The following is a 57,671-nucleotide window of genomic DNA, read 5'->3' on the forward strand; positions in this document are numbered from 1 at the left end:
TTTAAACTTTGGTTTAGGATAAGTACTTTGGTATTGGAAAATGGTTTACCGATAGGAACGGTAGACTCGTATTTGATGCCAGGTTCCACAACATACAGAAGCTTACCAATCGTAGTTTCTGTCGGGCCGTAATGGTTCACTATCTTACATGTTGCATCCGATGAACGTATTTCTTCAATTACTTTCTCCGATAATTCTTCCCCGCCAAATATCAGTAGCTTAGCTGGCAACAATAGTCTGTCATCCAGATTCAATGCTCTCCAATGCGATGGAACAATTTTCAAGCATTCGATTGAATGTTGATGGAAATACCTATGAAGATAATCAGAATTATTTACGGAATTTTTGCTGAACAGGTGCAATGTACCCCCCGAAGCTAAAGCTCCATAAATTACCGTATTTCCTAGATCTGTTGCAATCGAAGATACAAGAGCAAAGGTTTGACATTGATCTATTTGTATCTTCCTGATGAGCCCATTAACATAATCAACAAGGTTGCGATGTTCCACCATTACTCCTTTAGGAGTACCAGTAGATCCCGATGTATAAATAATATAGGCTAACTGATCAGCTTTCACCTCCGGGATAAACGTATCTTCAGATTCATTCAGGTTTTCAAATACCGATTCAATCTCAATAATATTCCTGCCTTCTACAACCGGTATATCGCCCCCCCTCTGTCTGCTGCTCACTATTGCTTCAGCGTTGGTATCATTTAGCATAAAGCTAATTCTTTCCGCAGGAAAATCTGTCTCAACAGGTACATATGCACATCCTGCTTTCATGATACCGATCATTCCGACAAGCATGTTAATGCTGCGTTCTATATACAGGGGCACCAGCACATCTTTAGGCGCTTTATACGTCTGAAGATATTTAGCCAGTCGGTTCGAACGCTTATTTAATTCCTGATAAGTAATCTTTTCGTTCTCAAAAACTACAGCTATATTCTCAGGAGTTTTTAATACCTGTTCTTCAAATAAATCTATAAAACTCTTATCCATTATTACTGTTGCATATTATTAAATTCATTTAACAACTGTTGTTCTTCCTCTTCTGTCAGCATTTGTAATGAATCTATAATTTGGTTTGGATTTTTTACCACAGCTTTTAAAAGCTCGTTAAAATGTCCTGCCATTCTATCAATTGTATCCTTTCTAAAAAGATCTGTATTATATACGATGAGGATGTGCAATCCTTTAGAAGTTAAAGATACGTGAAAAGTAATATCCACTTTTGATATTTTTATATCGAAAGCTTCATTTGATAATTCAACTTCACCGAATTTGAGAGCAGATGCTTCTGGAGTATTGAGAAGTACCAGCATGACCTGGAATAAAGGGGACCTTGAAGGGTCTCTTTCCTTTACAACTTCTTCAACAACTTTCTCAAAGGGTACATCCTGATATTCATAAGCTTCAAGCATCGTTGTTTTTACCTGCTTTAAAAGTTGTAAAAATTCGAGGCTTTCATCTACCTGATTGCGAAGAGCCAGGGTATTTACAAAAAAACCAACTAAGCCTTCGAGTTCCTGCTGAGGTCTGTTTGCAATAGAAGCACCTACACAAATATCCTGTTCTCCACTATATTTATTTAATAATACATTGAAGGTTGCCAGCAAGGTCATGTATAAAGTAACTCCTTCTTGCTTGCTTAGTTCATTTAATTGATCAGCTAATTCTTTATCAATCAGCAAACTAACAGAAGCGCCATTAAGAGTTTTTATGGCAGGCCTGTTAAAATCCGTTGGTAGTTGAAGAGGTAATACGCCATCCAGTTTTCTTCTCCAGTATTCTTTCTTCTTGTCTAATAGATCATCACTTATAAATTGCCGTTGCCAGATAGCAAAATCTGCGTATTGTATAGGCAAATGAGGCAAATCAGGACTGCGTTTTTCAATGAACGAACTGTAAAGTTCTACAACTTCTTTAACAATAATCGGCAGCGACCAGGCGTCAGAGGCAATATGATGAAGAGTAACTACCAGTATGTAGTCTCCGGCATCAATCTTAATCAGATGGGCACGCAACATATAATCTGAAGAAAGATTAAAGGGTTCATGAATCAGATCGTCGATGAATACCTTTAATCCTTGCGCATCTTTACGAAACTTTGAACCATCTGCAAGTAGCATCGTCCATTCGTCTGTTGATTTTACAGCCTGAAAAGGTTTTCCGTCAGTCTCATAAAACACCGATCTAAGTACTTCATGACGTTTTAAAATTTCTCTGATTGAATAGTCTAAGGCGTTCGTATCTAACTCCCCCTTAAGTCTTAAAACAGTAGGCTGATTATATTGCACACTACCTTCGAGCCTGTCGATGAACCACAAACGTTCCTGACTGAAAGACAAAGGAATTTTTGAAGGTCGGGGACCTGCTTCAACTGGCGGAGTATTAAGGCCTTTACTCTCTTCCAGGTGACTGGCTAATTGGGCAACAGTGGGGAAAATGAACAGGTCTTTTATCCCCGCATCCGAATCCAGCTCGCGTCTTATGGAAGACATCGCCCGCATAGCAAGAAGCGAGTGACCACCCAGTTGAAAGAAATTATCATGTATCCCTATCTGTTCAACACCCAGCAACTTTTGCCAGATTTCCGCCAGCTTTTGCTCAGTTTGATTTCTTGGAGCAGTATATTCATTTCCGGTCTGACCATGCAAGTCTGGCTCAGGTAATGCTTTTTTGTCAATCTTTCCGTTGGAAGTTAGCGGCAATTTGTCCAGCTCTACCCAGATAGCCGGTATCATGTATTCAGGCAGTTTCTCCTGAAGGTAAGCTTGAATGACATTCTTATCAAATTCACCATCCGAAACTATGTAAGCCGTCAGGCGCTGGTTTCCGCTGCCATCTTTCAGAGCTAGTATAACTGATTGTTTTACCTCCTGCAGCTCATTGAGAACACTTTCAATCTCTCCAAGCTCAATGCGGTAGCCTCTTACCTTTACCTGGTCGTCTATTCGTCCAAGATATTCGAGATTTCCGTCGGGCAGCCAGCGGCCAAGGTCACCGGTTTTATACATTTTGGCGTCCGGTTCTCCCCTGAACGGGTTGGCTATAAACTTCTCGGCAGTCAGATCAGGCCGATTAAAGTAACCGCCCGACAGGCCTGCGCCACTCAGACAAATTTCACCGGTTATTCCAACTGGGCACAAACTTTTATCGTCCTGTAAAATATAAACCTGTGTATCAGTAATGGGTTTTCCTATGAGCACGGGCTTGTCTTTCGTCAAACGATATACTGTACTGTAAGTAGTATCCTCTGTTGGCCCGTACAAATTCCTCACTTCTATGCGCTCCGTATCCAGGTTTTGAACCACAAATAAGGGAATCGGCTCGCCCGCCATGTTTAATACACTTAGATGGCTCAGATCTGCTTGTTCTGCTAAAAGTTCAACTATTACCGACGGTACGGTATTTACAAGCACGTCTGAATCTTCAGGCAAGTATCGACTTATAGACAACCCGCTTTCCAGTATCCTGAAACATTTACCCGTACTAAGCGGATAAAAAATCTCAAATACAGACAAGTCAAAACAAATAGAGGTAGTTGCATAAACTATCTCGAACCTACTGGCAGAAAACTCGCTCTGACACCAGTATATAAAAGAACAAACATTCTTATGCCGGATTATTACTCCTTTGGGTCTGCCGGTTGATCCTGATGTATAAATAACATATGCCGGATCATCAGCCTGTATTGTATTTTCCGGGTTAGCTGCAGGCATGCTCTTGATCGCTTCCTCGTCGGCACCATCAAGCTCAATAACATGAATCTCATCGGTATTAAGTATTTTCGATCTGCCCGCCCGGCTGCTAACTACAAGCGTTGCTCCGCTGTCCTTAAGCATGTAAGTGATCCGTTCTTGCGGGTAAGCCGGATCAACAGGTACATAAGCTCCCCCCGCTTTTAGTATTGCGAGAATTCCGGTAATCATTTCGGCACCTCGTTCTATACACAGGGGCACCATAGAGCCCGCTTTAACCCCCTTGCTTTGCAGGTAATGCGCCAAACGGTTTGATCGCTCATTAAGTTCTGAATAGGTCAAACGGGTATCTTCAAATATTAAAGCTATAGAAGACGGTGCTTTTTCCATTTGAGACTCTACCAATGCAACCAGGTTAATATCATTTTCATATACTCCCCCGGCATTATTAAAACTATGCAGTAACTCATGTTTTTCTGAGGGTGTGAGAAGAGTGAGCTGAGACAGGGATTGAGCCGGCGTTTTTACTATCGAAGTCAACAACTCTTTAAAATGCGCCAGCATACGTTTTATAGTGCTTTCTTCAAAAAGTTCGATGTTATATTGTATCGATCCGCTTAAACTCTTAGCGGTTTCCACAAACGTAAAGGTTAAATCAAATTTAGCTACAGTACTTGCCGGAGTGCCGGGCTTTAATGAGACGTCTTTTAATCGGAGTTCGGGTACGTCGGGAGTATTTTGCAAGATAAACAATACCTGGAACAAGGGGCTTCTATTCAACTCACGCTCCTTAACTACCGCATCCACGACTTTCTCAAAAGGGACTTCCTGATGGGCGTAAGCCTCAAGCGTGGTAGTTTTTACTGCCTGCAGTAGCTGTACAAATGTTAAGTCGCCTGTTACTTCTGTTCTCAGGGCCAGTGTGTTGACAAAAAATCCAATAAGATTTTCCAGTTCGTGCTGCGTGCGGTTTGCTATCGGCGTACCAACACAAATATCCTGCTGTCCGGTATACCGGTAAAGCAGTACTTTAAACACAGACAGTAAAGTCATAAATATTGTGGATCCCTGTTCCTGGCTCAAAGCCTGCAGGTTTCCGACTAGCTCCTGATCTAAATTAAACTCAACTGAAGCACCTTTGTATGTTTGAACATCCGGCCGGGAATGGTCGGTGGGGAGTTGTAATGTACCTACTTCATTCAGTTTTTCTCTCCAATATGCCAGTTTTTTATCCAGTACATTTCCCTCAAGCTGTGTCCGCTGCCAAATTGCATAATCGGCATACTGTATCGGCAGGTTTGACAAACGGTCTTTGCGGTTTTCTGCATACGCCTCATACAATTCAACAATTTCGTTAACAAGGATCGATGCTGACCAGCCATCCGAAGCAATGTGATGTAATGTTACAATAAGAAAATACTCCTCTGAAGTTAAATTGATAAGTTCGGCACGTATCATATGATCCTCAGACAGATCGAATGGTTCTTTTATCAATTGTGCAATATAAGTTTCCAGATCTCCGCACTTATTGCCGTCTGTAAGCTTCAAAGTCCAGCTATCCGGTTCCAGGATATATTGATAACCCACTCCATTCTCTTCATTTATAACTGTCCTTAATACTTCATGCCTGTTTATTACTTTCTGCAAGGCATTTTGTAAAGCTTCAGTGTTTAAATTACCGGTAAGATTTAATACAACAGGTATATGATAATGTGCACTACCCTCCATCTGGTCTATAAACCATAGCCGATCCTGACTAAAAGATAAAGGAATATTTTCCGGTCGGGGATAAACTGAACTGATCGGCGGAAGAACGGCAGCTTCCGGCTGGATTTCAATTTGCGCCGCCAGTAATGCTATCGTGGGACAATTAAAAATTTCACTTATCGCGATTTCTGTTCCCAGTTGTTTGCGTATGGCAGATATTAACCGAATCGCTAATAATGAATGCCCTCCCAGTTCAAAGAAGTCGTCACGAATGCCGATCTGTTTTACATCAAGTACTTCCTGCCATATTTCAGTTAAAGCTTTCTGTATTTCTGTCTCGGGGGCAGTATATCCCTGACTTAACTGTTCACTTATATTTGGTTCGGGAAGAGCCTTTTTATCGGTCTTTCCGTTTGCCGTAAGCGGAATCTGATCAAGTTCTACCCATTGCGCAGGAATCATATAATCCGGCAATCTATCTGTCAGGTACCTTTGCAGAGCTTCTTTATCAAAATCTTTTCCGGGCACCACATATCCTACCAGGGTTTTACTTTCAGTACTATCAGCTCTGGCTATTACCACTGCCTGATTCAGCATACCACTCTCAAGTATTACACTCTCGATTTCGCCGGGTTCTACCCGATAACCGCGAATCTTTACCTGTTCATCAGTTCGGCCCAGGTATTCAATGTTACCATCAGGCAACCACCGCCCAAGATCGCCGGTTTTGTATACTATCGAACTTGTTCCATTAAGCAGTGGATTTGAAATGAATTTCTCTGCTGTAAGCTGCGGCCGATTTAGGTATCCTCTCGCTAATCCTGCTCCACCCAGAAAAATCTCTCCGGGCACTCCTACAGGCACTACCTGCCGGGCCTCGTTAAAAATATAAACTTCCCTGTTGGATAAAGGCTTCCCGATTGGAATTGAACGTAATCCTTCCAATTTGTTTATCTCATAGGTTAATGAGAAAGTGGTATTCTCAGTGGGGCCATAGCCATTTACCAAACGGATTTCCGGATATAGTTCACGAAACTTTCCAATATGTTGCTCTGATAATTTTTCACCCCCTACCAGGATAGTCTGGAGTCCGTCAAATAGCTTAATATCAGTATCGACCAACTGATTGAACCAGCTTGATGTAAACCACATCATCGTTACACCCTGATTTCTAATTATGCCACTGAGCTTATTGCTATCCAACAATTCAGCCTCGCTGCATACTATCAGCCTTCCGCCGTTCAGCAGCATGCTCCAGTATTCAAACGTAGTGGCATCGAACGAAGGCGACCCGGTTACTAAAAGTCTGTCGCTTTCTGTAAGGTTGACGTAATCTACTCCTTTTACCAAACTCACCACGTTGCCGTGCTCTACCATAACGCCCTTGGGTTTACCTGTAGAACCCGAAGTGTATATTACGTAAGCCAAATTATTAGGAGTAATATTCCTCTGAGGACTAAGTGAAGGCTGTGATAGAATTGATATCTGATCCTTTCCATCTATTTCTATCAAGTCAAGGCCTGTTGTATAAGCCAACTTTAATTTATTGGCCTTTGATATCAGTGCTATTTTTGCGCCCGTATCTTCCAGCATAAAGCGAATCCGGTCTGCGGGGTAGCCGGCATCCACCGGTACATACGCTGCTCCGGCTTTTAATATCCCCAGAATACCAATCATTAAATCTGCACTACGGTCAACACAAACCAGTACGAGCTCTTCTGACCTTACATTTTTGCTGTGTAAATAATGTGCAACGCGATTAGCCCGCTCGTTCAGCTCCTTATAGGTAATCTCCTCCTGGCCGAATATTAAAGCTATTTCATTCGGTGTTTTGCTTGTCTGTTCTTCAAAAACCGCTGCAATGGTCTGTTTAGAATAATCATTTCCATTAATATTGAAGCTCCCGATCTGAGCCTGCTCAGCCTTACTAATTATCGGCAGCAAACCTATCTTAGTTTCGGGTGAACTCACAATCGATTCGAGCAAGATTTTATAATGACTCAACATCCGCTCAATTGTGGACCTTTTATACAGGTCGTTTTTAAATTCCCACCTGACATTCAGCCCGTTTTCCGATTCTGCTAAATTGATTGTAAAATCGAACTGCGTAGTGGTATGTTCGAAAGCCTCGGATGATATAATCAAATCTTCCAGCCGAAGTTCGGGTACATCAGGGGTATTTTGAAGAACAAACATGATTTGAAACAAGGCGTTTTTGCCAGCATCTCTTGTAGTAACTACTGCATCAACTACTTTTTCAAACGGAACATCCTGATTGTCAAATGCATCAATAGTTGTCGTTCGTACATCCTGCAAGAAGCTGGTGAATGATTCTTCGCCTCGAACTTCAGATCGTAAAGCCAAAGTATTCACAAAAAAACCGATTAGATTTTCGACTTCGAGCTGTGTTCTTCCTGCAATAGGGGTACCTATACAAATATCTGACTGCCCGGTGTATTTATACATTAACACTTTGAAGGCAGATAATAAAGTCATGAATAATGTCGCACCTTGTTTCTGACTAAGTGACTCCAGCTCCTTTAACAACCCTATATCCAGCCGGACATTAACAACATCACTATGAACACTTTTTACTAAAGGTCTGTCATAGTCTGATGGCAATTGCAATGGTGATACATCCTTCAGTTTTTCTATCCAGTAAGCAAGTTTCTTGTCAAATAAATCGCCTTGAAAATAATTTCGCTGCCAGATTGCATAATCAGTATATTGGATAGCTAAAGCTGGCAATTGTGGGTCTCTGTTGGAAGTATAGGCTGCATAGAGTTCTACAACCTCCTTAACCAATACAGAAGTAGACCAGCCATCGGAAGCGATATGGTGCATTGTGGCCACCAATATATGATCCTCTTCTTCAACTTCAATTAGCTGGGCACGAAGCATGTAATCTCCTGCCAGATCGAACGGAGCGATAATTAAATTTTGTATCAATAGATGTAAATCTATATCTCCATTTTTTATGTCTTCCTTATCTATGATTTGCAGAGCCCAATTGTCTGCCTTCTGGAGGTATTGGTGACCTTCGCCATTGTGTTCTCTGATAACTGTACGAAGAATTTCGTGGCGGTTTATTATTGTTAGCAATGCGTAGTTTAAAGCCTCACGATTCAACCGTCCCTTCAATCGCAATACGGCCGGCATCTGATACTGTATACTCCCCTCTAACTGATCGATAAACCATAACCGCTCCTGGCTGAACGATAATGGAATATGTTCAGGCCGGGGCATTACAGTGATTGAAGGCAGGGACGCCCCCAGACCTAATGTCCGCAAATGTTCCGCCAACTCCGAAATCGTAGGGTAGGAAAATAAGTCGCGGATCATCAACTCAACATTCAACTCTTTGCGTATCATAGAAATGACCCGCACGGCCAATAAAGAATGACCGCCTAATTCGAAGAAGTTCTCGTTTATGCCGGCTTGTTCTATGTTGAGTAAACTCTTCCAAATGTCAGAAATAGATTTTTCCACCTCATTTCTGGGAGCCTGGTAATCAGTTCTGCTGCCTGTACCTTTGTTTTCTATTGAACTCAGAAATTTTCTATCAATCTTGCCATTGCGATTCAAGGGCATTTTTTGAATAGCGACAAATTTTGACGGAACCATGTATTCCGGCAGCTTTTCGAGCATCAGGTTCCTGATGTCTTTTTGTAACTGAGAACAGATATCGTTAAACATGGGGATATTTGTAAACCGCCTGCCGTCCGGTACTGCACTGTTTTCATTGTAAACTTGCTCGATAAATCGATCTGAAGGTGATTTCTCCATTAAAATATTGAGTTTTAATGGATCTTTGTCGAGAAAAAGCTTGTAGCTGTATCCTTTTCGTTCTACAGTGCTGATCATTTTATTCACTTCATCCAATTCACCCACATCATGAAGCACCGCCAAAAGTTGGCCTACATTATTTACTGAACCATCTTTTAATATTCTGAGCAACTCACCTTCCCGCTGTAACCTCGGATTAGGAACATCTCTGACGGCGATAACAGGAACTTCTTTTTCAAGCTGAGCGATAATTTTTGCGCTTCCTTCTATCGGGTTCCAAATTTGCCAATCTGGTTTAAATACTTCTTTTTCCAGTCCTACGTAAATAACCACCGTATACCGGTATGCGCTTAGTTCATTTACATACGAACCGTGTTTCCAAACAATCTCTACATGAGTAATTTGCGGGTATTTCCTCTGCAATCCGTAAAAATATCCGGGAGAGAAACAAAGTTCCTCTTCATTGAGCATGTCTTGTTCCAGCGACCAGTTAAACTCGGGCAGAGTTACGAAATCCGGAAATTTTTCTAATTTCAGCCGGGCTTTGAACAATTTTAAAGTCCGTAAATCCCGCACATCTCCGATAACAATACGCCCGTTGTTTCCTAGAATCGAAATACCATTCTCTATAACTTTACTTAGATAATCTTCACCCGGAAAGTATTGTATAATCGAGTTTAATATTATGGTATCAATCTCTTCGGCATCGTTTACTGTAACTTCATGAGCTGCAGCGACCTGTAATTCCGTTGGCCCATAATCGCGCAATCCAAGATTTATCCGGTTTCGGATCAGGTTAATTGATGCCTTTGAAAAGTCCGTTCCAATATATCTATCAATCTTGCCGGCAAGCTGATAATATATTAAGCCACTTCCGGATCCAATCTCCAATACATGCCCTACCCGGTCCGAAAAAATTACATGTATGATATCCGTCAGCCATTCCCGCATGTGTTCAGCAGGAATAGGATCACGCGTAAAGCTATCGTTCCAGCCCAAAATGTTAAATTCAGGACTTTCTATGTTTTCATCTGCTGTTACATATTCATTTTCATGAATCACTTTCCAGCTCGCTACCTGTTCATCGTAAAGTTGAGCTTCTTTAACTTTGACAGCGAAATGGTTTGGCAGATAGTAGACGACAAGCCGGTTGTTCCGCGTATCTTTATCTTCTTTTACGACAACGCAGCTGTTATCAACTGAGGTAAGTGCGTTTAGCACACTTTCTATCTCTCCCGTTTCAATACGGTAACCGTGTATTTTTACCTGATCGTCCATCCGGCCGAGATATTCCAGGTTTCCGTCTGGCAACCATCTTCCCAAATCCCCTGTTTTGTACAGCCGCGATGCAGGAAAAGCAGAAGTTGGGTTTTCTACAAATTTTTCCGCGGTCAATTCCGGCTGATTCAAATACCCACGGCTAACTTGTATTCCTCCTATATAAATTTCACCAGGTATACCGATAGGGCAAACGGAGAAGTTTTTATCCAATACGTAAACAGAAACATTTCTCAGCGGCTTTCCAATCGGAACAGATGTGGCATTTTTTAGCGAATTGGTCTCCGCTTTATATTCAGCAACCGAAATAGCGGTTTCCGTAGGCCCGTATTTATTATAAAAATCTGCGGTACCTTCCCATTTGTTTACTAATTCACGTCTGCACAGATCACCGCCTGCAACAACTCTTCTTAACTGACCACACTTTTGAGGAATTAGGTTTTCAAGGAAAAAAGGTGTTGAGTGAAGGTGTGTAACTCCCGCATCATTTAAAAACACTGAAAACTGGTCGGGGTTAAGTTGTAAGCCCTCTTCAAAAAGAACTAAAGAAGCCCCATTTGATAACGCTAAAAATATCTGTTCAACAGAAGCATCGAAGCAATAATTAGAAAATTGCAGTATACGGTCGGTACTATCGATTTCAAAGTATTTGGTCTGAGCTGCTATATAATTTGATACGGACCTATGTTCTATTAAAACGCCCTTCGGTTTACCGGTCGAGCCGGATGTATAGATTGCATATGCTAACTGATCGTGGTTTATCGTGAGCGGCAAATTTGTATTATGCTGAGCATCTATCAGTTCTTTATCAGCACCGTCTAAAAATATAATTCTGATTCCTGAAAGCTCAACCAGGTTTTCGCCCGCGCTTGAACTGCTCACTATCAGGTTTGCTTTAGTATCTTCAAGTACAAAACCTATCCTGTCTCTTGGGTACGAAGGATCAATTGGCACATAAGCGCCCGCAGCCTTAAGTATACCTAATATACCGATGATCATTTCGGTTGAGCGCCCGACACAAATTGGTACAAGCGTTTCTTTCTGAACTCCTAGGGTTATTAAGAAACGAGCAAGCTGATTAGCTTTTTCGTTTAATGACTTGTAGGTTACTGTTTGTTTTCCAAAAATAAGTGCAATTGCGTCGGGTGTGGCCTTTACTTGCTTTTCAAACAAACTGATCAAGGTTTCGCCTGAAGGCTGCGCCAATAAATCAGAATTAGAAAAAGAAGCAAGTTGACGCTCTTCTTCTTCAGTAGTTAAAAGTAATAAGTCGATTTTTTTATCCGGGTTCTCCAGTACCGAACCAAGCAGCTGCATGTAATGCCCGATCATGCGCTGTATTGTCTCCGGATAAAACAGGTCGGCACAATATTCTACCAAACATTCTATGCCATCAGCAGTTGATTTTACACTAAAACTGATATCAAACCGGGAGGTGATATGGTCATAATTTTCAACCGCAAGTTCTACATCGTCTAAAACTATTTGTGGTATGTCTGGAGTATTCTGAACAATAAAAGTAACCTGAACCAGGGGAGTTCTGCTTAAATCTCTTTCGTGAACAACTGCATCAACAACTTTTTCAAATGGCACTTCCTGATGGGTATAAGCATCCAAAGTCGTCGCTTTTACTGTCTTAAGAAATTCTGAAAATGCGGTTTCGCCGTAAACCTGACTGCGCATTGCAAGGGTATTCACAAAAAAGCCAATTAATCCCTCCATTTCATAGTGTTGCCTTCCGGCTATGCCCGTTCCAACACAAATATCATTCTGGCCCGTGTACCTGTGTAATAACACCTTAAAAATAGCCAGCAAAGTCATGTAAAGAGTTGTTCCCTGTGATTGATTCAGCTCATTTATTTTTTCTGATACGTCCTGAGAAATCTTAAATCCGGCACTCGCCCCTTTTGTGCTCTGAACGACCGGACGTATAAAATCTGTGGGAAGATTTAATGTTGCAGTTCCGTCTAATTGCTTCTTCCAATAATCAAGCTTTTTGTCTAAAACCTCACCCTGTAAATAAGATCGTTGCCAAATTGCATAGTCGGCATACTGAAGTGGCAAAGGCTGTAAAGTCGGGATTGATCCTTTCTGGTATGAAGCATAAAGCTCAACCATCTCTTTGACCAAAATTGATCTTGACCAGCCGTCTGACGAGATATGATGCAAGGTAATCACCAAAAGGTATTCCCGTTCGCCCGATAGTATCAGGTGGGCCCGAAGCATAAAATCTTTTGAAAGATCAAACGGTGCTTGAATGAGATTTTGAATAAATTCTTTTAACTCATTATGCTCAGAATAAACGCTTCCATCTATAACCTCTAACTTCCATCGGTTTATTTCCCCTGGCTGCTGATAAGGCTGGCCATTTTTTTGAATAATTACAGACCTGAGGACTTCATGGCGGTTTACGATATCATTCAATGCATTATTCAGGGCATCAATATTTAAGTCACCTTTGATTTTTAATACCGATGGCATGTGGTATTGCCGACTTCCCTCCAGTTGATCAATAAACCACAGACGTTCCTGGCTAAAAGATAAAGGTATTTGGGGAGGGCGATTAACCGCCTTCATTGCCGGAGTATACGGACCTTTTACCTGCTCATCTAGATAAAGCCCCATCTGACTTATGGTAGGGCGCATAAATAAGTCCTTTATCGCCACATCCGCTTTTAACTCTCTTCTTATGGAAGAGATAACACGCATGGCCAGCAGCGAATGCCCTCCCAGCTCAAAAAAATTATCATGGATGCCAATTTGTTGAGCTCCAAGTAATTCCTGCCATATGCTTGCCAGCTTTTGCTCGGTTTCGGTGCCCGGGGCAATATATTCCTGACTCTGCTGACCGCTCATATCGGGCTCGGGTAATGCCTTCTTGTCTGTCTTCCCGTTAGGGGTTAAGGGTATCCTGTCCAACTCTACCCACAGGGACGGCACCATGTATTCGGGAAGTTTTTCCTGAAGATAGGTTTGCAGATTTTGCTTATCAAATGTTCCTTCAGGCACGACATACCCAACTAATCGCCTATTACCGCTGCTGTCTTCCCGGGCCAGAACTACAGACTGGCGTACTCCCGGATGCTGGCGCAATACGTTTTCTATCTCCCCCAATTCGATGCGGTAACCCCGAATCTTTACCTGGTCGTCTATCCGGCCAAGGTACTCGATGTTACCATCAGGCAGCCAGCGGGCTAAGTCGCCGGTTTTATACATTCTCGCGCCGGCCTTATTGCTGAAGGGATTGGATACAAACTTCTCGGCAGTCAGGTCCGCCCGGTTTAAATAGCCCCGCGCTAACCCGTTACCGCTTATACATAATTCGCCAACGATGCCTGCGGGACATAATTGATGTCTGGCATTAACGATATATATTTGAGTACCGGCTATAGGCTTGCCGATTAATATAGGTGCCTCTTTCTTTAATCGGTAAATGGTACTATATGTGGTATCTTCTGTTGGACCATACAGGTTCCGCACTTCTATGGAAGATGTATCTAAGTTTTGCAGTATCTGTTCAGGGACGGGTTCCCCCGCCATATTTAGTACAGTCACCTGGCTCAGATTAGCCCCTTCTGCCAACAAACCGGCTACTACGCTGGGGACAGTGTTTAAAAGGATGTCCTTATCAATGGATAAAAATTCACTGATGGCCAGGCCGTTTTCCAATATCCTGAAGCTTTTCCCAATGCTAAGAGGATAAAATATCTCGAATACAGACAGATCAAAGCATATCGACGTCGAAAAAAATACTGTCTCAAACCGGCTTGAGGAAAATTCATCCTGACACCAGGCTATAAACGAGGTGACGTTTTTATGAGTAATCTCTACGCCTTTGGGGGTGCCGGTGGAACCGGAAGTATAGATTACGTATGCCAGGTCTTCTGATAATAATCCGTTTTCCGGTCTACTTGATGCTGCGTTTAAGATCGCTGATTGGTCACTGCCGTCAGTTTCTATAATAGTTATGGAGCTACTGGTTTTTATTTGCCGCCGACTTGCCTTGCTGCTTAATACTATTCGGGCCTGGCTGTCTTCCAGCATATAGCTAATTCGATCCTCAGGGTAAGCGGGGTCGATCGGCACATAGCCAGCTCCGGCTTTTAAGATCCCCAGGATACCTATTATTAATCCTGTTCCCCGTTCCATACAAACCGGCACTAAACTACCGCGGCCTACCCCCTTGCTTTGAAGATAATGAGCCAAACGGTTGGCTGCTTCCTCAAGAGCGGAGTAGCTTAACCTTGTTTCGCCCTCTATCACAGCTACGGCATCCCGACTCTTTACTACCTGTTCCTCAAACAGGCTTACCAAGCTAGAGTCTGCATTACATAACAGTTCTTCAGATCTAAATCCTTCTAATATTTGATGTTCTTCCGATGATGTAAGGAGGCGTAAGTTAGAAATGCTGGAGCTATCGCTCTCCACCATTTGCAGCAATACGTGTTCAAAATGATTACTTATCTCCCTTACATAAAGCTCATCTAAGAGTTGTGTATTATAACTGAAGCCTACTTTAATCTCTTCCGAACTATTAATAATAACGCTAAGAGGGTAATTGGTTTGCTCGTGCGATTGTATATTTTCAACCCCTAAACACCACTTTTTAGAAGTTATTAGTTTGCTGGCCGGATAATTTTCAAACACTAATAGTGTATCAAACAGAACTCCGCTAATTCCATTCCATCTCTGGATGTAATTCAAAGGTGTATATTGGTACCTGCGTGAAGAAACCTGCTCTTCCTGTATTTGCTGCAACCAACCAGGTATGCTATTTTCCAGATCAATTCGTGAATGCAGGGGCAAGGTGTTGATATACATACCAACACGTTTCTCTACATTCTGAAGATCATCAGGACGGCCTGAAACAATTACACCGTATACAATATCTGATTTGCCAGTGTACTGATGTAATAGGTAGGACCACACGCCCTGCATAAGGGTATTGACAGTAACCCGGTGCTTCTGAGCATAATTTTGTATTTTCTCTGTAGTAACTCCATCGAGAAAAAAAGACATGGATCGATACTCTCCTGTCCCTGTTGTACGCTCGGTTGTTGTTCCAATAAACGGAAGAAGCGTACTATGCTCGATGCCTTTTAAATAATCTCGCCAGTACTGTTCTTCTTCCTCCTTATCAACACGTTCTATATACCGGATATAATCTTCATAACGATCCTCTTCTGCATCTTTTACTTTTATCCCTGATGCTAGTTGCTCATAGATCGTTAAGAACTCTTCCATTAGAATCGGCAGAGACCATCCGTCAAATAAGATATGATGGGTTGTCCATATCATGCGATAGCGATCCTCGCTCAGGCGAATCAATGTAAAGCGTGTTAAAGGGGGCTTTTTAAAGTCGAAACCCGTATTGCGATCCTCAGCTTCATATTTTTCTACGGCAGCTGCCTGATCCCTTTCATTCAGGTCCCGGAAATCCAGTTCCTTTACAGAGAGCGCTACTTCATTGTATACACACTGTACCGGCGTACTAAAAGAATCGTAATAAAAAGCACTGCGAAGTATACTGTGGTGTCTTAGAATATAGCTCCAGGTTTTCTTAAAAGTTTCAGGATTTAATCCGATAAGGTCGCAGTTAAAATGTACCTCATACGCTCTGGCCTCTTCGTCATATAGCCCATGAAAAAGCATTCCTTCCTGTAAACCACTTAAACGATAAATAGAAGAGATATTTTTGGATTTCTTTATGGAAGACGGCCCGGAAAAATCCTGGATATATTTTATTAATTCCTCCTTATTCTCCTTGATATAATCAATTACATCCTTATTTAACTTTATAGCCTCAATCTGCTCACGTGATAACCTTTTCTTATCACCCTTCAAATGAAGTTTCCCATCTTCTACAGATAAGGAAAAACTCATTTTATCAAGAGATGATATAAATTCTTTGATAGTCATAATCTTAAAAACTCATTATATTATCGTCATCGTCGTCTCCCAGGAATTTATCGAGCTCCTCATAACTTATTTCAGACCCTACTCCATAATCAGAAGGAGTATAGACTACCCCTGTTTTACCCATCTCAACGCAATGGGTTATCAACCACTCAAGCTTAGCGATATAATCCGATGCCAGCCCGCTGATGGTTTCTTCCTTAAAATGCTTGTTGCTGTAATTAAATCGTACAACAAGTACACCCGAACGTATATAGCAATCAACTGATAACCGTTCTTTAACTATCTGCTCTACACTTCTTCCGGCTCCTGCAGACTCTTCTGCACCTTTCAGCCATTTACTTTCGCTTATGGCGTTATCTAACTGGCCTAAATAGTTAAACATTATATCCCAGGGCTCATCGCCTTGCAATGCACTTTCTTTATTAATATATTTCAACACTCCGTAGCCTAAGCCTTTATCAGGAATACGCCTCAACTGCTCTTTCACTGCCTTAATTAACTCATCGGCGCTGTATGTTTCTTTGGCCTCCAGTAAAATCGGATAAAGACTTGTGAACCATCCTATAGTGCGACTGGTGTCGATACCTTTTGAAATGTTTTCACGACCATGTCCTTCAAGACCAATAATTACGCTGTTTTTCTCAGTTTGGGTGCAAAGTGTTTGTGCGAGTGCACCTAACAGTATATCATTAATTTCTGTATGGTATACGCGGGGTACTTCTTGTAATAAGCGTAAAGTTTGAGCGGCATCAAGTTGTATACTATGATGAACTATTTCTTTTACGCGAATAGAATCGGTATACGAATAGTCTGAAGGGAAAGGTTCGTAGGCAGATACTATTTGCTTCCAATAAGCAGTTTGTTCTATCAAATTACGTGTTTGACTGTAAGCCTCCAAGGCCTTATACCAATCCCTGTAAGAGCTGGTTTTAGCTCCTAATTTTGGGGATTCGTTCGCAATGGCTCCGCTGAGTAAAACCTCCAGATCATCCAATAATATTCTCCAGGAAACTCCGTCTATCGCCAGGTGGTGAATTACAATAAACAACCTGTTATACCTTTCTCCAGGGGGAGTTTCCATCAACACTACCTGCATCAGCCCGCCCTTTTCAATATCCAGGCTACGTTGGTACTTATCGGCATGATTGCTAATTAAGTCAGCCAGCGAATCTTCTGACACTGATTTAAGATCAACTGCAATGAGTTTTGCTTCTTTAGCCTGGTATTGCTGCTGCCATTCTCCTTCATTTTGCGAATATTTAAACCGAAGCGCATCATGTTGATTTATTAACTGATTAACGGCTTGGCTAAGCACATCAGAGGCAACAGCTTTATCAATTTTTAATAAAACACCCTGGTTGAAATGGGATATATCTGTAAGTTCCATTTCAAAAAACCATTGCTGGACAGGCAATAACCCGCAGTCGCCCTCTAATAAACCTTGTTCAACAGACTGATCATTTCCTGGAGCTGCATCTATTATTGACGAAAGTTTATCTATGGTTTGATGAGTAAAGATATCATTCACCTGGAACTCATAGCCTAAACGACGCATCCGGCTTACTACCTGTATTGTAAGAATAGAGTCACCTCCAAGTTCAAAAAAGTTATCGTATATCCCAACCCGATCTATTCCCAACAGATCCTCCCATATCTCTGCCAAGGCTATTTCAAAGTCATTACGGGGAGCTGCAAAATCTTCGCTATGCATCTCGTTCATATCAGGATCCGGGAGCGCTCGTTTATTAATTTTGCCGTTACTGGTTAAGGGCATCATTTCCAACTCTACCCATAGAGCGGGCACCATGTATTCAGGCAGTATACTAAGAGCGTAATCACGGATGAATTCTTTATCAAAGGTACCTTCCGAAGTCACATACGCAACCAGCCTTTTATGTCCGCTGTCATCTGCTTTCACAAGAACTACTGCTTGCCTTACTCGTTCGCATTTCTCAAGTACTTTTTCTATCTCGCCTGGTTCTATCCGATAGCCCCTTATTTTAACCTGGTCGTCAATCCGACCTAAAAACTCAATGTTTCCGTCCGGCAACCATCTTCCTGAATCACCCGTCTTATATAACCTTGAACCCCTTTCAAAATCAAACGGATCAGTTACGAACTTCTCCGCAGTCAGCTCCGGCTGATTTAAATAACCCCTTGATAATCCTGCTCCACCAAGATATATTTCTCCCGGAACTCCAATCGGACTTAATTGAAATTGATCGTCTACGATATACACTTTTCGATTATTAAGCGGCTTACCCACGGGTATCGTATTTAGCGCACTTAAATCATTAATCTCATAAGTCAATGAAAACGTAGTATTCTCTGTTGGTCCGTAACCGTTTATTAACCTGACTCCGGGGTAAGTTTCACGTACCTGACTAATGTGCTTCTCAGATAACTTCTCTCCACCCACTAAGATGCTGTCTAATGTCTGAAAAACTGTGATATCTGTTTCTACCAGTTGATTAAACCAGCTGGATGTAAACCACATTTTATTTACATTATTCCTTATTATTTCATTTTTAAGCGATTCACTATTTAACAAACGGCTTTCAGAACATAAAAGCAAACGACCGCCGTTCAATAACATAGCCCAATATTCAAATGTACTGGCATCAAATGATGGTGAACCCGTCGATAGTAAAGTATCTTCTGCTCCGACATGAATATAATCAATGCCTTTCACCAAACTTACCACATTACCATGTTCCACAAGCACGCCTTTGGGTCTTCCTGTAGATCCGGAGGTATAGATCACATAGGCAAGATCATCTGCTCCTACAACAGGCAGTTCACTTGCGTGCAAGGAGGATGGTGCGAATAATTCAATATCAACAATGTCGATCTCCTTTCCCAGGTCTTCTAATACTTTCCTGTTTCCCTTAGTGCTTAAAACCACAGTTGCCGACGTATCCTCAAGCATATAACTGATCCTGTCTTTAGGATATTCCAAATCAATAGGCACATAAGCACCTCCTGCCTTTAATATTCCCAATATTCCTGTGATCATTTCCAACCCTCTCTCAACACAGATCGGAACCATCATCCCCTTACGCACACCCCGGCTTATCAACTTATAAGCCAGTTGATTTGATAAATTGTTTAATTCTCTATAGCTAAGTTGTTCACCTTCAAATTTTACTGCTATCGATTCAGGATTTTTTAATGCCTGTTGTTCAAACAGTTGCGTAATACTCTGGTCTCGGGGGCAATCTGTTTGGTTTCGGTTAAATTCAAGCTGAATTACATTTTTTTCTTCCGGTGTAAGTATATTTAAATTTCCAACTTTTAGCTCCGGCGCTGAAATTATTGAATCAAGTAATTCCTTAAAATGGCCGATCATCCTTTCAATTGTATGCTCAGTGTAGAGATCAGTAGCGTAATGCACTGTTCCTTGCAAACCCTCAGGACTTTCTGTTACATAAAAGCTGAGATCAAATAATGTTGTGGTTTGTTGTTGATTCACTCTCGAAAGGACGACGTCGCCCAAACGCATCTCGGGAACTTCCGGAGTATTCAACAAAATAAGCATCACCTGAATCAGGGGATTACGGCTGACATCCCGTTCCGTTATCACAGCATCAACTACCTTTTCAAAAGGCACATCCTGTTCTGCAAACGCCTCCAGGGTATTTGCTTTAATCTGTTGCAAAAACTCGGTGAAAGGGATATCACTGCTAACAGAGCTTCTTAAGGCTACCATATTAACAAAGAATCCAATTAACCCTTCCAATTCCTTTTGAGTACGGTTAGCCACGGATGTCCCTATGCAGATATCTGCCTGCCCACTGTAGCGATGAAGTAAAACTTTAAACGCTGCCTCCAACATCATGAACAGAGTCGTCCCCTGCTTTCTGCATAACAGTAGTAATGCTTCAGATAAGGTTTTATCGAGTTGGAAAACTGACATCGCGCCCCGACCGCTCCATGCAGAAGGGCGACTATAATCGGAAGGCAACTGCAGTGGTAATACACCGTCCAGTTTGTTTTTCCAATAGTTTACTTTCTTATTTAATGTTTCTCCAGACAGGTATTGTCTTTGCCATATAGAGTAATCGGCGTACTGTATCGGCAGTTTAGGCAGTTTAAAAGATCGCTTTTCAATAATGGAACTATACAATTCCACCACCTCATCAACAATAACAGATACTGACCATGCATCTGAAGCAATATGATGCATCGTTACCACTAAAATGTGCTCGTTATCGGACAGGCATATAAGTGTAGCACGGAACATATAATCTTTTGATAAATCAAAAGGCTTCTTAATCAGTTCGGTTATGTACTTATTTAATGCTCTTTCATCTTCGTGATAAATCGAGCCATCAGCTATATCAAGCTTCCAGTCTTTATGATCCAGCACGTACTGGTAACCAATTCCAGAATTTTCCAGTAACACCGTTCTAAGAACTTCATGTCTGCTTACACTGGTTCTTAAAGCACGCTCAAGTTCATCGATCTTCAGCGCTCCATCAAGTCGCAGAACAGATGGCAGATGGTATCGGGTGCTTCCTTCCAACTGGTCTATAAACCATAAGCGTTCTTGGCTATAGGATAAGGGAATAAATACTGGCCTTGGCTGTACTTCGATACGTGGATATAATAGCCCGGTATTTTGCGAATTCAGAAAATCAGCCAGTTCTGCAATAGTTGGGTGAATAAAAAGGTCTTTAATAACCAGTTCGACTTCTAATTCTTTTCTGATAGAAGATATCACCCGCATTCCAAGCAACGAATGTCCTCCGATTTCAAAAAAATTATCGTGAACACCTACCCGCTCTACACTTAGCAGTTCCTCCCAGATCTCAGCAAGTGTTTGTTCCGTTTCATTACGCGGTGCCTGATAACTCAGCTTGTCTGCTGCAATACGATTATCGATATGGCCTAAAAATTTACGATCAATTTTACCGTTGCTGTTTAAAGGAAGGTGATTAAGAGCCGTAAATTCTGACGGGATCATGTAGTCGGGAAGACGTTCTCGCAGCAGTGATCTAAGTTCTTTCTGCAGTAGTAAACTAATATCCGAAAACAGCGGAATATTGGTAAACATGCCATTGCTCCAATTAGTGTTAGTGCTATAAACAGATTGTACAAAGCTATCCGAGTGCTCTTTTTCTAAGAGTATATTTATTTTAAAAGGATCTTCGTCAAGAAAAAGACGGTAATGATATCCAGCAGCAATAGCAGTATTTAAGAGGTTTTCGACCTCGGCGGCGCCCTTGTCTTCTGATTTCATAGCTTCGACAAGGTCTGCTGTTGTTTTTGCTGATTTACCTTCCAGAGCATCTGCAAGACTTCTCTCCTGCCATAGCCGATGGTTCGGCGCATCTTTAACAGCAATGACGGATCGGCCCTCCTTTAGTTCAAAAAGCAAGTTTTGCTTTTCAGTGCTATCCCAGTCCTGCCATTTTGGAGTTAAGATGTCTTTTTCCAAGCCCACATGTATAATAGCAGTAAAGCGGTATTGACTTAGTTCATTAATATAAATTCCCTGTTTCCATTGTATGTCCACATGAGTAATTTGCTGATATAAATGCGGTAGATTATAAAAATATTCAGGAGAAAAACACAATTCCTCTTCTCTTAGAACCTCCTGCTTAACCGACCACTTAAATTCGTCAATATCAAGGACATTATGCTGTTTAGCCAGCTGCAGGCGACTTTTAAAGATTTCAAGCGTACGATTATCACGGACGTCACCAATAATTATACGGCCCTTACCTTTTAAAAGGGATATACTCTTCTCGATAACTGAACTTAGATAATCTTCTCCGGGGAAGTACTGAACTACCGAGTTTATTATTATTGTGTCAGGTTGTTCGTCTTCTTTAATCGATATTTCATGTGCTGCGCACACTTCAAGCTCTGTGGGACCATAATTTCTCCCCCCGTGCAAAATCCTTTCCCTGATCTTATTTATAGAATGCCTGGAAAAATCTGTACCTCTATATCTCTTGATTTTGCCTGCCAGCTGATAATAGATCAGTCCGCTGCCGCATCCAACTTCCAGCACCTGCTCCGGAGTTTGAGCCATTATAACAGCTGTAATATCCTCCAGCCACTCACGCATTTGCTCAGCCGCGATCGGTTGCCGCGTAAAACTGTTGTTCCAGCCAAGAATATCAAACTCGGGATCTGCGCTTTCCTCTTCTTCAGCCAGCACGTATTCATTTTCATGAATCTCCTTCCAGCTTTCTATCTGCTCATTATAAAGTGCATGTTCTTTTTTCTTTACTACCCCCATTTTTGGAATGTAGTAAGCAGTTAATCTGCTGCCTGTATTGATGTCGTGCTTTACAACCACACAACTATTTTCCACCGGCTCCAGCTCATTCAGCACACTTTCAATCTCCCCTAGTTCTATCCGGTACCCACGAACCTTTACCTGATCATCAATCCGGCCAAGGTATTCTATGTTTCCGTCAGATAACCATCGTGCAAGATCGCCGGTTCTGTATAACCGATCTTTCTCCTCAAAGCCGAAAGGATTTGCGATAAACCGTTCCGTGGTTAATTCAGGTCTGTTAAGATAACCTCGAGCAACCTGCACACCACCTATATACAACTCGCCCGGAATTCCCTCCGGACACAAAGCCCCGTGCTGGTCTAGAATATATAGAGATACATTAACCAGGGGTTTACCTATCGGCACCAGACTGCGCTCCTGGGAGCTTCCAACATCATGATATTCTATTGATGTGACCGTAGTTTCTGTTGGACCATACTCATTATAAAAATCTACCTTGCCCTTCCATCGTGCCGCCAACTCTTTCCGGCAGACATCTCCCCCCGCAATCACACGCCTTAAGTGAGGATAATTATCGGGTGTTATGTTTTCGAGGAAAAACGGTGTGGCATGTAAATGGCTGACCTTTTGCGTTCTTAAATAAGCTTCAAATAGCGCTGTATTATAGAGTAAATCTTCTCTGAATGCTACCAGCGATGCTCCGTTAGATAAGGCCAGAAATATTTGCTCAACAGATGCATCAAAGCAGTAATTAGAAAATTGCAGGATCCGGTCGCCACTGTTAATGCTAAAATACAAAGTCTGAGCACGTATTAAATTTACGACCGATCCGTGCTCTACCAATACCCCTTTAGGCCGTCCGGTTGAGCCCGATGTATAAATAACATAGGCCAGTTGATCTGCCGAGACAGAGTTTTTCGGGTTAGTCAAGGCTTGGGCCCTGATAGAAGAAGCATCTGCTCCGTCTACCTCTATAAGTTTAAGCCTCTGTATATCGCCAAGGCTTTTTCTGCTCTTTTCGCTACTTACCAGCAGCCTTGCGCTAACATCTCCGAGCATAAAACTAATCCTTTCTTCGGGATAATCAGGATCAAGCGGTACATACGCCGCACCTGACTTAAGTACCCCCAAAATGGAAACAATCATCCAGGAACCTCTCTCAATACAGATTGGTATTAATTCTTCAGGCTCTGCTCCCCGATCTTTTAAATAATGAGAAAGCTGGTTACTCCGCTCATTAAGCTCCCGATAGGTAAGTTTTTCTTCCTCAAATATTAAAGCGATAGCTTCTGGTGTCTTCGCTGCCTGTTCCTCAAAGAGGGTTACCAGGTTGTCTCCGGGATTATAAAATATATCAACAGCAGCGCTCAGGTCTAGAAGCGAAGCTTTTTCATCCTCAGATAAAATTCCCAGCACGCTGAGCTTTTCGTGAGGTAATTCCACTATCGACCGGAGAAGGTTTACAAAATGAGAAGTCATCCGGTCTATCGTCCGCTTCTCATATAAGTCAGTATTATATTCAGCAAGGCCTTCAAGACCATTGTCTGTTTCTGTAATGCTGAATGTTATATCAAACTTTGTTGTAACGTGGTCATAATTTTCAACAGACAGGGCCACATCTCCTAATAACAAATCAGGAACATCAGGTGTATTTTGCACCACGAACGTAACTTGAAAGAGTGGGTTGCGGCTTACATCCCGTTCTTTTACCACGGCATCCACAACTTTTTCAAAAGGCACTTCCTGGTGGCTGTAGGCTTCCATAGCAGTAAGCTTCACAGATTGCAGAAACTCCGTAAACGGCATATCGCCACGAACTTCGCTTCGCATGGCAAGTGTATTAACAAAAAAGCCAATTAGCCCTTCCAGCTCCTGCTGCTGTCGTCCTGCAATCCCGCTTCCTACACAAATATCCTCCTGTCCGCTATAACGATGAAGTAAGACCTTAAATGCAGCAAGCAATGTCATGTATAAGGTAGTTCCATGCGATTTGGACAGGCTCATTATCTCTTTTGCCAAAGGCTGTTCAATCCTGAAGCCTGTTATTGCGCCCTTGGTGCTTTGCGTCGCCGGGCGTACATGATCAGCAGGCAGGTTTAATACTGCTACGCCATCTAATTTCTTTTTCCAGTAATCCAGTTTTTCATCGAGCAGTCCTCCCTGCAAAAATGTTCTTTGCCAGATTGCATAATCAGCATATTGGAGCGAAAGGGGCTCAAGGTCTTTACTTAATCCCTGGTCATAAGCTTTATATAAAGAAACGAGTTCCCTTACCAGAATAGAGCGCGACCAACCATCAGAAGCAATATGATGAGAGGTGACAACCAGCACAACCTCCTCCTCGCTCAGGGTAATCAGATGTCCGCGAATCATGTCATCCTTTGAAAGATCAAATGGCTCCCTTATTATCTGACGTATACATTCTTCCAGCCCGGCTGCATTTTCTTTATAAACTGAGCCGTCAATCTGCATCAAAGTCCACCTATTCGGCTCTTTTATCACCTGATAAGCCTGTCCGTCTTTCTCCAAAATTGAAGTACGAAGCACTTCATGCCGATTTACAATATCTCTTAGAGCATTATTTAAGGCCTTAATGTTTAAGGTGCCTTTCAAACGCAATACCGCAGGTACATGATACTGGACACTGCCCTCCATGCGGTCAATAAACCATAAACGTTCCTGACTAAAAGACAGAGGAATAAACTGCGGCCTTGGCTGTACAGGCTGGATGCCGTCTGACTTCAATTTTTCGGCAGGTTTATCAAGTTGAGCAGCCAATGCTGCTACAGATGGATAGTCAAACACATCGCTGATGGGCAGTTCGGTTTTAAAAGCCTTCCTCACTGCAGAAATTAAGCGTACAGCTAAAAGCGAATGTCCCCCAAGCTCAAAAAAATCGTCGTGTATTCCAACCTGTTCAACCTCAAGAATATCCTGCCAGATCTCTGCAAGTCGTTCCTCTACCGCCGTCCGCGGAGCAACATATTCCCCATTATTGCTCGCTCCGCTGTCGACCTGAGGGAGTGCCTTCCGATCAACTTTTCCGTTCGCCGTTAATGGCATCTCCGCAAGTTCTACAAAGTGTGCAGGCACCATATACTCAGGCAGGTGCTCCTTTGCGTAATCAAGTATCTCTTCACGATTAAAAGAGCCGCCAGGTACTATATAAGCCACAAGCTGCTTGTTCCCCTGATTGTCATCATTGGCAACCACCACAGACTGACTCACCAAATCGGATCCTTCAAGAACACGACCGATTTCCCCTGGCTCTACCCGGTAACCCCGGATCTTAACCTGATCATCCACACGGCCGAGAAATTGTATATTCCCATCCATGTCGTAACTTACCAGGTCTCCGGTCTTGTATATTTTTGATCTGCCAGTCGAATCAAAAGGATCCCTGACAAACTTTAGGCTGGTTAATTCTTCGTTATTGAGGTAGCCTCTGGCTATTCCTGCCCCTCCGATGTGCAATTCTCCGTGCACACCCTCTGGGCATAAAGCTCCCTCTTTACTTAAAACATATATTTTTGTGTCGGAAAATGGCTTACCGACAGGCACCGTTGTTCCGTATTCTTCTCCAGGATCGACTTCATGAAGCAGCTTGCCCACAGTCGTCTCAGTTGGTCCATAATGGTTGACTACACGGCAATTATTGTCAAACCTGCCGATCAGGCGAACTACATCACCTTGCAATGCCTCACCGCCAAATACTAATAAACGGACAGGGAGCAAAGGCGTGCCGTCCATCAAAAGAGCTTTCCAGTGCGATGGTACAATTTTCAGGCAATCGATACGGTGGTTTTCAAAATAGCTGTGCATGTTCTCGATATGGCTCACCATCTCTTTTGAGAATACATGAAGCGAACCGCCCGACACCAACCAGCTGAACAGCACGGTATTGCCCAGATCTGTTGCAATTGTAGAAACCAGCGCATAAGATTTGCACGAATTTATACCGATATGCTCATCCAGCCCCTGTACATAATCCAGCATATTTTTATGCTCGATCAATACACCTTTCGGCTGACCGGTAGAACCCGATGTATAAATAACATATAGCAGTTGTTCCGGACTTATATACTCATCCGGGCTCTTCGAAGACATACCACTAAATAAAGACCAGTCCCCGTCAAGTTCAATATACTCCAGATCCCCGGTTTTACTTAGTTTTCTGAGGGTTGAAATTCCGCCCAGAACTATATTTGCCCCTGAATCTTTCAGCATGTACTGTACCCGGTCTTCAGGAAACTCCGGATCAATTGGCAAATATGCTCCTCCGGCTTTCAATATGCCCAGTATGCCGATAATCATTTCCAAACCCCGCTCAATAAAAAGGGGTACTATAGTATCTGCTCTAACACCTCTGCTTTTCAAGTAATGCGCCAACTGGTTACTTCTGCTATCCAGTTCCGAATATTTTAAAAGTTTCCCCTCAAACTGCAAAGCTGTTGATTCGGGATGTTTTTGAGCATGCTCTTCAAAAAAATCTATCAGCGACTTTTCGCGTCGTTTTTTTACGCGGCTGACATTTAAACCTGAAATCAGCTCTGCTTCCTCAATATCACTGAGCATTCTGACTTTCCCTATCCGTTCCTTCGGAGAAGAAACAATTGAGTTAAGTATAGAAGTGAAATGCCGTATCATCCGCTCTATGCGTCGGGCATTAAAAAGATCTGTACTATATAATACAGAGCCCTCAAGACCATTTGCGGTTTCAGTAAGAAAAAATGTTAAATCAAACTTCACCGTAGTATGCTCATAGGGCTGTCCGGTTAAAATGAGATCCCCTAACCGGAGCTGCGGAACTTCCGGAGTATTGCGTAAAACAAGCATCACCTGAAACAATGGACTACGGCCCGGATCGCGATCTTTAACCACCGCTTCGACTACTCGCTCAAACGGAACTTCCTGGTTGGCATAAGCCTCGAGCATAGTAGCCCGCACTTCTGCCAGTAAATCCGTAAAAGCCATTTCTGCTCTTAGCTTACTTCGAAGAGCAAGGGTATTTACAAAGAAACCGATCAATCCCTCCAACTCTGCCTGTGGCCGGCCGGCTATTGAAGTTCCGACACATATATCCTCCTGTGCGCTATAACGGTACAACAACACGTTAAAGGCTGACAACAGTGTCATATATAAAGTAGCACCCTGCACTTTACTTAACTCCGCCAGACTCTTGCTCAGGTCAGCGGGGATTACAAATTCTGCGGAGGCGCCTCGTGTACTGATTTCTGAAGGACGGGCATAGTCCGTTGGCAACTGAAGCGGCGAGACACCCTCCAGTTTTGTTTTCCAGTAAGCCAGCTTTGTCTCCAGAAGGGCTTCCGACAAATATTCTTTCTGCCAGATTGCATAGTCTGCATACTGAAGCGGCACTACATCCAAAAGCGCCTGGCGGTTTTCCGTGTAGGCAGCGTAAAGTTCTGCCACTTCGCGCACCATGATTGGCATTGACCATGCATCAGATGCAATATGATGCATGGTTATTAAAAGCATATGCTCAGTCTGAGAAAGAACGACCAGTTCCGCCCGTAACATATCGTCTGCCGAAAGATCAAACGGCACTTGTGCTTTCAATGCAATATGTTTCCGTAATTCTTTTTCGACCTTTTGTTCGTCAGTAAGTTCAGCAACATTCAAACGCCATCGTCCGGCGGGTTTAATTTTCTGGTAAGCGATTCCTTCCTCCTCATAGTACACACTCCGCAAGATTTCGTGACGATTTACAATCTCCCCCAGAGAATACTCCAGGGCGGCTATATTTAAATTCCCCTGCAAACGAATAACTGCGGTAATATGGTATTGAAGGCTGCCTTCAAGCTGGTCGATGAACCACAAACGCTCCTGGCTAAAAGATAGAGGCATCTGTGAAGGACGAGGCATCACACTTATTGAAGGCAACAGCCCTGCATTGTCAATAGTATTGATCTTGCCCGACAATAAACTTATAGTGGGGTAATCGAAAATTTCGTTGATGGATAATTCTACTCCGAGTTCCCTTCGAACGAATGATATCAGCCGTATGGCAAGCAATGAATGTCCGCCCAGGTCAAAGAAATCAGAATGGATGCCAACTTGCTCAATCTCCAGAAGTTCCTGCCAAATTTCGGCCAGTTTACGCTCTGTTTCATTTCCCGGGGGAGTATATTCTTCAGTCGCCCCGACATTCAGGTCCAGGTCAGCCAATGCCTTCCTGTCAACCTTTCCGTTAAGTGTTACCGGCAAACTTTCAAGCTCTGACCACAAAGCCGGCACCATGTATTCCGGAAGCCTGCTTTGAAGATACGCTTGTAAAACTTCTTTATTAAATTCAGCTTCGGGGACGATAAATGCATTCAGTTGCTTGTTTCCGCCCGCATCTTCCCTGGCTATTACCACTGCCTGCTTCACACTTTCATGCTGCTGGAGCACAACTTCTATCTCTCCAAGCTCTATACGATAGCCCCGGATCTTAACCTGATCATCTATCCGCCCGAGGTATTCAATATTTCCGTCTGGCAACCATCGCGCAAGATCACCTGTTCTGTACATTATTGTACCCGTCTCAGCAGCGAATGTATCGTTGACAAACTTTTCGGCAGTCATCTCCGGCCGGTTAAGGTAACCGCGCGCCACCTGGACGCCGCTTATATACAGTTCACCCGCAATACCAGTAGGTAACAATTCCTGCCTGGCGCCAAGTATATAGAGATTTGTGTTATCTATTGGCTTTCCAATAGGTACAGAATCCTTAATTTTTTCGTTATTCCCGGATATATTAAACCTGTAGGTGCTGCAGCCAACTGTAGCTTCCGTCGGACCATATTCATTAACAACTTCCGTATCGAGACCTTTTTCAATAAATTGATCAAAATGGCTTAGCAGCAAGGCCTCACCTCCTACTACAAATTTGCTGCTTAAGCGTTTTTTGTTAGTGTCGGGTACTGCATCCTTCAGCAGTCCAAGATGTATAGGCGTCAGCTTTATAAAGTCGTAGGGGGCATATTTCCAAAGGTTCGGATCTTCAAAAACATTAGCAACCTGTTTTGATCCTATTACCATCAGTTTGCCCGACAGCAGCGGCATAAATATAGCCGTCAGCGACGCATCAAACGTATACGAGAGATGTACAAAGCTTCCCGCATTTCCTTCCGTTTCGGTTATATATCTTGTTTTTTTATTTACAACATAATTCAGCAGGCTTTTATGCTCAATCATCACGCCTTTGGGTTGACCTGTTGAGCCCGAGGTATAAATTACGTAAGCAAGCTGTTCTGCATTTATGTAAGCAGTAAGGTTACTTTTCGGTAAAGAATTAATTGTTTTTTCATCCTCTCCGTCAAGTTCAATGATCTTGATATCTCCAATATTTGATAAGCCCTTCTTGCTTGCACTGTTACTAACAATTAGCGTGGATTTCGTATCTGCCAGTATGTAAGCAATTCTTTCCTGAGGATAATCCGGATCAATCGGAACAAACGCCCCGCCGGCTTTCAGAACCCCTAAAATCGCGATGACCAAATCAGGTCCGCGTTCTAAACAAAGCGGAACCAAACTTTCTTCGCCTACCCCTTTATTCTGCAGATAACATGCGAGCCTGTCTGAACGTTCATCAAGTTCCCGGTAGCTTATGAGTACTTCCTCAAATACTATGGCCGGGTTTTCAGGAGCTTTTTCAACCTCTTCCTTAAAAAGGTCTACTATACTCTTCTGTTGTTTATCCGCCGAGCCTTCCATTTTGAAAAGATTACGCACTTCTTGTTTTTCCGATCGGCTTAATAACTTCATATCACCGAGAATACCGGAAGGCTTGTCAACGATTTGAAATAATACCGATTCAAAATGATTGCGTATTTCCTTAATGTATTCCTCTTTTAAAAGGTCCTTATTATAAGTAAAAACTACACTGAGCTCGCCAATGCCGCCTATGGTAATAGTAAGCGGAAAATTATTCTGCTCATACATGTATACATTGTCTATCTGTAATGCCCATTCTTTTTCAGAGACGAGCCGCTTCACGGGATAGTTTAAGAATACAAGCAAACTGTCAAAAAAATCGCCCTGAATGCCGGACCATTTCTGTATTTCATTTATTGGGGTATGCTGGTGTTGCCTGGAAGATATTTGGCCAGCCTGTATGCCCCTTAACCACTCAACTATTTGAATATCCTCCTGTATGTGCGCATGCAAAGGCAAGGTATTAATGTACATACCTACCCGCTGCTCCACGTCCGGCAGATCATCGGGTCTGCCCGATACGGTTACTGCATATAATACATGTTCAGTTCGTGCATATACAGAGAGAAGATAAGCCCAGACTCCCTGCATTATTGTATTAACAGTTAAATGCTTGTTCTGAGCATATTCCTTGATCCGCTGTATAGCCCTTGCCTCAGGTTGTATCGAAACATTTTGGTATGATCCGACACCCTTTGTTCTATCAGCTTGATTTTTAATAAATGGAAGGAGTGTACTTTGTTGAATTCCTTTAAGGTAGCCTCTCCAAAATGTTTCCTGATAAATTTTATCAGCGTTCTGCAAGTACCGGATATAGTCGCTGTAATCATCAACGTTCTTTTGCGGCACCTTTTTATTCGCTGTCAGCAGATCATAATTATCCAAAAACTCTTTAAAAAGGACGGGTAAAGACCAGCCGTCAAAAATGATATGATGAGTGGTCCAGATCATCTTATACTTTTCCTCACTCAACTGAATTAATGCAAAACGTGTAAGAGGGGGCTGAATAAAATTGAAACCTCTGGCACTGTCTTCTTTTAAATACTGTTGGATCGCTGCTGCCTGTTGTGGTTCGGTAAGATCGCGGTAATCTAAATTAGCTATCTCTAAGTCGGTGTGCCGGTATACACATTGAACAGGTATAGTAAAGGAGTCATGATAAAATGCGCTTCTGAATACATTATGTGCCTGCAGAACGCCTTCCCAGCTTAACCTGAAATAATCGGTATTCACAAAATTAAGGTCGCAGGTAAACTGGCTGATATAGGCCCCGCTGCCTTTACTGTATAAGCCATGAAATAACATCCCTTCTTGCAGACTACTGAGGCGGAACATTGTCTCTATCTCATCCCCTCTTCTTTTATCCTTAAATGGTATATTCAGAAAGTTGTTAAGCTCTTGGTTACTAATCTCCGGACTCAGTCCGCAATCAGATGCATTCAGGTCGAAGTTTCCGTTGTGATTTGTACAATGGTCTATTAGTTGTAAAAGTTTTTCCTTATAGGCGTTTGTAAGTTTTTCTATTGTTTCATCATGATAATGAAGAGTGCTAAAGTTCCATTTAATTACCAGTTCCCTGTTGATGATATGGCATTCGACCGAGAGTTTCGCATTTTTGCTCTGGTCTTCGGCAATAGGCGGCCCCGAGTCTTCCTGAGCTATTCCAAGAAGATTACTTCTTTCAAGCACATTATCCAATTGCCCCAGATAATTGTAGGTGATATCCCAGGGCTCGGCTTCCTGTAAGAAGCTTTCCTTATTTAGGAATTTCAGTACTCCGAAACCTAAACCTTTGTCTGGCAATTGTCTTAGCTGGTCCTTGATTATTCTGATAAGGTGTCCTGGCTCCGATGCGCCGTTAGTTTCAAGCCTTAAGGGAAAGAGGCTTGTGAACCAGCCTATGGTCCGGCTGGTGTCAATGTTTTCAACTATGCTTTCCCGGCCGTGTCCTTCCAGTCCGATTGTTACGCTTTTCCTTCCTGTCCACCCATTCAGAATATGGGCCAGTGCTGCCAACAGGATATCATTGATTTCTGTTTTATATACCCTTGGCACATCCCTTAGCAATCGTTGTGTGTAATCAGAACTAAGCTTTACTGTATGGTGGTTCTCATGCTTTAAAAGCATTATTTCATCACTGGTTTTATCAGTTGGAAGCGGCTGATAATTTTTCACAACATCCTGCCAGTAATCGCGCTGCGCCAATAGCTTCCGACTTAAGCTATATTGTTTTAGAACTTCATACCACTGGCGATAGGACGTGCCCTTAACGGTCTGAGGTTGATTTGTTCCGGCAACAAAATGGTCGTTAAGTAATTCTTCAAGATCTTCCAGAAGGATACGCCAGGATACGCCATCTATTGCCAGATGGTGAACAACTATTAATAATCGGTTTTGGGTTTCATATTCAGGAGTGTGCATAAGCACTGTTCGGATGAGCCTCCCCTCTTTAATATCCAGGCTGCGCTGATACTCGTCTGCCTTTTTCCCTACCTCTTCACTCAAGCTGCCTGCAGTTATAATTTTTAAGTTTTCTGAAAGTACCTCAGCCTTTGCTGTTCCGTATGTTTGTTGCCAGCCATCTTCTGTTTTAGTATAGCAAAAACGCAATGCATCATGATGGCTGATCAGATGATCTGCAACATCCTGCAATAACTGGGCTGTAACTAATTTATCGATCGTCAGTAATACGCTTTGATTGAAATGTGAAATATTCCCGGAAGCATTTTGCAGGTACCATTGCTGAATTGGTAATAATCCGCAGGATCCCGTTAAGAGGCCCTGCTCTGTCGCTATTGAAGATATAACCTGTGTTTCAAGCAAAGAAGAGAGTCGCGCGACGTTTTGCTGAATAAAAATATCTTTGGGTTGCAGCTCATATCCAAGGCGCCTTATTCTGCTTACAAGCTGAATAGCAAGAATCGAATCCCCTCCAAGTTCAAAGAAGTTATCATGAATACCAATTTTTTGCAGCCCCAGTAAATCCTGCCAGATTTTAACCAGCGTATTCTGTAACTCTGTTTGCGGCTCTGTATATGAGTTACTGGTGTTAAGGGATAGGTCCGGTTGCGGAAGAGCAGCTTTATTGGTCTTGCCATTTGCCGTTAAGGGGATCTGAGGCATTTCTACCCACAAAGTCGGAACCATATATTCGGGCAGCCTGGCAAGGAGGTAACTCTCAGCCATCTCTTTACCGAATGGCTGTTCTGCCACCACCACATAACCTACAAGACGTTTACCAGAACGACCATCCGGTTGGGCAGCGATAAGGGCCTGACGCACCAGTCCGCTCTGCAACAGTACATTCTCAATCTCTCCCGGCTCAATCCGGTAACCACGAATCTTAACCTGCTCATCCAACCGGCCCAGATATTCCAGGTTTCCATCAGGCAACCACCGTCCCAAATCTCCTGTTTTATATAAACGTACACCCTCTTTGTTAAAAGGATGATCGATAAACTTCTCCGCCGTTAGTTCAGGTCGGTTAAGATAACCACGGGATAATCCGGCTCCGCCAAGGCAGATCTCTCCGGCTACACCCACCGGAAGCAAGCTATGATTACTCCCCAGCACATAGGCCTGGCGGTTATTTAAAGGCCGCCCTATGGGAATAGGTCCGTTTACTTCTTCAATCTCGTAGGTTAAAGAAAAGGTGGTATTCTCTGTGGGTCCATATCCGTTGATTATTCTGGTTGAGCGGTACAGCTCACGGAATCTGGCGATATGACTTTCTGATAATTGTTCTCCACCTACAAGTATGGTTTTTAATCCCTCGAAAAGCGTGCTGTCGGTTTCCATCAACTGATTAAACCAGCTCGAGGTAAACCACATGGTTGTTACCTGGTTATGTCGGATTAATTTCTTTAACTCTACACTGTCCAGAAGATCTTCTTCGCTACACAATATTAAGCGGCCTCCGTTAAGCAGCATTCCCCAATATTCAAAGGTGGTTGCATCAAACGAAGGAGAGCCGGTTACCAGTAATCCGTCTTTCTCACTAAAATTTACATAGCTTACATCTTTAACAAGGCTTACTACATTTCTATGCTCTACCAGCACACCTTTGGGAAGGCCCGTTGATCCTGATGTGTAAATTACATAAGCCAGATCCTGTGGAGCTGCAGTTTTTCCCAGGCTTTCTGCCGAGGCTGTACCTATCGCCTCCGCATCTTTACCATCGGGCTCTATGATCAGAAGATTATCTCCCGATTCAAGTCTTGACCGGTACGCCATGGAGCTAAGGGCTATCGAGGCGCCGGTATCCTGCAGCATAAAGGATATTCGTTCGTCTGGATATGAAGGGTCCAGCGGCACATATGCTCCTCCTGCTTTCAGTATTCCAAGAATGGCCACAAGCATGTCGATTCCCCGATCCATACATAACGGAACCAGCGTCTCTTTACCCATTCCCTTAGACAGTAAATACCGGCCCAGCTGATTGGACCGATTGTCAAGATCCCGGTAACTTAAAACGTCAGGCCCCGATACCAGGGCTATCGAATCAGGCCGCATTACAACCTGCGAATGAAATAAATCTAAAATACTGTACTCTGGAGTATAAGAGGATACATCCGAAGTATTAAAAGTTGAAAGCTGGGCCATTTCTGCGCCCGGAAGGATATCAAGGCTGCCAATCTTATGATTTAATGCTGTCGAAAACTGCTCAATTATGTAAACCAGCCGTTCAGCAAGCAATTCTATTTCCCTTTCAGAGAAATAGTCTTCCCCATAGTGGATCTGGAGTTCCAGAGGCTGATGGCTGCCATAATCACGCCAGGCTAATTGTAAAGGATTTCGCTCGTCTTCATTCGCCAATCGTACTATGCTGGCGTCCAGCTTCTCCCCGAAATCCAACTCAAAATGCAAAGGTTCGTAATTGACAATTATCTGGTATAAATATCCCTCGGAATTATTCACTTTCAGGTGCCTGCTCAGATCTCCGACAGGATAATTCTGATGACGATAGTCGGATCTTTGTGTAGCCGAAATTTCAGCTAAAAGCTCCAGCAGAGTATTCTCTTCATTATAATTTCCCTTGAAAGGAAGAATCCCACTAAACATTCCCACTATATTCCTTAACACCCTCGAACCGCGTTTATGGATTGGCACACCGAATATAAATTCAGACTGCGGGCTTGTCTTTCCTAAATAAATAAGAAGAGAAGCAAGAGTTAGTTGCTGTAAACTTGATTTTGTATTCAGCTGTAACTGTTCAAAAAGCTCCCTCTTTCCGTCGCTAAGCTTAAGACGGTAAATAGAGGTTATGCCACCCGAAACATATCTTTTTTGCAACACTTCATCAGGTCTGGCCTTGATTTTTTCCTTCCAATAAACGGCATCAGCTTCGTATTCCGGAGAATTCAAATATTGCCTGGCTTTAATTGCTTCGTCCCGGTACAATGGAAAACTAAAGTTTCGGTCCTCACCTGACATTAAGGAATTGTACTTCCCTGCAATGTATTGTATCCAAACGATAAAGCCATAGCCGTCGGTGATCAGATGATGATATTTTCCAAAAAACCAATGCTCAGTCTCAGATATCTTTAACAAACATTGTTCAAAAGGTAAGCTTTCCTTATCCAGAACAAAAGGGGTATTAAGCCTTTCCTGAGCCCAATTTACTGCCCTTGCTTCCGGGTTATCTTCACTGCTAAAATCCAGTTCGCTATATTGACAGTCCTTATAATTCTCATCGTAATAAACAAGGAAATCCGGTTCTCTGAAGTTAAACCGAAGTTTAAAAAAATCCAGCACTTCCGGAGCCGATTTTATAACTTCATGAAATTTATTTCTGTCTAAATTCCCTTTTAATACAATATAACCCCCTATGTTATAAAGGGGGCTACTGGTGTTTAAAAGCTGATCCGTATAAATCTCCTGCTGAGCAGGATGCAAAGAAAAAAACGTTATAGACATGTAAATACTTGTGGGTAGATGCCCCCTAAACTAACTAAATGTACCGGTATGTTTATTATATAAAAGCTCTTTTTCACCATACAGGCGCTCGGCGGTTATTCCTCTGTCTCTGCATATTTGCACAAGCTTGTTAGACTGCACAATCGGATTAGACTCATCTGTATATTTAATACTGCTGATAAACTCACACCATGGTTCCTGCCCCATAGCATAAACATATATTTCTTTCGGATTGAAAATATCAACCAGCGCCATTCCTTTATCACAATCAGATCCGGCAAGCCGCCTGCTTCCGTCCATATCTCTGGCCAGCTTTTTGGTGATTAAAGGGCCATAAAGCCATGATAAAGGAGCACCATCGCACTCCATGCCTAAAAACATCACATCTACATCCCCTATCGTATTATGAATATGTTTATATAAGGCCGGCTCAACGATACGTGAGTCTGCGAGGAATAAAAGCTTAAACTCGCCTATGTTAATCAGATAGCACATCTTTGTTAAGATGTTCAGATCAGAATGTTCGCCGATGAATGGTAATCCTGTAATCACTGCATCACCGAAATGGATGGTTTCCATCTCGTCCATGGCAATTACATTATTGAAACCAATATTCTGAAACATCAGCTTCAGATCCGGATCTTCAATTTTTCCGCTATTGGTTCGGGGTACAATAAGGTTTTTAATCTTATGCCTTAAAGGCAACAGGGTTTCAAAAAGTATATGATCCTGGTGATTATGGGTAATTAATACATAATCGATCATGTCCGGAAGATCTACATCCGAGAAGTGCTCAACATCAGAATGGTAACCATAATAACTGATCAGCGGATCTACCAAAATGCTGATGTCCTTCGTTTCCACTAAAATACAGGCATGTCCGAAATACCGCATCCTGATCTTATCCCCGGTGTATTTTTCATAGGGCGGGGGTGGTGTTTCGGTGAAAAACGTTTCAAATAAGGCTTCCTGAGCTGGCGAGATGCCTGCAATAGCCTTAATGTAGCCCAATGTTTGGGGTGTACGTTTCATTTTGGCCAGTTCATCAATGCATGGGTGGTCAAAAGCGATGTCCATATGCAAAACATCAGGCTCGGCGAGGCGCGGCGTACTGAGGCAAAACGGGCGCTCATCGTTATTCGTTAACCACAGTGCGATACTTTGAGATTCCTTATTGTAAAATTCGCTTTTGTATAATAGAGATTCGAAGAACCTGAACCCAGGGTTATTGTGCCTGTCGTAATACAATTCTACGTAACCCTTTAAAATCTCGGGCACCTTAGAGTACATATCTTCCAGACCATACCCTTTAGCTTCATTTAATAACAATTTGTCAAGTTCCTTTACAGCCTTTGCAAACTGAATTACCTTCTCCTGTTTTCTATAAGATTCCTGTTCAAGTGCTGCAACTTCATCAAGCCTGCCACCTCCAAAATCCATAAACGGCCCGCCTTTCATTTTCGGGTTAAGCACTGCTTCTGCATGAATCGAAGGTGCCGAGAGATAAGACTCAATAATAGTAAGGTGTCTGCCTACTATATTCATTGCGGCTGTTGCCGGAGAAATCAGGTGACTCCATGCATACCAGCTATCTACCAACGGTTCTAAAACTACATTGGGTTTTAAATACATTTGTTTATCATTCATATAATGAAATATTCAGGGGTATTATTAAACTGAGTTTAAATATTTTGCAGATGTAAGTACAATTGCTCTTATTCTTATCCTATATGTTGATGTTCGTATTTGCGAACCGCATCATAATACCCCATTGTTATTAACAATTAATTAAATTACTGCCTTAGTACAAATCAAAGCTATTCTTTATCACCCTCGGGTTGCCGTCGCCAGAGTACATATCATACCTTCATCTTTACATTAAGAAATAATGTTTACCTATTTTATCAAGATTTTGTTCTGAAAGTTTTCCTTAAATCATAAAAATAATAAAACTTTCAGCTTTACAAACCAATATTGTATGAAAATATACTAAAAAACCTCCTTCGGCATACCTAAGTGGGAAGGTATAGCTTATGTCCGACTATGAGACTGAGGGATATATTTACTCAAATAAACACATTTCCGGCTCCTGTTTGCGAAATAAAAATCCTTGGGTAAAATTGGTAACACAATAAAGTAAAAGCATTATTAAAGTTTTAACATTATTTTCGTTTATTCAATAAACTGAATTACCTTTTATGAGGATCCTATTATTTCTTATTTCTGCAGCTTTCACAATCACATTAATTTTTCTCTTAAATACATCTTTAACAATTGGCAGGAATAAAACACCTCGTTTCGGAGCATTTTTCAGCCCTCAACAAGGTTTCTGGCAGAACGCAGAACCAGCTACCGCCGATTTTAACGAAAGTCTCAGTTCCGACCACATTCAGGGAAACGTTGAAGTATTTTTTGATGACCGACTTATTCCGCATATCTATGCAGAAAAAGAAGACGATGCTTATTTTGTTCAGGGGTATTTACATGCAAAATTCCGGCTTTGGCAAATGGAATTCCAAACACATGTCGCGGCAGGAAGACTAAGTGAAATAATGGGAGAGGGAGAAGCTTTTCTCTCGAAAGACAGGTATTTCAGAAGATTAGGCATGGTCTCGGGCGCCGAACAATCATTAAAAGAACTCGAAGCAAACTCAACAACTAAAAATGAATTGGATGCTTACACAAATGGAGTAAACTTCTATATTGATAAATTAAAGCCGCGAGCGTATCCCCTGGAATATAAACTTCTTGATTATAAACCTGAGCGATGGACAAACCTCAAAACCCAGCTATTATTAAAGTATATGGCTTACGATCTGGCAGGATACGATTCCGATTTCGAAACGACCAATACCAGAACCCTGTTCTCACATGCAGATTTTGAAAAGTTATATCCTACTACACAAGACAGCCTTAGTCCCATCATTCCGAGAGGGACATCATTCAGGAAACCCGATCATCCTCCTCTAAAGCCGGCGAACGCTGATTCTGTCCTTCAAACGATATCAGATACCAAAAGCAGTAGCAACAATATACAACCCGATATAAATAATGGCAGCAATAACTGGGCTGTTGCGGGCAGCAAAACAAAAAGCGGGGCACCTATACTTTGCAACGACCCGCATCTGAATTTAAATCTCCCTTCTCTCTGGTTCGAGATGCAAATTTCTACTCCGGGCTTCAATTCTTATGGTGTAAGCATCCCCGGGTCGCCCTCCATTATAATCGGCTTTAACGACAATTGTGCATGGGGCGTTACCAATGCTCAACGGGATGTAAAAGATTATTACGAGATAAAGTTCAGGGACAGCACTATGCAGGAATACCTCTTTAAAGGAAAATGGCGCAGGTCTTCTTTCAGATACGAGGTGATTAAAGTTAAGGGCCAGGCAGACATAAAGGAAAAAATCGCTGTCACCAGGCTGGGGCCTGTGATCTATGACAAAACCTTCTCCAACGTACTAAAGGACGGCAAGTATTATGCCGTAAGATGGATGGGGCAGGACAAGGGCAATGAGCTGCTCGCGTTCAACCGATTAAACCATGCTAAAAATTATAAGGATTTTGAGGAAGCAATCGAGTCTTACGGATGCCCCGCCCAGAATTTCGTTTTCGCTTCAAAGGAAGGTGATATCGGAATTAAACAGCAGGGTAAATTTCCGGCAAAATGGCAAAGGCAGGGCGATTTCCTGATGCCTGGTTCCGACAGCACATATGCATGGCAGGGCTTTATCCCATCTGCAGAAAACCCCTCTATGCATAATCCGGAAAGGGGCTTTGTAAGCAGCGCCAACCAGCTTGCCGCCGATAGTAATTATCCATATTATTTTGGCGGAAGGCCCTTTGTTTATCGCGGCTTAATTATCAACCGGCTTTTAAGCCGTATGTCGGATATCACAGTTGCTGATATGCAGAAAATGCAGACAGACAATTACGACGTGTTTGCCGAGGAAGCCAGACCCCTGCTGTTAAATAACGTAAACACTGAGGGCATTTCCGCATCTGGAAAAGAGTATCTCAATACATTAAAGAACTGGAACCTGAGAAACGATTACGATGAACCCGGCCCCACTATTTTTGATGTATGGTGGCGAAAACTCAGAAAAGAGGTATTCAACGATGATTTCCTGAATACCAGTCTGCCTGTAAAAATGCCTGACAACAGTACATTATTGGAAGGTCTGCTTAAAGACAAGCACTTTAAATTTCTGAACAACAGAACCACTCCTGCTACAGAAGATCTTAACACGATCATTTCCGCTTCATTTAAAAAGGCCTGCGGCCAATTGGATACCATAAAACAGGAAAATAATTTAGCCTGGGGAAAATATAAGAATACAGAACTTAAGCATATCCTGAGTATTCCGGCTTTCAGCAGGCTGAGTTTGCCCATTGGGGGCGGGCTAAACAGCATAAACGCAACAGCAAAAAATCAAGGGCCCGGCTGGAGGATGATTGTACAGCTCTCTAAAAAAACAGAAGCTCATGGTGTTTATGCAGGGGGCCAGAGCGGGAACCCGGGAAGCAAGTACTACGATAATTTTGTCAACACCTGGGCCGGCGGAGCATATTTTAAATTACTGTTTCTTAACAGGCAGCAGGCTTCGGCTGCAAAATTTAAATGGAAAATGAATTTTAAAAAAGCTTAATCCGGATAATGAAATTTTTAATCGCAACTCTCCTCACCGCCTTACTTAGTTTTATCCTGGCAGGATTTTGTCCATGGTGGATAATTTCGATCGTCGCCTTTATTGTAGCTGCAGCAATTCCGCAAAAACCGCTTTTATCCTTTTTATCGGCGGCAATAGCAGTGTTTTTTTTATGGGGACTGCAAACGTATATAATCGATCAAAAAAACGATCACATACTGGCAGCGAGGATATCCGATCTGCTGATCCACAGACAAGCACCTTTACTAATGATTTTTGCATCTGCTTGTTTGGGAGCTGGCGTAAGCGGCTTTTCGGCACTGTCAGGAAGCCTCCTGAGAAAGATTTTTGTTAATCGACCCTAGAGAGACCTGCCGCGAAAGCCGGGTTATTATACAACATTGAGCCAATGACTGAGATTATTGGCATTTGTCACAGAAGCTTTTTTGCAATAATTCTTAAAATATTATCGACATTCCGGTATATAAAAAAATGGTTCCCCGGCATCACTTTAAAATCCACAGGCTCGCTTGTTTCCTTTTGCCACGTGTCGATGTCCGCTTTTTCCATGTCCTCACCATCCCCTGTAATTACGGTTATCGGGATATCTAAGGGGGTACCGGGCACATGTATGTAATTTTCGCTGGCTTTAAAATCAGCTCGTAAAATAGGCTCAAAGAAATATAGTAATTCATCATTTTCTAAAATTTCGTCGGGCATTCCCCCAAAGCTTTTTATCTCCGCGATGAATTCTTCTGTCCCCATCAGGGATCGTTTTTTTTGCAGCCTGCCTGGAGCCGACGGACCTGTGGTTCCGGTAATGAATAAATGCAGTGGTGCTTTATGGTTGTTCTCCAGAACTTTTTTTGTAAGGAGGTAGGCCAGCAGGCCCCCCATGCTGTGCCCGTAAAAAGCGTAGTCATTTTTATCTAGCATAGCACTGCACTGTGCATACAGATCATCTACAAGATCTTCAATATTCGAAATTAACGGTTCTTTGATTCTTGATCCTCTTCCGGGGAATTCAAGGGCTTCAAATTCTAATAAAGGAATTTTTTTTTCTGTATATGCCCGGTAAGAGTATTTACTTCCTCCTGCAAATGGCAAACAGATAATAACTAAATTTCGAGCCATTTATCTCCTGTAATCTTATCGTCGAATTCCCGTGTACATAGCTAAGTTCTTATCATGCTTAGCCGATGTGATGATCAATTAATTTTTATAAGGGGTGCAAAATTACTAATTACTCTTCAATTAAATAAGCACAGGTTATTACTTCCTTCTCATATAAGAGATATTCTATCGTAAGGTTTAAAAACATCTGCTCCAGGCTGCTATCCTGCGACACAAAAGTCAGCTTTATTCCACTCTCTGCGAGAGAAATTTCCACGTCTTTAAAATCTAAGTAAGTCTTGGTCAGCGGAAACTGTAGCTTGTAAAAACATTCTTTCACGCTGAAGATTAAAGTACTGTATAAGTCAATTTGCTCGCTATCGAAACGCTTAAGGAAGGTCTGCTCCCGGGGGGTAAATACAAGGCCCCATATATCTTCCTGAACTTTCCCCAATGTTTCTATGTCTAAACCAAGAGATTTAACTTTATCACTTCGAGCCACAATTGCACCCGCAAGGTTATCCGAGTGGCTGATCGACCCGACAATATCATCTGGCCAGAGAGGCTCTTTACCGGGCCCTATCAAAATATCCGGCCCGTTTACGCCAACAGACAAAAGAGCTTTTCGGGCACAAAACCTGCCTGTACTAAAAGCGAGCGACCTTTTCTTTGCCCAGCCTCTTGTCAAACTAAGCTCGGGCTTTGTTAATACATCGGTATCAACAAAGCTGGTCGAGAAATAAGAATTAAAGGGGTAGGCATGAAATAATTCCATAATATTTTAAATGCGCATTTATCAATACTAATTGCCGGCAAAACTTGATGCAATACTGGCTGATTAAATGTTTTCAAGATAATAAGATGTGAATATAAGCGCATTACTTTTTTTAATAAACTTTATTATATTGTATAATTGCAATTGGAGGGAACGATAAACAAAATTTTATACCAAAATGGTTATAATTAAGATTATCCATTCGTAAATATTTTTATGTAATGCCGAAAACTCCCTTCAGAACCATATATTTATGAATATATGATAGGTTAGCCACATAATTGCATAGCAGGATTCTGATCCACATCTTAAATGAACATATTAATTTTTAGCACAGTTTTTTTTCCGGCAATTGGGGGTATTGAAAGCCAAACGCTATTGCTTGCTAAGGAATTTGTAAAAAAAGGCCATGCAGTAAAAGTTATTACTGAACAAAAACAGGTGGAAAAGATAACAGATCTTGAGGTTTATTGCCGCCCTGGACTTATGAAGTCTGTTGAACTTTTTTTATGGTGCAGCACTTTTTATATGCCTAACATATCCTTGAAGGGCGCCTGGCTACTGCTGTTCAACCCCTCCAAAACCTGGGTAATCTCGCATAATGATTTTTCCTCTTGTGATAAAAAGGGCCTGATTCCGGGTCTGAAAAACATTGCCAATAAATTCGCGTCAAAGAACATTGCCGTTAGTAAGAGTATAGCTCAATACCTCGGCCCTTCATCCGCTGTGGTGCATAATGGGTATGATGATTCGGTTTTCAAACTATATCCTGAGGAGGAGAGAACGTTTGATTTTGTTTTCCTCGGACGCCTGGTGTCTCAAAAAGGGTGTGAGCTGCTGATCAGGGCTTGTGCTTCGCTTAAACAACCGTTCACGTTAAACATCATCGGTTCAGGACCCGAAGAACAGTCGTTAAAAGCCTTAAGCGAGAAACTTGGCTTGAGCAATAGTATAACTTTTTCGGGCATACTTACAGGAGAAGAACTGGCTCGATGTTTAAACAGATACCGGGTGATGGTTGTGCCATCCTTACTTGGCGAAGGCTTTGGCATGGTAGTACTGGAAGGCCTGGCCTGTGGATGTAAAATCATTGCTGCAAATGCTGCGGGCTTAGCCGAAGCCGTTGGATCTCATGGCCGGAAGTTTCCGATGGGCGATCAGAAAGAACTAACAAAACTTCTTGAAGATTCATTGTTATCTAAGGAAAATCTGGCATCAGGAGATAAAAGCCTGCAAAATCATTTAAAAGAGCATTCGAAATCCGTAGTATCGGAATATTACCTGAAGTACTTTAAATAACAGGATTAATACAGAAATATGTATTCGATCGATTCATTTACCGGCGCTGATCTTCCTGAGGGCACACTTTGTCTTACCTTTGATGACGGTCCGGGAGAGCATACCTATGCTATCGGAAAATACCTGGCTGAACAAGGTATTGAAGCTACATTTTTTGTAGTAGGTAAATATGCGATTGAGCACCCTGAAATCCTTCAATCAATTAAAGACTTTGGCCATCTTATAGCAAATCACACATTTGAACATCCCGATATGCCTTATTACAGATCCGTTAACGGTGATGTTCAGGACCAGATATTACGTACAGACACGGTTATTAAAAGATATATCAGCGGCGATGTTACCTATTTCAGGAGTCCATACGGGAAGTGGTCGTCCGAAGTTGCATCAGATCTCAACTCAAATTTAATGGCAACTTTAAATCATATCGGACCAATCCGATGGGACATGGGCGGGATAGATTGCTATTACTGGCAGCTTGATCGCAGTGTTGAAGATGCGCTTGCAGAATATCATAAAGAAATAAAAGACAAGAAAAAGGGCATTGTCTTATTTCATGATGATATAGCAGACATGGACTTTGTTAAGCCAAGGAATAAAACCCTTCAATTACTTCAACTGCTGGTTCCCGCACTTAAAAGCGAGGGTTACCGCTTTGTGGGACTGGGGGAAATCGAATCCATAAAAAGAGCATCGGAGACCAGGCTGCTTATCAATCTCAAAACCAGTAAGCAGCGATATGTGTCCATACGCGCCGTTGAAGGTCAGGATATTTTTCAAAGTTCGGAAAGGAATATACTGGCGGAGTTTAGCATGAAAGTCATTTCTCATGGGAAAGTGGCGATTCAGTCTTCTTCGGGCGCTTATTTATGTGTTCAGCCGGAGGATGCAAACTTAGTGCTGGCAAACAAAAAGACGATAGAAAATGACTGCCTGTTCGACCTGATTCCTCTGAACCGAAACCGGTTTATGCTGAGAGCCGGAAGCGGAAACTATCTGAACTTTGACCGGGAAGGACGGCTCGCAGCCTGTGCGGCGTATATGCGGAAAAGCGAAATTTTCACCTATCTTCCAATAAATCTTCCTTCGCAAAATTCCCTATCCCTGGCGGAGCAATTCAGTCTGCTGAAAAAGCGCGCTTTGTTCATTAAATCAAAATTACTACAGGCATGATGGAAAAGACTCTTCCTGCCGACATGCAGGTTCTGCGGGGCCAGACACAAAAAAATGTAAACCACAGTATTCTCACCTATTTACATAACAGGTTTCCCGGGGATGCCAGGTTAAGCCTGCTTGATTTACCCTGCGGAAACATGGAATTTCTGAACTATGTAAGAGCTTTATTTCCTTTCTCGGATTTAACAGGAGCTGATATCCTAAAACCCCGGGATCCGGAAAACATCGACTTTTGCCGGATGGATCTTACCAAAGATTTTACACTTCCGGACGGGCAAAAATTCGATATCGTTTGCTCCATAAGTGGAGTGATGATGTTCAGCAATACATTAAGCTTTATAAAAAATTGTTCGGAACGAATAAAAGACGGCGGTACTTTTATTCTCACAAACGACAATAATGCGACCATAAAGGACCGTCTCGCTTATTTGTTCTTAGGCAGATACAGGATCTTCAACCTGGTGTTTGAAGATGATCAGCCCATGACCGAAAATTTGCCGATTAATGAACTGGTAAGGCTGATGCGAAATCATGGAATCAGGATAGATGATATTCAATACACGTCCTTTTATTTAAAAGATGCACTTTTTTTGCCATTCGCCCTTATGGCTTATATCACGCAATGGCTCTACCTGAAAAGGTTAAACACCCGTTTACCGAAAAGCTTAATCAAAAAGATGTATCCCTTCAGACATCTGCTCTGCAGGCACTATATTATCAGGGGAAGCAAAGACACATCTGCTTTTGCATAGAAGAAAATATTGATAGAATATTCAAACGTTTAATAAAGGTATGAATACCATTAAAGTGGCTCCGATAAATGATCAGGACATAGTCCGGCCCTTATGGTCGGTGATTATACCAACTTTTAATTGTTCACAATATCTGAAGGAAACCATTGAAAGTGTTTTAATGCAGGACCCAGGTGTTGAAAACATGGAAATTTGGGTAGTGGATGATTGTTCACAAGAAAACCCAAAGCACATCGTAGATGACCTGGGAAAGGGAAGGATCAACTTTTACAGGCAGGAACGCAACGTTGGTCAATTGAACAACTTTAATACCTGTTTAAATCTCGCGAAAGGAAAAATCATTCATCTGCTGCATGGTGACGATTTTGTCCATGCAGGCTTTTACGAAAGCCTTAAAACGATAGTTTCGAATAACAATATCGGTGCCGGATTTACAGGCCATTACAAAGTTAATCAAACAGGCGCCGTATTGAACTCCTCGCAGGCCTTAGCCACATCTCCGGGTGTTATAGAAGACTTTCTGGCCCTTATTTTGAAAAAACAGGTAATCGAAACACCTTCTATAGTAGTTAAACGCGAAGTTTACGAAAAACTTGGAGCCTTCAACAAAGATTTGAGCTGGGTTGAAGACTGGGAGATGTGGGTCAGAATTGCGTGTAAATTTAAATTCTATTATGAGCCTGCACATCTGGCCTCTTACAGAGTTCACGACAGCTCGAATACTGCAGACAGTATTATTACCGGCAGATTTATTGAAGACGCGGCAAAAGCAATTAAAGTGATTTCCGTTTATCTAAACTTCCCGGAAAATAAAAAGAAACAATTAATCAATTCCTCAAAAGAGTATTATTTAAACTATGCCATCCATCAGGGAATTTACAGAAAATCCTGGCGGATTCTTTCCAGATGCACTCTTCTTGTCTATAACTTCAGTTCAGCACTTAAACTGTTAAAATATTTTACCATTCTGTTGAAGGTCCGGGTAAAGAATTTTTTACCGTCCCAAAAGAAAAAACGGATTAGCGAATTTCATCAATAATTTCCATTGATTTGCTCTTCACAATGGTATTTGGAGCCAATGATTTATAAATTACATTGTTAGCCCCAATAACACAGCCATCTCCGATGCAAACATTTGGCAAAATGATACAATTACTTCCCACCCACACATTATTTCCGATTTCTACTTTGCCGGTGGTGTAGCCCTGTTGGGTAAAAGGTCTGTTTCTTTCTTTGTATTTGTGATTGTGGTCATAAATTTTCACTCCCTCGCCGAACCATGAATTATCTCCAATAATGATCTCCTCATGACAAGTAAGGGTTGAATGATTATTGAATGAAACATTGTTACCGATTATCAACTGCCCGACAATGTTAAAGTTGCAAAATTTTAATATTGCGACATCAGATCCTGCTATTATAGTTGCATTTTCATCCATGAAATTAATTCTTGAAAATTCGCCCACAAATAAGCTCTGTACATCCAGGCAACCTGCCGAATTATTAAAAAAACTTATATTAGCCGTGGCGCTAAGCTGCACAGAATAGGCGTTTTTAATATTATCAGGGTTTAACCAAAAAGTATAACGGGTATGGAGTTTGTCCCGATAAAAAGAAAGCTTCTTCTTAGGATAAAAATAGAAGACCTTAAAAAGAAGAAAATTAAACCGTTGTATTAAGGCATTTCTCTGAGACTTAAAATTCCAAATAAATGATGCCGAGCCATCCCGTAATCGTGCCAAAATAGGGGAGGAAGGAAGATTGAGCTTTTCATACCGATACTTCACGTCTTGTGCCCAGTCTAATTTACCCAGTTTTTTAAAATAGCTTATATACCAGTCAATTAAATTCTTGAATCTTTTAATTTCCTTCTCGCCCAAAAGTGTCGGATCATAATTCTTAAAGCGAATAAGAGAAGATAAATAATTCTGCTGCCCAAGGTTCGCTGAAAAATTGTTATCATGTACGCTATACACAAAGAGGCGGTCCTCCATACCAAAAAAATTAGCGCCTGCGGTGCACAGCCTCAAACAATAATCATGATCTTCAACACCAGGCACCGCTTCATCTTGTAAACCTATTTTGGAAACCCACTCGCTTTTAATAATTAAGGATAATACAGGTATACAGTTACCAAAAAGCAGTTCTTTGTATAATTGACTCCCTGTAAAAAAGCCGTGCACAATCTCGTAATGATAGTAATGCCTGATTTTTTTATCAGAAAATTGGGTATATCCGTCTGAAAAAATTACATCTGCTTCCGGCTTTTTTAAAATGCATTCATATTGAAGTTCTAATTTATTGTGGAGCCACAGATCATCAGAATCAATAAAAGCTATCCATTGTCCTATAGCGGTCTTAATTCCAGTATTACGGGCTGCCGGTTGTTTCCTGTTTTCTTGTTGTAACAGTTTAATTCTCGAATCAAGCCGGCAGAAATCTTCAACAACTTTTACAGAACTATCCGTTGATCCATCATCAATAACTATGAGTTCCCAGGATTCAAAGGACTGTTGCAACACAGATTGAATGCTTCTGGAAATAAGATCTTCCCGGTTAAAAACTGGTAGTATTATGGAGAAGAAAGGGATATTTGTAGTACTTTGCATGTTATTCCGGGTATAATATAAGGCATACTAATAATTTTAATAATTAATTTCCATTATGTAGGTGACAATGATACTTTATAGGTGAATAATTCATTCTTCAATTTATCTAGATATCATCGATATCCAAAAACAATGAAACAGTCTTAGCGCGAAATTTTACTTACTATTTCCGCATAACGTTTATTCTTAAGAACGACCAGCTTTAAGAACCTTGTTTTTCAATCTTCGCATCAAATTCCTTAGGCTCGTTTCCCGAAGACTGTCCTGGTTATGGGCAGATTCATAAATCTGTTGGTAATGGCATGGAATAGTGCTAAAGTATTCCTGATTATTCCGAATAAGTTTTGACTGATAGAGATCTATAAGTTGCCTGATATGCGGAAGTTCATCTATATTATGCCGGTTTTGTTGTGATGAGAGAATATAGGGATTATGAAACTTGTAATGGCTGAAATGAAAAAACTTAAGTTTCGAGTAATTATTCACGTAATACTTCTCATCAATTTTGTTTAATTCTCGTTCGTAAAGGTTCCAATTAGCCATATTATATCCCAAATGCTTTAAGATATATACGCCATCGAAAAAAATGGGCGCATAATTCACCCAGATCTGATCGGTAAACATTCCGTTTTGAACATCAATAAAACAATATTTCATCAAGCGGTCGTGCCACCAATCAAGAAATTTTTGCGACTCCGGACATTGTTTTACGGCAAGAAATCCTAAATTATAGAGCCCGTATAAGGAAAAATGGACTTCCGAAGGAATCTTACCGTCGTCGATAGGCGAACAAAAATGCGGAGTGACGATGATGTTACAGTTCTTCTCTTCAAATAGTTCTTCTATTTCGGAAAAACGATCGAAAATCATCAAATCCGGATCCAGATAAAATATATGCGTATGTTGATACTGCTTAAAAAGAAAACTAAATATAGCTGGCTTTACAGCCGTGTTCAATTCAACAATACTGTATTTTACCGCAAGCTCATCGATGTTCCCAACGATGTCTTTTATAGCTGTTATTTTTACACCCTTTATAAAATCGTAATCGATCTCAGAAATACATTCATCTACCAGAAAAATGTAAAATTCATAACCTGCATTACTGGCAAGAAATGTTTCAGCGGCAACTCTGGCCTTTGCTAAATAGTTATTGGAACAAATTGTAAAAGCAGCAGGCATATGGCTAACTAGATTTATTTATCTTTTTTTAAGGATTACCTGAAACAAAAAATGTTTAATTGCAAATCATAAAGCACGTCTTTCTCCCTTATAAAGGGATGAGTAAAGTTAATTGCAGCTTCTTTAATATAATATCGAAGACCGCTGTTAGTTATTACCCGTAGTATTTCATCTAAGTATTGTGGATGTCCGGGCGAGCTGTGGTATTCAATAAACATCTTATCTACACGATGCAGCTCATCCTCGCAATCCATTAACACCTTATGTTCGGCTCCTTCGATGTCTATTTTTAAGAAATCAACAAAAGCGTATTCTTTTAGCACATCCCTTAGTCGTACAGATTCTACTTCTTTTTCCTGAATCTTATGGACGCCGAAATAGGTATTGTAGTTTCCTATCCAGCTTCCAGGAGGAGCTTCTGAAAAATCTATAGAGTTTGAATTTATTCCCAGATCGCTTACAGAACCACCAACGGATCCTTCACTTGAAAACACCAGACTGCCATTCGAGTTCCATACGGCTTTGTGATGCAGAGTGACGGACTCGAACCCGAAAGTTTCTATATTTTTCCTGGCCATTTCAAAGATCTCCTGATCGGCTTCAAACGCAGCTATAACGGCCTGTGGATGGTTTAATTTAAAATAAATAACGCTGAGGCCCCAATTTGCCCCGCAATCAATAATAATTGGCCGGGGATTAGTCGTTTTGAACTTGTACACCTCATGCACAAATATTTCTTCTATACTTTGCAAAAACCAATAAGCTGAACTGATTATGAATGGCCGGTTAAAAAATATGGTTTGCATTTTTGAAACCTCCCAGTGCCCGAACAGTTTAAGCCTGACAAACTCTTTTCGAGACAACCCCAATGCCTTTCCGTTCTTCTTATAAAATCGATTTTCTGTTCCTGTTTTAAAAATATTTCCGAGCAGGCTTGAAAATGAAAGCCCGTTTTTCTTATCGTTAGGACCCATTACTATACCTCCAGTCTACTTTTCCAAAAATGCTGCCATAATCGTAATCGCCGTGAATCAGCAGTGGCGAGCCATTGTCTACAACTTTAAAATTACATACATCCTCAGCGACATCAATCTGTTCGGTCCGCGGCTTGTGAATGAACGTATGAATGCTATATGATCCCCTGACCAGGAACTGTGCTTCGATCACCAATTGCACCGTTTTTGAACGGATAATCTGCGATTCGGCAGAGAATATCCGAGTTTTATTACTGTCCAGCACCATGAAGAAAATGGAATAGTCATGCTTATGTTTCTGTACGTTGAACGAAAGTTCAAAGTTGAAATAGATTTCTTCATCATGGAAAAAATGATCTTTTAACCTCCCGGAAGAATCCGCAGGAGAGATCCTTGTAAACCAGATGTCTTTGTCACTCTCGAGAGGGCCTTTAAATTCCGGGTTTGAACTTTCAAATTGTTCCAGGTAGGATCGCACAACATCGTCGGTTTTATCATATAGTGCCAACTTACCCCGATCGAGTAGTATGGAAGACTTACAAAGTTGTTTCACAGCGCCTAAATTATGACTTACGAAAAGAATGGTCCGGCCCTCACTCTTGCTCACATCATTCATCTTGCCCACGCATTTTTTTTGAAACTCAGTATCTCCCACGGCCAGCACCTCATCTATAATGATTATTTCAGATTCTAAATGAGCCGCTACCGCAAAGGCCAGGCGCACGTACATACCTGAAGAATATCGTTTAACGGGAGTATTTATGTATCGCTCAACACCAGAAAAGTCAATGATCTCATCCAGCTTCCGTTTGATTTCCTTCTTCCGCATCCCCAATATTGCCCCATTTAGAAAGATATTCTCAAGCCCGCTTAATTCGGGATGAAAACCGGTACCAACTTCCAGCAGGCTGGCAATCCTACCTCTGCTTTTAAAGGATCCTGTTGTAGGGGCCGTAACTAGACTCAGAATTTTCAAAAGGGTACTTTTACCCGCACCATTTCTGCCGATTATACCAACAGCAGAGCCCTGTTCAATATCAAAGTTGATATCCCGGAGTGACCATACATATTCACTGCTTCCTTTTTTCGATCTGTCATTTTCCTCTCCTATCTTGATATAGGGATCCTCCTTACCACGCGCTTTATGCCAGAACCTGTTTATATCATGAGCAATGGAGCCGGTACCCGTTAAGCCCAGCCGGTATTGTTTTGATAGCCCTTCGACTTTGATTGCTATTGCCATACTCAATTTAATCAATTATTGGTACTATAATTTTATACCGTATCAATAAATGTTTTTTCAACTTTATTAAACATAATAAGTCCTATCACAAAAGCAATTACAGTAAAGACAATGCTGTAACAAATACTATTGAAGCTCACTGTTCCCTGATTAAGCAAAATAAGCCGAAAAGACTCCATGATGGATGTGAGAGGATTGATATCAATGATCCATTTATAACCTTCTCCCTTAAGATAAGACAAAGGATATACTACAGGAGTAGCATACATAAGCAACTGGATAGCGAAGGTTAAAAGCACCCCAAAGTCCCTGTATTTTGTGGTGATCGACGAAATGACTATCCCTAGGCCTAGCGACAAAGCTGCCATCTCAAACAGCAACAGAGGTAAAAAGAAAAGGCGTAAATCAATTTGGATTGGATAACCGTTAAAATGATAGTAAATCATAACGACAACCAGTAATAGAAACTGTACACCAAATTTTATAAGGTTTGAAATCACCAGTGAAACAGGGAGAACCAATCGCGGAAAGTATACTTTACCGAAAATATACGCATTGCTTACGAAGGTATTTGAAATAGTGACCATACAATTGGAAAAATAGTTCCACATGGTAATTCCCGCCATATAAAATACAACTGGCGCGATACCGTCTGTGGGTATTTTAGCGATCTTATGAAACAACAATACAAATATCACCGTGGTAAGTGCAGGCTGCACAAATTGCCAGGCAGGCCCCAGAATTGTCTGCTTATATTGGGAAACGAAATCCCGCCACACAAACAACATAATCAAATCCCGATAATTCCAGACATCCTTCAGATGAAGGTCGAAAATATTATTCTTGGCCGTTACTTCGTGATCCCATATCTCTTCCTCAACAAGCTTCATTTTTGATGTTATTTTTTCTTTTGCTAACTTATTGTAAAATTTTAAATAAAAAATAAAGGTGAGTTGTAACTATTTAGAAGCCCAATCACAAGACATTCTTTTCATATAGTTTGAATGCAGAATTCTTTATTTTCTTTTCGATCTGTTTATATCGCAGAATATGCATCAGATAGAATCTTATGATCCAAAAAACATTACCCAAACTTCTGCTCATTTGCCACGCTCCCCTGATCTGGGTGAAAGCTGCTTTCTTGTTAAAAAGCAGCAGACCGTTAGCAATCCTGATGCAAAACAGGGCGTAATAGTCCAAAGCTATTCGTTTGTACAGAGCTTTCTGTTTTTGAGGCAAGTGCTCCTGGATAATGTTAATAACCCTGGTCATATCGATTATATTTTGCCCGGTCAGAAAAGAATTATGGCTGATTCCTATTCCATGAGCTACCCGGTAAGACGCCATATATTGAGGCGAATATGCCACGGGATACTTAGAAGCGATTCGTGTCCACATCTCCCAGTCTTCGCCAAAATGCACTGCATAAAAGCTGCCTAATTTCTCATAAACGCTTCTTTTTACTGTAATGGCGGGCGGTTGAACAAGCTGCCGATGTGCTATTTTATACAAGAAATCCTTTATGATCCCGGCATCTTCCTGAATCTTTCGGTTCACAATATCAACTTGTTTTCCTAAATGATCTATGTAGGTAAAATTTGTAAAGGCCGCGCCTGCCTCCGGGTTGGAAATAAAGAGGTCCTCTATAGTTTGGTAATAACAGGGGGCAACCCGGTCATCACCATGCAGGATATGTACATATTTTCCCTTTGCCCGATTAATGCAGGTTTCGAAATTTCTCAAACTTCCCCGGTTTCGTTCCTGCCGGTAATAGCCTACCCGGCCCTTCCCTACTTCATGAACGAGAGCCTCGACGTCTCCATCGGTACTGAAATCATCAATAACCTCTATCTGCATATTATCGATTCCCCGGTCCTGGATCAGGACACTTTCGATGGCCTCTTTAATATACGGAAAACAATTGTAGACCGGAATCATTACTGACCATAGCGGACGTGCCGAACCCTCTGGAACCGGTAAAATAACAGGAGGAGTCTCAGGAATACGATCATTCATAGTAGATAATGTAAAGATATAATTTTCAAAGAAAAGATATCAAATACTTTATACAAGCACCCGATGCCGAAGAGATTATACAAATACACTCCTTTTTCCGAAAATAAGAATAAGATTGGAGATTGGCAATCTACATTACATCAAGCATGATATATCATCAATAATTACTGTTTTCCTGAAGACACAAAAAAGAGCAATAAATGACTAAACAGGATTGACAGAAACGATGAACTGACCCTCGTCATTAAATAATTTACCGGACACTGTAGTTTTGCTACTTGCCGAAAACTGGGCCGTAATACGCTTTTCCTTAATAAGCTTGCCGGCATTATCATAAGCCCTGATGATGACCGTCTTGGTTCCAAGCCCTAATACATGAGCATTTAAACGTCCGGAGATGGGGTCGAATCTCGATATTTTGTCAACAGCTCCGCCTCTGCTGTCGGTGTTAAGATTAAAAGTACTTGCATCATTTTCTACAGTAAGTTGGAGCGACGAAACAGACCCCGGAACTTCATCTTCAAGAACAAGCTCCAGATCTGAAACTATTTTTTCAAGAACCACGGTTTGGTTGATATCTCTTTTGCTCACCGTGAAATATACTTTTTTATAATATATCTCCGAAAGCGGATTGTTCGGAAGGGCCACCGAGAACCTGGTATCAAAAAAAGCAGAGCTGAATGGAGTCTCCAAATCCATCGTACCTCCAACAGCGAACTTATAAAATTGATGACTGCTGGCTAAAAATATGGCCACATAATTCCCGGCAGGTAAGTCGATCTTCTGGCTTGTATTTGAGTTCTTACTGAGCAAAAGGCCTCCATTATCTAAATCATATATTCTGGTTGACAACTCCATTTGATTTGGCGATACATGAGATATAGATCCATACGTCACACCGAACCCCGCAGATATCTGCGGATTAAAGCTGATGGTAAATTTGCCGTCGGTCGGCTTCATTAGAGAATCATCGCTGTCCTGCTTTTTACAAGCACAGAAGATAAGTAATAGAAACAGAGGTAAAAATTGAATTTTCATAGAGATATGTATACAGAATAGCATCAAGCAATTCTAATGCCATATGAATAATCCAATGTGTAGTAAGGGCGTGATAGCGGGAATTTTATGACTTGTAAATAAAGATACCCGAAATGGGGCCGGCAATGCCCGTAGTCATGAGCCACTCAGTAAAATCAATTGCTTCAGATTTGTCTCAGAGGGCTTGGAAGAATATTACTTGCTTATCTTATCAAGTCATTTAAGAACAGCTTTTGTAAATGATAAAAGCTTAGTTTTTTCCCAAAAAGAAAAAGATTAATGCATCTTAAATTTTAAAACCAAAAGATGGTAATAGGCCAGCACCTGCATAACTAGGCTACCAGCTCGGAAGTGCAGGAAGTGTTGTCAAAACGTGAAACAAATTACTGATCGGCTTTTTCTTTTCGTCAAGAAAGATATTCTTTGTAGCAATGTAATAGCCTTTCCTCCAGATGAGGTTTCCCGTGCTAAGTTCTGCCGTTTCGGTTCTGATCTGTGCCATAATGAGCGTTACTTTAATCGTGTCTAAATTCACACGACCCAGCTTTTCTTCACCAAACCAGGGCATTTTACTCATGTCAGGCACTGCAAACGTTTTGCTGTCGATAGTTACGAGTGTGGTACCGTTAGTCATTGATATTTCCTGTGCGATTGCGGTTCCAATTCCTAGAAAAAGAAGAGCGATTAGGAATAATTTATTCATTATAGATAACTTAACAAATATATAAGGGGAAAGTTAGCCGACTGCGAGAATTTCTGTTCGCGCAGGATTCAGTTTGTCTCAGATGAAATTAATAGTATAGTATAATTGAGATTCTTTACACTTTTAATAAAAAACTAAATTAGCAAAATGCAGACAATAAATATTCACATGAAAGTTTTCTCATTAGCACTACTTATCCCTTTTCTTTGCGCCGGTAATAGCTTTTGTCAGTCTGCAGATACCACTAAAATTTTATCTGAAAAAAGAGAACAGAAGTACAATCCTGCCATTTCACTTGAGAATCCTGTAGGCGGGGGTCAGTTTGGAGAAGTTGTTTTTGGATTTTCATATCAGAACAAGACCCGGATTTCTTATAAGGATGATGCCAGTGCAGCTGTCTATGTCGGTTTAGGGGACCCAGTGAAATTTATTGGCGGAGGAATGAATGTCAATATTTTTGGCTTGACTAATAAATTCGGGGAACAGGATAATATTATGGAAGGCGGAATAGACCTGCACCTGAACAAATTCTTGCTTCATGAACGACTATTGCTCGATGTCGGAGTTCTCAATCCGTTTGTTTGGGGTGGTAATTCATATATTTCATATCAGAAGAGCTGGTATGTGTCGGGGAACTACATGTTCAATACAAAAAGCCCGCGCCTCTTTTCTTATTTTAGTGTTACTGGGGGGCTTGGTAACGGAAATTTCAGGAAAGATTCAACATATAATGAATCAGGTAGCGGTTCATTTGAGCCTTTTTTGAGCCTTGCTACACCAATCCTGAAAAATCTTAACATAATCCTGGAGTGGAATGGTTATGACCTGGCAGCCGGGCTTTCTGTCCTGCCCTCGCAAAGAGCACCTTTTATGCTTACCTGTGAAATAACCGATATAAATTACGGCAACCCCCGGATGGTGGCCTCGCTCTCCTATCCAGTTTGCTTCGGAAAGTCTGCAAAAACTACTTTCAGAAACGTGAAAAATATCCGCCCCGTACGTACCATAGGGATTAAGTAGATCTTAATGAAGATCATAAATTGGGTTGCCGACAAAGTGAGAATTCAGCTCATATTCAGAAAGTAATTTCTCTTAATTTGATACTCATACATCTTATTTCCAGCCTTTGCAGGAATTCTTATACAATCCGCTGCCTGCACAGTCCCATAGCGATTGATGAAAGTTTACTTTATTAGTTTTTGAGTAAAAGAAAAGGATTTACCAGTAATTTGCAAAACACATATACCCGGAGGAAAAGACCCAACGCGTAGTTTATGTTCTTCCGACTCCCCTGAATTATCCAATGTTGTTGTATAAAGTACCTGACCAGTAATACTTAGAAATCTCGCCACATATGCTCCTTTAGGTACATTGCTTAAACGGATAGTTACGTTTTCCTCTACCATTGGGTTCGGATAAACCTTGACAGCCTGGTTAGGCTTACTCTCTACCACGGTCGAAGCTGTAGCCGGCTCAATCGCATCATTACCTGGCTGTGTAGCTTTTATAACCACAGGGCCGTATTCTGTGAAGTGTAATTCACTATTTTCAATATAACCTTTTCCAGACACAACCTCCAATTCAATAGGGAGCCCTGAACTCGCAACAGTTTGAATTGGAATAGACGAAATGCCGTAAACCTCAGCTTTAAGGCCTACAAATTTGATATTTTGAGAAGCCTTTTTAGAATTATGTATTGAGACTGTTGCCGTGGACGCCTCAAATATATTGTTCCCTGCCTGCGTAGCTTGCACCCTTACTGTTCCTAATCCAGTAAAGCTTAATATATTACCACTGATTATACCAGGCCCCGAAAGCACATTGAAGCTCACGGCCAAACCTGAACTGGCTGCAGCCG

General features: G+C 41.6%; 22 protein-coding genes (1 of these 22 running past the window's edge). 7 read left to right on the top strand and 15 right to left on the bottom strand.

Annotated elements, in window-relative coordinates; translation table 11 throughout:
- From WG906_RS15905 to WG906_RS15920, 4 genes are all read right to left on the bottom strand, one after another.
- Nucleotides 1-1,004: AMP-binding protein (locus tag WG906_RS15905; RefSeq protein WP_339993830.1), on the bottom strand; the 1,004-nt coding region annotated here is incomplete at its 3' end.
- A 2-nt stretch (nucleotides 1,005-1,006) separates the two neighbouring features.
- On the bottom strand, nucleotides 1,007-16,396 hold the full coding sequence (locus WG906_RS15910; protein WP_339993831.1) for an amino acid adenylation domain-containing protein: 15,390 nt from the start codon (nucleotides 16,394-16,396) through the stop codon (nucleotides 1,007-1,009).
- Nucleotides 16,397-16,400: 4 nt separating this feature from the next.
- Nucleotides 16,401-36,284 (bottom strand): non-ribosomal peptide synthase/polyketide synthase, encoded by a 19,884-nt coding sequence (locus WG906_RS15915; RefSeq protein WP_339993832.1) that lies wholly within the window; start codon nucleotides 36,282-36,284, stop codon nucleotides 16,401-16,403.
- A gap of 30 nt (nucleotides 36,285-36,314) precedes the next feature.
- Complete coding sequence (locus tag WG906_RS15920) at nucleotides 36,315-37,931, bottom strand: MBL fold metallo-hydrolase (RefSeq protein WP_339993833.1); 1,617 nt, start codon at nucleotides 37,929-37,931, stop codon at nucleotides 36,315-36,317.
- A 551-nt stretch (nucleotides 37,932-38,482) separates the two neighbouring features.
- Here WG906_RS15920 and WG906_RS15925 point away from each other — a divergent pair.
- Together WG906_RS15925 and WG906_RS15930 are read left to right on the top strand one after the other, a co-directional pair.
- Complete coding sequence (locus WG906_RS15925; RefSeq protein ID WP_339993834.1) at nucleotides 38,483-40,933, top strand: penicillin acylase family protein; 2,451 nt, start codon at nucleotides 38,483-38,485, stop codon at nucleotides 40,931-40,933.
- An 8-nt stretch (nucleotides 40,934-40,941) separates the two neighbouring features.
- Nucleotides 40,942-41,298, top strand: coding sequence for a hypothetical protein (locus WG906_RS15930; protein WP_339993835.1), 357 nt, complete (start codon nucleotides 40,942-40,944; stop codon nucleotides 41,296-41,298).
- Between the two features lie 67 nt (nucleotides 41,299-41,365).
- Here the strand turns inward: WG906_RS15930 and WG906_RS15935 are convergent, their stop codons facing one another.
- Together WG906_RS15935 and WG906_RS15940 are read right to left on the bottom strand one after the other, a co-directional pair.
- On the bottom strand, nucleotides 41,366-42,067 hold the full coding sequence (locus WG906_RS15935) for a thioesterase II family protein (RefSeq protein ID WP_339993836.1): 702 nt from the start codon (nucleotides 42,065-42,067) through the stop codon (nucleotides 41,366-41,368).
- 109 nt (nucleotides 42,068-42,176) lie between these two features.
- The gene (locus WG906_RS15940) at nucleotides 42,177-42,821 is read right to left on the bottom strand and encodes a 4'-phosphopantetheinyl transferase family protein (protein ID WP_339993837.1); all 645 of its coding nucleotides are present in this window, start codon (nucleotides 42,819-42,821) and stop codon (nucleotides 42,177-42,179) included.
- Between the two features lie 312 nt (nucleotides 42,822-43,133).
- On the opposite strand from WG906_RS15940, the gene WG906_RS15945 reads away from it, so the two are divergent.
- The 4 genes from WG906_RS15945 to WG906_RS15960 are packed head-to-tail and all read left to right on the top strand — an operon-like array spanning nucleotide 43,134 to nucleotide 47,087.
- The gene (locus tag WG906_RS15945) at nucleotides 43,134-44,120 is read left to right on the top strand and encodes a glycosyltransferase family 4 protein (RefSeq protein WP_339993838.1); all 987 of its coding nucleotides are present in this window, start codon (nucleotides 43,134-43,136) and stop codon (nucleotides 44,118-44,120) included.
- Nucleotides 44,121-44,138: 18 nt separating this feature from the next.
- Entirely contained in the window at nucleotides 44,139-45,293 is a 1,155-nt protein-coding gene (locus WG906_RS15950) for a polysaccharide deacetylase family protein (protein WP_339993839.1), read from the top strand.
- Nucleotides 45,290-46,048, top strand: a complete 759-nt coding sequence (locus WG906_RS15955) for a methyltransferase domain-containing protein (protein ID WP_339993840.1) — start codon at nucleotides 45,290-45,292, stop codon at nucleotides 46,046-46,048. Before WG906_RS15950 ends, WG906_RS15955 begins: the two co-directional genes overlap by 4 nt.
- Before the next feature lie 40 nt (nucleotides 46,049-46,088).
- Nucleotides 46,089-47,087: a glycosyltransferase family 2 protein gene (locus WG906_RS15960; protein WP_339993841.1), complete on the top strand. Its 999-nt coding sequence runs from the start codon at nucleotides 46,089-46,091 to the stop codon at nucleotides 47,085-47,087.
- On the opposite strand, the gene WG906_RS15965 is transcribed toward WG906_RS15960, so the two are convergent.
- From WG906_RS15965 to WG906_RS16000, 8 genes are all read right to left on the bottom strand, one after another.
- A complete protein-coding gene (locus WG906_RS15965) occupies nucleotides 47,068-48,657 on the bottom strand; it encodes a glycosyltransferase (RefSeq protein ID WP_339993842.1) in 1,590 nt (529 codons plus the stop codon). The genes WG906_RS15960 and WG906_RS15965 overlap by 20 nt on opposite strands.
- Before the next feature lie 186 nt (nucleotides 48,658-48,843).
- Nucleotides 48,844-49,839, bottom strand: coding sequence for a hypothetical protein (locus WG906_RS15970; RefSeq protein ID WP_339993843.1), 996 nt, complete (start codon nucleotides 49,837-49,839; stop codon nucleotides 48,844-48,846).
- Nucleotides 49,840-49,874: 35 nt separating this feature from the next.
- On the bottom strand, nucleotides 49,875-50,813 hold the full coding sequence (locus tag WG906_RS15975) for an FkbM family methyltransferase (RefSeq protein WP_339993844.1): 939 nt from the start codon (nucleotides 50,811-50,813) through the stop codon (nucleotides 49,875-49,877).
- On the bottom strand, nucleotides 50,803-52,056 hold the full coding sequence (locus WG906_RS15980; RefSeq protein ID WP_339993845.1) for an ABC transporter ATP-binding protein: 1,254 nt from the start codon (nucleotides 52,054-52,056) through the stop codon (nucleotides 50,803-50,805). The genes WG906_RS15975 and WG906_RS15980 overlap by 11 nt, the downstream gene beginning before the upstream one ends.
- Before the next feature lie 32 nt (nucleotides 52,057-52,088).
- Nucleotides 52,089-52,946, bottom strand: coding sequence for an ABC transporter permease (locus tag WG906_RS15985; protein WP_339993846.1), 858 nt, complete (start codon nucleotides 52,944-52,946; stop codon nucleotides 52,089-52,091).
- 85 nt (nucleotides 52,947-53,031) lie between these two features.
- Nucleotides 53,032-54,072 (bottom strand): glycosyltransferase family 2 protein, encoded by a 1,041-nt coding sequence (locus tag WG906_RS15990; protein WP_339993847.1) that lies wholly within the window; start codon nucleotides 54,070-54,072, stop codon nucleotides 53,032-53,034.
- Between the two features lie 204 nt (nucleotides 54,073-54,276).
- Nucleotides 54,277-55,110 (bottom strand): FimB/Mfa2 family fimbrial subunit, encoded by an 834-nt coding sequence (locus WG906_RS15995; RefSeq protein ID WP_339993848.1) that lies wholly within the window; start codon nucleotides 55,108-55,110, stop codon nucleotides 54,277-54,279.
- Between the two features lie 337 nt (nucleotides 55,111-55,447).
- Entirely contained in the window at nucleotides 55,448-55,813 is a 366-nt protein-coding gene (locus WG906_RS16000; RefSeq protein WP_339993849.1) for a hypothetical protein, read from the bottom strand.
- 168 nt (nucleotides 55,814-55,981) lie between these two features.
- On the opposite strand from WG906_RS16000, the gene WG906_RS16005 reads away from it, so the two are divergent.
- Nucleotides 55,982-56,833: a hypothetical protein gene (locus tag WG906_RS16005; RefSeq protein WP_339993850.1), complete on the top strand. Its 852-nt coding sequence runs from the start codon at nucleotides 55,982-55,984 to the stop codon at nucleotides 56,831-56,833.
- A gap of 164 nt (nucleotides 56,834-56,997) precedes the next feature.
- Here WG906_RS16005 and WG906_RS16010 read toward each other — a convergent pair whose 3' ends face one another.
- Nucleotides 56,998-57,671: the end of a T9SS type A sorting domain-containing protein gene (locus tag WG906_RS16010; RefSeq protein WP_339993851.1), read on the bottom strand. It continues 3,817 nt past the right edge of the window; the window shows 674 of its 4,491 coding nt (coding positions 3,818-4,491); the start codon falls outside the window, past its right edge; it ends in the stop codon at nucleotides 56,998-57,000.

It is taken from the genome of Pedobacter superstes (assembly GCF_037622515.1).
Taxonomy (GTDB): Bacteria; Bacteroidota; Bacteroidia; order Sphingobacteriales; family Sphingobacteriaceae; genus Paradesertivirga; species Paradesertivirga superstes.

Coding starts and splice junctions, on each gene's coding strand:
- WG906_RS15950 (WP_339993839.1), top strand. CDS start 44,139: ATGTATTCGATCGATTCATTTACCGGCGCTGATCTTCCTGAGGGCACA.
- WG906_RS15970 (WP_339993843.1), bottom strand. CDS start 49,839: ATGCCTGCTGCTTTTACAATTTGTTCCAATAACTATTTAGCAAAGGCC.
- WG906_RS15955 (WP_339993840.1), top strand. CDS start 45,290: ATGATGGAAAAGACTCTTCCTGCCGACATGCAGGTTCTGCGGGGCCAG.
- WG906_RS15975 (WP_339993844.1), bottom strand. CDS start 50,813: ATGGGTCCTAACGATAAGAAAAACGGGCTTTCATTTTCAAGCCTGCTC.
- WG906_RS15925 (WP_339993834.1), top strand. CDS start 38,483: ATGAGGATCCTATTATTTCTTATTTCTGCAGCTTTCACAATCACATTA.
- WG906_RS15960 (WP_339993841.1), top strand. CDS start 46,089: ATGAATACCATTAAAGTGGCTCCGATAAATGATCAGGACATAGTCCGG.
- WG906_RS15990 (WP_339993847.1), bottom strand. CDS start 54,072: ATGAATGATCGTATTCCTGAGACTCCTCCTGTTATTTTACCGGTTCCA.
- WG906_RS16005 (WP_339993850.1), top strand. CDS start 55,982: ATGAAAGTTTTCTCATTAGCACTACTTATCCCTTTTCTTTGCGCCGGT.
- WG906_RS15940 (WP_339993837.1), bottom strand. CDS start 42,821: ATGGAATTATTTCATGCCTACCCCTTTAATTCTTATTTCTCGACCAGC.
- WG906_RS15910 (WP_339993831.1), bottom strand. CDS start 16,396: ATGACTATCAAAGAATTTATATCATCTCTTGATAAAATGAGTTTTTCC.
- WG906_RS15995 (WP_339993848.1), bottom strand. CDS start 55,110: ATGAAAATTCAATTTTTACCTCTGTTTCTATTACTTATCTTCTGTGCT.
- WG906_RS15985 (WP_339993846.1), bottom strand. CDS start 52,946: ATGAAGCTTGTTGAGGAAGAGATATGGGATCACGAAGTAACGGCCAAG.
- WG906_RS15930 (WP_339993835.1), top strand. CDS start 40,942: ATGAAATTTTTAATCGCAACTCTCCTCACCGCCTTACTTAGTTTTATC.
- WG906_RS15980 (WP_339993845.1), bottom strand. CDS start 52,056: ATGGCAATAGCAATCAAAGTCGAAGGGCTATCAAAACAATACCGGCTG.
- WG906_RS15935 (WP_339993836.1), bottom strand. CDS start 42,067: ATGGCTCGAAATTTAGTTATTATCTGTTTGCCATTTGCAGGAGGAAGT.
- WG906_RS15920 (WP_339993833.1), bottom strand. CDS start 37,931: ATGAATGATAAACAAATGTATTTAAAACCCAATGTAGTTTTAGAACCG.
- WG906_RS15945 (WP_339993838.1), top strand. CDS start 43,134: ATGAACATATTAATTTTTAGCACAGTTTTTTTTCCGGCAATTGGGGGT.
- WG906_RS16000 (WP_339993849.1), bottom strand. CDS start 55,813: ATGAATAAATTATTCCTAATCGCTCTTCTTTTTCTAGGAATTGGAACC.
- WG906_RS15915 (WP_339993832.1), bottom strand. CDS start 36,284: ATGTCTATAACGTTTTTTTCTTTGCATCCTGCTCAGCAGGAGATTTAT.
- WG906_RS15965 (WP_339993842.1), bottom strand. CDS start 48,657: ATGCAAAGTACTACAAATATCCCTTTCTTCTCCATAATACTACCAGTT.